61 protein-coding genes (2 of these 61 only partly in view) are annotated in these 55,219 nt (G+C 63.5%); 33 read left to right on the top strand and 28 right to left on the bottom strand.

Annotated features, from left to right (window positions below):
* Positions 1-185 carry the 3' end of a c-type cytochrome biogenesis protein CcmI gene (gene ccmI, locus R8L07_07510; protein MDW3205378.1) on the top strand. It extends 1,609 nt beyond the left edge of the window, so the window shows 185 of its 1,794 coding nt (coding positions 1,610-1,794); the start codon falls outside the window, past its left edge; its stop codon occupies positions 183-185.
* Positions 186-283: 98 nt separating this feature from the next.
* Complete coding sequence (locus tag R8L07_07505) at positions 284-1,024, top strand: protein phosphatase CheZ (GenBank protein ID MDW3205377.1); 741 nt, start codon at positions 284-286, stop codon at positions 1,022-1,024.
* 18 nt (positions 1,025-1,042) lie between these two features.
* Here the strand turns inward: R8L07_07505 and R8L07_07500 are convergent, their stop codons facing one another.
* The gene (locus R8L07_07500; protein MDW3205376.1) at positions 1,043-1,378 is read right to left on the bottom strand and encodes a hypothetical protein; all 336 of its coding nucleotides are present in this window, start codon (positions 1,376-1,378) and stop codon (positions 1,043-1,045) included.
* The gene (locus R8L07_07495) at positions 1,338-2,312 is read right to left on the bottom strand and encodes an acetyl-CoA carboxylase carboxyltransferase subunit alpha (GenBank protein MDW3205375.1); all 975 of its coding nucleotides are present in this window, start codon (positions 2,310-2,312) and stop codon (positions 1,338-1,340) included. The genes R8L07_07500 and R8L07_07495 overlap by 41 nt, the downstream gene beginning before the upstream one ends.
* 148 nt (positions 2,313-2,460) lie before the next feature.
* Between R8L07_07495 and R8L07_07490 the strand changes: the two genes are divergently transcribed.
* On the top strand, positions 2,461-3,939 hold the full coding sequence (locus R8L07_07490; protein ID MDW3205374.1) for a mechanosensitive ion channel family protein: 1,479 nt from the start codon (positions 2,461-2,463) through the stop codon (positions 3,937-3,939).
* A gap of 6 nt (positions 3,940-3,945) precedes the next feature.
* Here R8L07_07490 and R8L07_07485 read toward each other — a convergent pair whose 3' ends face one another.
* Entirely contained in the window at positions 3,946-4,584 is a 639-nt protein-coding gene (locus R8L07_07485; protein ID MDW3205373.1) for a TetR/AcrR family transcriptional regulator, read from the bottom strand.
* Between the two features lie 38 nt (positions 4,585-4,622).
* Between R8L07_07485 and R8L07_07480 the strand changes: the two genes are divergently transcribed.
* Positions 4,623-5,516 carry a sterol desaturase family protein gene (locus R8L07_07480; protein ID MDW3205372.1) on the top strand — a complete coding sequence of 298 codons (894 nt, stop codon included), beginning with the start codon at positions 4,623-4,625 and terminating at the stop codon, positions 5,514-5,516.
* A gap of 27 nt (positions 5,517-5,543) precedes the next feature.
* Here R8L07_07480 and cobT read toward each other — a convergent pair whose 3' ends face one another.
* The 3 genes from cobT to R8L07_07465 are packed head-to-tail and all read right to left on the bottom strand — an operon-like array spanning position 5,544 to position 9,094.
* Positions 5,544-7,451, bottom strand: a complete 1,908-nt coding sequence (gene cobT / locus R8L07_07475) for a cobaltochelatase subunit CobT (GenBank protein ID MDW3205371.1) — start codon at positions 7,449-7,451, stop codon at positions 5,544-5,546.
* 14 nt (positions 7,452-7,465) lie between these two features.
* Entirely contained in the window at positions 7,466-8,467 is a 1,002-nt protein-coding gene (gene cobS, locus R8L07_07470; protein ID MDW3205370.1) for a cobaltochelatase subunit CobS, read from the bottom strand.
* A gap of 51 nt (positions 8,468-8,518) precedes the next feature.
* A complete protein-coding gene (locus R8L07_07465; GenBank protein ID MDW3205369.1) occupies positions 8,519-9,094 on the bottom strand; it encodes a J domain-containing protein in 576 nt (191 codons plus the stop codon).
* Between the two features lie 108 nt (positions 9,095-9,202).
* Between R8L07_07465 and R8L07_07460 the strand changes: the two genes are divergently transcribed.
* A complete protein-coding gene (locus R8L07_07460) occupies positions 9,203-9,472 on the top strand; it encodes a BolA family protein (GenBank protein ID MDW3205368.1) in 270 nt (89 codons plus the stop codon).
* Between the two features lie 5 nt (positions 9,473-9,477).
* Here R8L07_07460 and R8L07_07455 read toward each other — a convergent pair whose 3' ends face one another.
* Genes R8L07_07455 through R8L07_07440 form a run of 4 tightly spaced genes read right to left on the bottom strand, consistent with a single transcriptional unit; the run spans position 9,478 to position 13,026 of the window.
* Complete coding sequence (locus tag R8L07_07455) at positions 9,478-10,056, bottom strand: DUF2889 domain-containing protein (GenBank protein MDW3205367.1); 579 nt, start codon at positions 10,054-10,056, stop codon at positions 9,478-9,480.
* 14 nt (positions 10,057-10,070) lie between these two features.
* Positions 10,071-11,360, bottom strand: coding sequence for an HlyC/CorC family transporter (locus R8L07_07450; protein ID MDW3205366.1), 1,290 nt, complete (start codon positions 11,358-11,360; stop codon positions 10,071-10,073).
* Positions 11,357-12,469, bottom strand: coding sequence for a 3-dehydroquinate synthase (gene aroB, locus R8L07_07445; GenBank protein MDW3205365.1), 1,113 nt, complete (start codon positions 12,467-12,469; stop codon positions 11,357-11,359). The genes R8L07_07450 and aroB overlap by 4 nt, the downstream gene beginning before the upstream one ends.
* Complete coding sequence (locus R8L07_07440) at positions 12,466-13,026, bottom strand: shikimate kinase (GenBank protein MDW3205364.1); 561 nt, start codon at positions 13,024-13,026, stop codon at positions 12,466-12,468. Before R8L07_07440 ends, aroB begins: the two co-directional genes overlap by 4 nt.
* 164 nt (positions 13,027-13,190) lie before the next feature.
* Here R8L07_07440 and R8L07_07435 point away from each other — a divergent pair, with 164 nt between their 5' ends.
* The 4 genes from R8L07_07435 (at position 13,191) to R8L07_07420 (ending at position 17,132) form a co-directional block, all read left to right on the top strand.
* On the top strand, positions 13,191-13,334 hold the full coding sequence (locus R8L07_07435) for a hypothetical protein (GenBank protein ID MDW3205363.1): 144 nt from the start codon (positions 13,191-13,193) through the stop codon (positions 13,332-13,334).
* Complete coding sequence (locus R8L07_07430) at positions 13,312-15,090, top strand: hypothetical protein (GenBank protein MDW3205362.1); 1,779 nt, start codon at positions 13,312-13,314, stop codon at positions 15,088-15,090. The genes R8L07_07435 and R8L07_07430 overlap by 23 nt, the downstream gene beginning before the upstream one ends.
* A gap of 16 nt (positions 15,091-15,106) precedes the next feature.
* Positions 15,107-16,018, top strand: coding sequence for a site-specific tyrosine recombinase XerD (gene xerD / locus R8L07_07425; GenBank protein ID MDW3205361.1), 912 nt, complete (start codon positions 15,107-15,109; stop codon positions 16,016-16,018).
* 136 nt (positions 16,019-16,154) lie between these two features.
* On the top strand, positions 16,155-17,132 hold the full coding sequence (locus tag R8L07_07420; protein ID MDW3205360.1) for a CoA ester lyase: 978 nt from the start codon (positions 16,155-16,157) through the stop codon (positions 17,130-17,132).
* 57 nt (positions 17,133-17,189) lie between these two features.
* Here R8L07_07420 and R8L07_07415 read toward each other — a convergent pair whose 3' ends face one another.
* From R8L07_07415 to R8L07_07400, 4 genes are read right to left on the bottom strand one after another with little or no spacing between them, the layout of a single operon-like run.
* Positions 17,190-17,621 (bottom strand): MarR family transcriptional regulator, encoded by a 432-nt coding sequence (locus tag R8L07_07415; GenBank protein MDW3205359.1) that lies wholly within the window; start codon positions 17,619-17,621, stop codon positions 17,190-17,192.
* The gene (locus tag R8L07_07410) at positions 17,618-18,523 is read right to left on the bottom strand and encodes a DMT family transporter (GenBank protein ID MDW3205358.1); all 906 of its coding nucleotides are present in this window, start codon (positions 18,521-18,523) and stop codon (positions 17,618-17,620) included. The genes R8L07_07415 and R8L07_07410 overlap by 4 nt, the downstream gene beginning before the upstream one ends.
* 15 nt (positions 18,524-18,538) lie before the next feature.
* On the bottom strand, positions 18,539-18,838 hold the full coding sequence (locus R8L07_07405) for a DUF3253 domain-containing protein (GenBank protein ID MDW3205357.1): 300 nt from the start codon (positions 18,836-18,838) through the stop codon (positions 18,539-18,541).
* A gap of 14 nt (positions 18,839-18,852) precedes the next feature.
* Positions 18,853-19,143, bottom strand: a complete 291-nt coding sequence (locus R8L07_07400; GenBank protein MDW3205356.1) for a hypothetical protein — start codon at positions 19,141-19,143, stop codon at positions 18,853-18,855.
* Positions 19,144-19,186: 43 nt separating this feature from the next.
* Between R8L07_07400 and R8L07_07395 the strand changes: the two genes are divergently transcribed.
* The 3 genes from R8L07_07395 to R8L07_07385 all read left to right on the top strand — a co-directional run bounded on the left by R8L07_07395 (position 19,187) and on the right by R8L07_07385 (position 21,709).
* Positions 19,187-19,921: an NnrU family protein gene (locus R8L07_07395; GenBank protein MDW3205355.1), complete on the top strand. Its 735-nt coding sequence runs from the start codon at positions 19,187-19,189 to the stop codon at positions 19,919-19,921.
* A gap of 109 nt (positions 19,922-20,030) precedes the next feature.
* Positions 20,031-20,303, top strand: coding sequence for a hypothetical protein (locus R8L07_07390; protein ID MDW3205354.1), 273 nt, complete (start codon positions 20,031-20,033; stop codon positions 20,301-20,303).
* A gap of 185 nt (positions 20,304-20,488) precedes the next feature.
* Positions 20,489-21,709: a HAMP domain-containing sensor histidine kinase gene (locus R8L07_07385; protein MDW3205353.1), complete on the top strand. Its 1,221-nt coding sequence runs from the start codon at positions 20,489-20,491 to the stop codon at positions 21,707-21,709.
* A 4-nt stretch (positions 21,710-21,713) separates the two neighbouring features.
* Here R8L07_07385 and R8L07_07380 read toward each other — a convergent pair whose 3' ends face one another.
* Positions 21,714-22,106, bottom strand: a complete 393-nt coding sequence (locus R8L07_07380; protein ID MDW3205352.1) for a GFA family protein — start codon at positions 22,104-22,106, stop codon at positions 21,714-21,716.
* A gap of 41 nt (positions 22,107-22,147) precedes the next feature.
* On the bottom strand, positions 22,148-22,789 hold the full coding sequence (locus R8L07_07375) for a GntR family transcriptional regulator (GenBank protein MDW3205351.1): 642 nt from the start codon (positions 22,787-22,789) through the stop codon (positions 22,148-22,150).
* Positions 22,790-22,957: 168 nt separating this feature from the next.
* Here R8L07_07375 and panB point away from each other — a divergent pair, with 168 nt between their 5' ends.
* The 9 genes from panB (at position 22,958) to R8L07_07330 (ending at position 30,096) form a co-directional block, all read left to right on the top strand.
* Positions 22,958-23,818 carry a 3-methyl-2-oxobutanoate hydroxymethyltransferase gene (gene panB, locus R8L07_07370; protein MDW3205350.1) on the top strand — a complete coding sequence of 287 codons (861 nt, stop codon included), beginning with the start codon at positions 22,958-22,960 and terminating at the stop codon, positions 23,816-23,818.
* Positions 23,775-24,143 (top strand): DUF6166 domain-containing protein, encoded by a 369-nt coding sequence (locus R8L07_07365; GenBank protein MDW3205349.1) that lies wholly within the window; start codon positions 23,775-23,777, stop codon positions 24,141-24,143. The genes panB and R8L07_07365 overlap by 44 nt, the downstream gene beginning before the upstream one ends.
* 53 nt (positions 24,144-24,196) lie before the next feature.
* Positions 24,197-25,264, top strand: coding sequence for a TRAP transporter substrate-binding protein DctP (gene dctP, locus R8L07_07360; protein MDW3205348.1), 1,068 nt, complete (start codon positions 24,197-24,199; stop codon positions 25,262-25,264).
* Positions 25,265-25,338: 74 nt separating this feature from the next.
* Positions 25,339-25,863, top strand: a complete 525-nt coding sequence (locus R8L07_07355; protein ID MDW3205347.1) for a TRAP transporter small permease subunit — start codon at positions 25,339-25,341, stop codon at positions 25,861-25,863.
* A complete protein-coding gene (locus tag R8L07_07350) occupies positions 25,860-27,173 on the top strand; it encodes a TRAP transporter large permease subunit (protein ID MDW3205346.1) in 1,314 nt (437 codons plus the stop codon). Before R8L07_07355 ends, R8L07_07350 begins: the two co-directional genes overlap by 4 nt.
* A 10-nt stretch (positions 27,174-27,183) precedes the next feature.
* Positions 27,184-28,071, top strand: coding sequence for a phytanoyl-CoA dioxygenase family protein (locus R8L07_07345; protein ID MDW3205345.1), 888 nt, complete (start codon positions 27,184-27,186; stop codon positions 28,069-28,071).
* A gap of 137 nt (positions 28,072-28,208) precedes the next feature.
* The gene (locus tag R8L07_07340; GenBank protein MDW3205344.1) at positions 28,209-29,018 is read left to right on the top strand and encodes a fatty acid hydroxylase family protein; all 810 of its coding nucleotides are present in this window, start codon (positions 28,209-28,211) and stop codon (positions 29,016-29,018) included.
* Between the two features lie 10 nt (positions 29,019-29,028).
* Positions 29,029-29,217 carry a hypothetical protein gene (locus R8L07_07335; GenBank protein MDW3205343.1) on the top strand — a complete coding sequence of 63 codons (189 nt, stop codon included), beginning with the start codon at positions 29,029-29,031 and terminating at the stop codon, positions 29,215-29,217.
* Positions 29,218-29,436: 219 nt separating this feature from the next.
* The gene (locus R8L07_07330; protein MDW3205342.1) at positions 29,437-30,096 is read left to right on the top strand and encodes a hypothetical protein; all 660 of its coding nucleotides are present in this window, start codon (positions 29,437-29,439) and stop codon (positions 30,094-30,096) included.
* 81 nt (positions 30,097-30,177) lie between these two features.
* On the opposite strand, the gene R8L07_07325 is transcribed toward R8L07_07330, so the two are convergent.
* From R8L07_07325 to R8L07_07315, 3 genes are all read right to left on the bottom strand, one after another.
* Positions 30,178-32,943: a bifunctional aconitate hydratase 2/2-methylisocitrate dehydratase gene (locus tag R8L07_07325; GenBank protein MDW3205341.1), complete on the bottom strand. Its 2,766-nt coding sequence runs from the start codon at positions 32,941-32,943 to the stop codon at positions 30,178-30,180.
* A gap of 215 nt (positions 32,944-33,158) precedes the next feature.
* Positions 33,159-34,040, bottom strand: a complete 882-nt coding sequence (locus R8L07_07320; protein MDW3205340.1) for a hypothetical protein — start codon at positions 34,038-34,040, stop codon at positions 33,159-33,161.
* Positions 34,033-34,404: a helix-turn-helix domain-containing protein gene (locus tag R8L07_07315; GenBank protein MDW3205339.1), complete on the bottom strand. Its 372-nt coding sequence runs from the start codon at positions 34,402-34,404 to the stop codon at positions 34,033-34,035. The genes R8L07_07320 and R8L07_07315 overlap by 8 nt, the downstream gene beginning before the upstream one ends.
* Positions 34,405-34,535: 131 nt before the next feature.
* Here R8L07_07315 and R8L07_07310 point away from each other — a divergent pair, with 131 nt between their 5' ends.
* The 7 genes from R8L07_07310 to R8L07_07280 all read left to right on the top strand — a co-directional run bounded on the left by R8L07_07310 (position 34,536) and on the right by R8L07_07280 (position 38,873).
* Positions 34,536-35,147, top strand: coding sequence for an NAD(P)H-dependent oxidoreductase (locus tag R8L07_07310; GenBank protein MDW3205338.1), 612 nt, complete (start codon positions 34,536-34,538; stop codon positions 35,145-35,147).
* A 41-nt stretch (positions 35,148-35,188) separates the two neighbouring features.
* On the top strand, positions 35,189-35,542 hold the full coding sequence (locus R8L07_07305) for a cupin domain-containing protein (GenBank protein MDW3205337.1): 354 nt from the start codon (positions 35,189-35,191) through the stop codon (positions 35,540-35,542).
* A 15-nt stretch (positions 35,543-35,557) separates the two neighbouring features.
* Positions 35,558-36,361 carry an SDR family oxidoreductase gene (locus R8L07_07300; protein MDW3205336.1) on the top strand — a complete coding sequence of 268 codons (804 nt, stop codon included), beginning with the start codon at positions 35,558-35,560 and terminating at the stop codon, positions 36,359-36,361.
* A 58-nt stretch (positions 36,362-36,419) separates the two neighbouring features.
* Positions 36,420-37,136 (top strand): glutathione S-transferase N-terminal domain-containing protein, encoded by a 717-nt coding sequence (locus R8L07_07295; GenBank protein MDW3205335.1) that lies wholly within the window; start codon positions 36,420-36,422, stop codon positions 37,134-37,136.
* 94 nt (positions 37,137-37,230) lie between these two features.
* Entirely contained in the window at positions 37,231-37,872 is a 642-nt protein-coding gene (locus R8L07_07290; protein MDW3205334.1) for a DsbA family oxidoreductase, read from the top strand.
* A 24-nt stretch (positions 37,873-37,896) separates the two neighbouring features.
* Entirely contained in the window at positions 37,897-38,154 is a 258-nt protein-coding gene (locus tag R8L07_07285) for a hypothetical protein (protein MDW3205333.1), read from the top strand.
* Positions 38,151-38,873 (top strand): hypothetical protein, encoded by a 723-nt coding sequence (locus R8L07_07280; GenBank protein ID MDW3205332.1) that lies wholly within the window; start codon positions 38,151-38,153, stop codon positions 38,871-38,873. The genes R8L07_07285 and R8L07_07280 overlap by 4 nt, the downstream gene beginning before the upstream one ends.
* A 239-nt stretch (positions 38,874-39,112) precedes the next feature.
* Here R8L07_07280 and gyrB read toward each other — a convergent pair whose 3' ends face one another.
* From gyrB to mutM, 8 genes are all read right to left on the bottom strand, one after another.
* Positions 39,113-41,569, bottom strand: a complete 2,457-nt coding sequence (gyrB, locus tag R8L07_07275) for a DNA topoisomerase (ATP-hydrolyzing) subunit B (protein ID MDW3205331.1) — start codon at positions 41,567-41,569, stop codon at positions 39,113-39,115.
* A 58-nt stretch (positions 41,570-41,627) separates the two neighbouring features.
* Positions 41,628-42,833 carry a DNA replication/repair protein RecF gene (gene recF / locus R8L07_07270; protein ID MDW3205330.1) on the bottom strand — a complete coding sequence of 402 codons (1,206 nt, stop codon included), beginning with the start codon at positions 42,831-42,833 and terminating at the stop codon, positions 41,628-41,630.
* A 7-nt stretch (positions 42,834-42,840) separates the two neighbouring features.
* Positions 42,841-43,956, bottom strand: a complete 1,116-nt coding sequence (gene dnaN / locus R8L07_07265; protein ID MDW3205329.1) for a DNA polymerase III subunit beta — start codon at positions 43,954-43,956, stop codon at positions 42,841-42,843.
* A 483-nt stretch (positions 43,957-44,439) separates the two neighbouring features.
* On the bottom strand, positions 44,440-45,804 hold the full coding sequence (dnaA, locus tag R8L07_07260) for a chromosomal replication initiator protein DnaA (protein ID MDW3205328.1): 1,365 nt from the start codon (positions 45,802-45,804) through the stop codon (positions 44,440-44,442).
* A gap of 958 nt (positions 45,805-46,762) precedes the next feature.
* Positions 46,763-47,029, bottom strand: a complete 267-nt coding sequence (gene rpsT / locus R8L07_07255; GenBank protein MDW3205327.1) for a 30S ribosomal protein S20 — start codon at positions 47,027-47,029, stop codon at positions 46,763-46,765.
* 122 nt (positions 47,030-47,151) lie between these two features.
* Positions 47,152-47,928, bottom strand: coding sequence for an enoyl-CoA hydratase (locus R8L07_07250; GenBank protein MDW3205326.1), 777 nt, complete (start codon positions 47,926-47,928; stop codon positions 47,152-47,154).
* A 38-nt stretch (positions 47,929-47,966) separates the two neighbouring features.
* Entirely contained in the window at positions 47,967-48,329 is a 363-nt protein-coding gene (locus R8L07_07245; GenBank protein ID MDW3205325.1) for a hypothetical protein, read from the bottom strand.
* 85 nt (positions 48,330-48,414) lie between these two features.
* Positions 48,415-49,281, bottom strand: coding sequence for a bifunctional DNA-formamidopyrimidine glycosylase/DNA-(apurinic or apyrimidinic site) lyase (gene mutM / locus R8L07_07240; protein MDW3205324.1), 867 nt, complete (start codon positions 49,279-49,281; stop codon positions 48,415-48,417).
* Positions 49,282-49,330: 49 nt separating this feature from the next.
* Here mutM and R8L07_07235 point away from each other — a divergent pair, with 49 nt between their 5' ends.
* The 5 genes from R8L07_07235 (at position 49,331) to R8L07_07215 (ending at position 54,079) form a co-directional block, all read left to right on the top strand.
* Entirely contained in the window at positions 49,331-50,080 is a 750-nt protein-coding gene (locus R8L07_07235; GenBank protein MDW3205323.1) for a class I SAM-dependent methyltransferase, read from the top strand.
* A 14-nt stretch (positions 50,081-50,094) separates the two neighbouring features.
* A complete protein-coding gene (gene ubiB, locus R8L07_07230; protein ID MDW3205322.1) occupies positions 50,095-51,642 on the top strand; it encodes a 2-polyprenylphenol 6-hydroxylase in 1,548 nt (515 codons plus the stop codon).
* A 223-nt stretch (positions 51,643-51,865) separates the two neighbouring features.
* Positions 51,866-53,116 (top strand): bifunctional phosphopantothenoylcysteine decarboxylase/phosphopantothenate--cysteine ligase CoaBC, encoded by a 1,251-nt coding sequence (coaBC, locus tag R8L07_07225; GenBank protein MDW3205321.1) that lies wholly within the window; start codon positions 51,866-51,868, stop codon positions 53,114-53,116.
* An 8-nt stretch (positions 53,117-53,124) separates the two neighbouring features.
* Complete coding sequence (dut, locus tag R8L07_07220; protein MDW3205320.1) at positions 53,125-53,580, top strand: dUTP diphosphatase; 456 nt, start codon at positions 53,125-53,127, stop codon at positions 53,578-53,580.
* A gap of 46 nt (positions 53,581-53,626) precedes the next feature.
* Positions 53,627-54,079 (top strand): Rrf2 family transcriptional regulator, encoded by a 453-nt coding sequence (locus R8L07_07215; protein ID MDW3205319.1) that lies wholly within the window; start codon positions 53,627-53,629, stop codon positions 54,077-54,079.
* A 129-nt stretch (positions 54,080-54,208) separates the two neighbouring features.
* On the opposite strand, the gene R8L07_07210 is transcribed toward R8L07_07215, so the two are convergent.
* Positions 54,209-55,219, bottom strand: the 3' portion of a protein-coding gene (locus R8L07_07210) for a FecR domain-containing protein (GenBank protein ID MDW3205318.1). 516 nt of this gene lie beyond the right edge of the window; 1,011 of the gene's 1,527 nt are visible here — the last part of the coding sequence; its start codon lies beyond the right edge, outside the window; its stop codon occupies positions 54,209-54,211.

The following is a 55,219-nucleotide window of genomic DNA, read 5'->3' as shown; positions in this document are numbered from 1 at the left end:
GCCTCGCCCCCGGCAATATCGAGGCCCTCTGGTTCCTCGGGCTGAATGACTATCGTAGCGGGAATATGGACGACGCACGCAGCTATTTCGCGCGTGCCCTGGCGGCGCTGCCGCCGGAATCGGCTGAACGCGCATCTTTAGAAGCAGAAATTAACCGATTGTTTGCAGAAACTGTCGGAAACTAGTTTTCCAAATCGCCTGTTCGTGTATGGAAGGGGTGTTTCGCCCTTCAGACACAAATGCATGTGCGCGGTGTTCAGTACCGGTGCGAGGTGTAGATTACATGGCCAAAGGTAAGTTGTTCCGTATCGAGCAGTCCCGTGTTCCCGTCGGCAAATCGGTAAAGTCCGGCGATGCGCCGGTCAACGGCCGGGAGCTCGAAGAGATTCGGGAATCGATCGAGGCATTGCGCAAGGATGTCCAGTCGCTGAGTGTTGGCGAGAAGGCCAAGCCGGCGACCCCGGCCGGCGTCGACGCAGAAACGTTCAAGCAGCAGATCGTCGAAGCGGAGCGCCTGAAGTTCGACCTCCAGGAACTGTCCGACGCGATTGAGCGGACCAAGCAGGAAATTGCCACGCTGCGCAGCGCCGATCCGACCAACGACAAGATCGCGACGGCATCCGAGGCGCTGCGGGCGGTCGTCGGCGATACGGAATATGCCACCAACGGCATCATCAACGCCGCGGAAGCGATCGAGGATGTCGCCGGCCGCCTGCGGGCCGAATTGAGCGCCGATTCCCAGACCCAGGTCGATGAATTGTTCGAGCACGCGACCGCGATCTTCGAAGCCTGCAACTTCCAGGACATTACCGGGCAGCGCATCACCAAGGTCGTGAACACCATGGAATTCATCGATGAGCGCGTGCGCAAGATGATGGATATCTGGGGCGGCGACAGCGCCTTCGCCAGCGTGATGCGTGGCGAGGAGAAGGCACCGCCGAAAGCCGGCGAGGAGTTGCACGGCCCGGCCATGGAAGGCGATGGGTCGATCAGCCAGGACGAAATCGACGCCCTGTTCGACTGACCGGTCTGCCCGGCGGCGCTATTGCGTGGCTGCGGGACAGGCGCGGCCCAGATGGGTCGCCTCGATCACGGTTCCCTGCTGGCAGAAGGACATCTGCGCCACCGGCCCGCAGACGCAGACCTGCTCCCCCAGTCGATATCCGGTCATGTCCGAATAGAAACTGAAAAGGCGATCTTCTCCGTCCCGCAGCGCCTGGCAGGTTGCGCCCTCATCGGTCAGCACACCGACGACACATCCTTCCGGCACCGGGGCCGGCACGGATTCGCAGGCCGCCGGGATCAGCGCGGCCGTGAGGATCGTGGCGATCCCAAGCCTACGACAGGCTGTCCCGACCGATGGCGATGAATTTCTCACGACGGGTCTTGAGCAGTTCGTCGACCGATTTCGCAGTCAGGCCGTCCAGCGCGGCTTCGAACGCCTCGCCGACGGCTTCGATGGTCGCGGCCTTGTCGCGATGGGCACCGCCCAGGGGTTCCGGCACAATCGTGTCGATGCCCCCCAGTTCCAGCAGATCCTGTGCTGTCATGCGCAGGGATTCCGCCAGTTTCGGCGTTTCCGCGACGACCTTCTCGGACCCGTCCTTCTTCCACAGGATGGTCGAGCAGCCCTCCGGAGAAATCACCGAATAGACCGAATGCTCCAGCATCATGACATTGTCCGCGGCGGCAATCGCAATGGCTCCGCCGGACCCGCCCTCGCCGATCACCAGCGAGACCAGCGGCGTCTTGAGCTTCAGGCAGGTCTCGATGGACCGGGCAATGGCCTCGGCCTGGCCGCGGGCTTCGGCGTCGACACCGGGATAGGCGCCGGGCGTGTCGACCAGCGTCAGGACCGGCAGATGAAAGCGTTCGGCCAGTTCCATCAGCCGGATCGCCTTTCGGTAGCCCTCGGGGCGCGCCATGCCGAAATTATGCTTCACCCGGCTGGAGGTGTCGGCGCCCTTCTCATGGCCCAGAACAACCACGGAGCGACCGCGGAACCGCCCGATCCCGCCCTGAATCGCCTTGTCGTCGGCAAAGGCGCGATCCCCGGCCAGCGGCACGTAACCCTCGATCAGGCCGGCGACATAGTCGGAAAAATGCGGCCGGTCCGCGTGGCGGGCCACCTGCACCTTCTGCCATGGCGACAGCTTCTGATAGGTTGCGCGCAACAGCTTGTCCGACTTGGCCTGCAGGCGCGCGACCTCGTCCGCGATGTTGACACCGCCATCATCGGTCAGATGGCGCAGTTCCTCGATCTTGCCTTCGAGATCGGCGATCGGCTGTTCGAAATCCAGATAGTTCCGCATGGCGCGGGCCACTCGCCCCCATTTGTTTTCGCTCGCCGGGTTCACTAGCACACGCATGCCGCATTGCAAATCTCCGCTGTGCCGCTTCCCAAGTCCGTCGGGTCTGTTCTAAGCTTGCCGGACGGACACGGCGCACGCCGGGGGGCGGATGCAGAACAGTCGCGACACACATCAGGAAACCGGCCCGGAAGAGCCGAAGAAAGGCACGGGATTCGGTCCTGTCGGGCTGATCTGGCCAATTGCGCTGGCGCTGATTTTCATCGTTGCGGCGCTCGACGCCGGTTCGGTCGCGCTTGCCCTCGACCTGGAACCGGACGGGCCGGAGGCGGCGTGGCTGGCAAAGGGACTGACCGCGCTTTTCTGGCTGGCCGCCGCTTTCGCGGTGCAGCGCTGGTTGCGGGTCCTGCTGTGGACCGGGATCGTGGAGGCCCGGTCCGGCGTTCCGGCCCCGGGGCTGTTGATCGACATGACGGCGGCCCTGATCTACATCGCCGCGCTGATCATCGTCCTCAGCTTCGTCTTCGATCTGCCGGTGACCGGGCTGCTGACGACGTCGTCCATTGTCATCGCGGTCATCGGCTTCGCGCTGCGCAACATGATCTCGGACCTGTTCACCGGCATCGCGCTGGGTGTGGAGCGACCGTTCAGCATCGGTGACTGGGTCGAACTGAACGACGGCACGGTCGGACGGGTGACGACGATGAACTGGCGGGCGACCCGTCTGCTGACCAAGGAGGAAACTACGGTCATCATCTCGAACTCCGAACTGGCGACCGGGCGGTTCAAGAATTACAGCACGCCGGAACGCTTCTTCCGCGACGAGATCGAGATTCAGTTGGATTATACGGTCACGGCGTGGCGCGCGGAGCGTCTTCTGAAATCGGCGATCTGGTCGGTGCCCGAAGTCGTGGAGGTTCCGCGGGAATCCGAAATCCGCATCAAGGAATTCACCGAAAGCGGCACCGTCTGGCAGGTGCGTTTCTGGATTCCGGATTACGGCAGCCTGCACCGGCTGCGCTATGAGGTTCAGCGCGCGATCCTGCGCAACATGCATTTCTCCGGCGTCCATGTCCCGGCCCAGCGCATCGAATGGCGCAGCTTGCCGCGAGAGGTGCCCCAACGCGACATCGACTTCCTGCACGCCATCGATCTGTTGGCGCCGCTGACGGATGAGGAAGTCATGGTGATCAACGACCAGATGACTCAGCATCTGTTCAAGCGCGGTGTGCCGGTGGTCTCCCAGGGCGAGGCCGGGCATTCGCTCTTCGTCGTCAAGGAAGGCATGCTGTCGGTCTTCGTCGCCGGCGCGGATGGGCGCGAAACCCGGGTCGGGTCGCTGACACCGGGCGCCTTCTTCGGTGAATTGTCGCTGCTGACCGGGGCGCCACGCGGGGCCACCGTCGTGCCGGAGGTCGATTCGATAGGCTTCGAGATCACGAAGGACACGCTGGCGCCGATTCTGCAGCGCCGCCCCGAACTGGCGGAACACCTGTCGGAAACGCTGGCGGAGCGCCAAATGCGCACCCGGGAGGCCTTTGCCGCCCTGGATGCCGAAACCGGGATCGAGCGTCGGGCCTCCCTGACCGAGGAATTCCTGAAAGGCATCAAGAAGTTCTTTGGAATCTGAGCGCCTTTACCGCGCCTGCCAGAGCCGGGCTGCCATGCGATGCAGGTCTTCCGGCGCGTCCTGGCCGGGCATGACGCTGTCTTCCAGGACATCGCGCAGGGCGCGTCCTTCGACCAAGTCCAGAAGCGCGTCGGCCGATCCGTCTTCGGACAGATCCAGGGTCTTGGCCAGCGCGTCGGTAAATCGCCGGCGGTTCCTGGAAAAGGCTGTGCCGATTTCCGGATCGCGGAGAGATTCAGCCATGATTTCCGCCGTAAGCGCCGCCGTCTCCCGGGTCGCTACACTGCGATAGAATGCGTCCACGAAACGGGGCCGCGCGGCCTCAGGGCCGGTCGCCTCGCGCAGCGCCGCGATGAGGTCGTCCTGCTCGCCGGATTCCAGGGTCGCCGCCGCCAGGATCAGGTCACGCTTTCCGGCAAAGTGGTTATAGGCATTGCCGAGGCTGACGCCCGCTTCCCGCGCGATATCCCGCATCGATGTCTGATGAAACCCCTTGCGCATGAAGAGCGATAGGGCGGAGTCGAGGATTCTTTGACGATGGATCTCGCCCTTGCTGCTGGTCCGGAGTTCCGGGGCTTGGCCTTGCCGGTCAGTATCCACTTGAAAAGCACCTTCCGTTTGTCGATATAATGAACGAACGTTCATTCACTTCAATATTGAACTCTACAGACAGGGGTCACGGTATGGAAACCGAAATTGAAACCCGTCTCCAGGCGGTTGGCGGTCTGCTGCTGTCGATTGAGGCAATCGGGCTGGTCTTCATCGCTCTGGCAGTTCTCGAAACCGTCTGGGACGTCTGGCGCAAACAGCGCCTTTCCCTCGGGCAGACCCTGGCCAACAGCCTGATTGCCGTGGGCAACGCCGTATTGGAGCGCACCCTGTTCGGGGCCGTGTTCGTGATCGCCCTTTTCGTCTGCGAACCCCTCGCCCCGGTCGACATTCCGATGACATGGTGGAGTTGGATTGCCGCGATCCTGGCCGCGGATCTGACCTATTACGCCATGCATCGCTGCGAACATAAGGCCCGGATCCTCTGGGCGTATCACAGCGTCCACCACTCCTCCCCGGAATTCAACCTGACCACCGCCTTCCGCCTGTCCTGGGTGGAGGGGCTGTTTGAATGGCTGTTCTTTCTGCCGATGATCCTGATCGGTTTCGACCCTGTCCAGACGATCGGGGCGCTGGTGGTCGTTGTCGGCTATCAGACATGGATTCACACGGAAAAGATCGGCTGGCTCGGTCCGCTGGAAGGCATTCTGAACACCCCCTCCGCCCATCGGGTGCACCACACCGCCCGGCCGTCGCGCCTGGATCGCAATTTCGGCGGCATTCTGATGATCTGGGATCGGCTGTTCGGGACCTATCTGAATGACCGGGCACCGGAACGATATGGCCTGACCGACCCGGTGGAGACCGCGAATCCGATTCGCATCAACTTCGCGGAATATGCGGCAATTCTGCGCGACATGATGCGCGAAGGCTCGATGAAAGCCGCCTTGCGCCACCTGCATGCGATGGATGGGCCGGTCCGTGACGGGAAGGCGCCGGACGTCCGACCGCCGTCCGGGACCAGATAGCAAACCGGGTCCTGGACTGTACAGCGGTCAGCGCCGGGCCCGGACAGGTTCCAGTTTCGAGCTCTTGCGTCGGCCGCGCGGCAGGTTCGTTTCGTCTTCGAAAAGATCGGCAAGCTGTTCCATCATGGTGCCGCCCAGCTGGTCCACATCGACAATGGTAACGGCCCTGCGGTAATAGCGCGTCACGTCATGGCCGATGCCGATGGCGACCACCTCGACCGGCGATTTGGTCTCGATATAGTCGATCACGTCGCGCAGATGGCGTTCCAGGTAATTCCCCGGATTAACCGACAGCGTGGAATCGTCGACCGGCGCACCGTCGGAAATCACCATCAGAATTCGGCGCTCCTCCGGCCGTCCGAGCAGCCGCTGATGCGCCCACATCAGCGCCTCACCGTCGATGTTCTCCTTGAGCAGCCCTTCGCGCAGCATCAGGCCCAGATTGCGCCGCGCCCGCCGATAGGGCAGATCCGCCGGCTTGTAGACAATGTGGCGCAGATCGTTCAGGCGGCCCGGATTGGCGGGCTTGCCGTCCGCCAGCCAGCGCTCGCGAGCCTGTCCGCCCTTCCACGCCCGGGTCGTGAAGCCCAGAATCTCCACCCGCACACCGCAGCGCTCCAACGTCCGCGCCAGGATGTCCGCGGACATGGCGGCGATGGAAATCGGCCGACCGCGCATCGATCCGGAATTGTCGATCAGCAGGGTGACGACCGTATCCCGGAACTGCGTGTCCTGTTCCAGTTTGAAGGACAGCGGGTGGGTCGGGTTGGTCACGACGCGGTCGATCCGCGCCGTATCCAGGATGCCTTCCTCCAGGTCGAACTCCCAGGAGCGCTGCTGCTGCGCCATCAGGCGACGCTGCAGCCGGTTGGCCAGCTTGCCGATTATGCCCTGGATATGGGTCAGCTGCTGATCCAGCATGGTGCGCAACCGGGTCAGTTCCTCGGCATCGCACAGATCCTCGGCACCAACCACCTCGTCGAAGCTTTCGACATAGGCCTTGTAGAATTTTTCCTTCGGGACATTCGACAGGTCGTTTTCCGGACGCCAGCGCTTGCCGGAATCGCCCGGCTGTTCGGCACCGGGCGCCTGCATCATTTCGCCAGTCATGTCCTCGTCGGCAAAATCGCCCTGATCGTCGTCCTCGCCTTCGCCCATGGCGGTGTCGGAGGCCCCTTCCGCCTGGGCGGCGTTGTCCTCGCCGCCCTGCTCCTCGTTCTGCCCTTGGGCCTGATTGTCGGACTGTTCCTGATCGTCGTCGCTCTCGCCGTCCTCCGCGCTTTCCGGCGCGTCCTCATTGCCTAGATCGATATCCATCGCCCGGATCAGACGCCGGGCGGCCTCGCCATAGGCATCCTGATCGTCCAGCAGCGGCGCAAGCTCGCGCAGGGCTTCCGAGATCTTCGGCGCAATCTGGCTGCGCCATTGTTCCACGGCGTTGCGCGCCGAGGCCGGCGGGGCCTCGCCCGTCAGATGCTCGCGCGCCAGCAGGCGCACCACTTCCGGCAGGGCACTTTCGGTCTTGTCCTCGATGCGGTGAAAACCCATGCGCCGGTATCGCTGTTCCAGCGCAGCGGCCATGTTGGCCCGAAGCCCGGCCCGGTCCTTGCCGCCGACGGCTTCGATCCGCGCGGACTCCAGGGCGTCGAACAGCATCGGCGCGACATCGCCGGCCGGACGGTGAGCTGCGTGCTTCTTGGCGTCATGGTGGCGCAGGCGGCACGCCAGCTGATCGCCTTCCCCGCGGACCTGCGCAACCTCTTCCGCCGGCAGATGGCGCGCCGGGAAGGGCAGGCGGGCGCGCTCGCCGGTCATGTGCGCCGGGTCCGCGCCATAGGCGACCTCGATCTCCGGGCGTTTGGCGACGGCCCGGAAACACGCAGCATTGGCCCGCTTGAACGCTTCCAGCGGCCCTTCCCGATCGGCTGAGGACATGGCCCTGCCTCCGGTCAGTGGACCTGGATCGCGGCGGTCGAGTCCGGCAGTTCCTCGCCGAAGCAGCGCTGGTAATACTCCGCGATGGCGGGGCGCTCGGTCTCGTCGCACTTGTTCAGGAATGTGACCCGGAAGGCGAAGCCGACATCGTTGAAGATGCGGGCGTTCTCGGCCCAGGTCAGCACGGTGCGCGGGCTCATGACGGTCGAGATGTCGCCCCCGATGAACCCGGTCCGCGTCATGTCGGCGCAATGCACCATGGCGGATACCACGTCGCGCTTGTCGTCCGTGTCGAAATCCGGGCATTTGGCCAGGACGATGCGGACTTCCTCGTCATGCGGCAGGTAGTTCAGCGTGGTGACGATCGACCAGCGGTCCATCTGACCCTGGTTGATCTGCTGCGTGCCGTGATACAGGCCCGACGTATCGCCCAGTCCGACCGTGTTGGCAGTCGCGAACAGGCGGAAGAACTTGTGCGGACGGATGACCTTGGACTGGTCCAGCAGGGTCAGCTTGCCTTCGATCTCCAGCACGCGCTGGATCACGAACATGACATCCGGCCGGCCGGCATCGTATTCATCGAAACAGATCGCAACCGGATTCTGCAGCGCCCAGGGCAGGATGCCCTCGCGGAATTCGGTGACCTGCATGCCGTCCTTCAGGACGATGGCGTCCTTCCCGACAAGGTCGATACGGCTGATATGGCTGTCCAGGTTGACGCGGACGCAGGGCCAGTTCAGGCGCGCTGCGACCTGTTCGATATGGGTCGATTTCCCGGTGCCGTGATAGCCCTGGATCATGACGCGGCGGTTATGGGCAAAACCCGCCAGAATCGCCATGGTGGTCTCGCGGTCGAAGACATAGGTGTCGTCGACATCCGGCACGTGCTCGGTGCGGTTGGAGAAACCGGGAACTTTCATATCGCTGTCCAGACCGAAAGTCTGGCGCACGGAAACTTCGATATCCGGCGCGTCGAGGGCGTCGACTCCCTGTCCGGCGGCACTGTTCTTCGTCATGTCAGGCTGGCTTTCGTACGTTCGGGTTACTCGTTCGGCATCGCTCTTTGGTCAGGATGTCCCGGCTCTGGACGTGAAGTTAGCGCGCAACGTCGCATAAGCCAGGTTGATCCGCTTCAGCCGCTCCTCCGCCTCGGAATCGCCCCCGTTAACATCCGGATGAAGAAGCTTGGCCAATTCCTTATAGCGCGCCTTTAGACCGGTCAAGGTAAGCGGCGGCGCAAGGTCCAGCGCGCGCATGGCCCAGACTTCGGTACCGATCGGACTGTCGTCGGGCGGCGGCTCAGCCGTGTGTTGTTCGTCGTCGGAAAAGAAGCCGGTGCCGTCCTTCATCTTGAACTCGCCGCCCTGGCCGGCCATGCGCTGCATGCCCAGGGGCCAGGTCGGACGGCCCCAGACCGTGTCCTGCCGGATGATCCGGTCGATATCGGCCTGCCCCAGCCCGCGGCAATAATCCCAGGCCGCGTTGTATTCGCGGGCGTGCTGCTTGCAGAACCAGAAATAGTCGCGCAGCCGGTCGCGGGATTTCGGCGCCGGATGCAGACCTTCCTCCAGACACTCGGGATGAGCGCAGATCCGCGGCGCGGCTGCGTGGTCCCTCGGGTCTCTGGTGGCGGTGCGTCCCATTGCGGTCCGGTCATTGTCAAACGGTGTGCGGCTACCCACTATGGGGATGACATCGGGCCCGGACAAGGATCACGGGCCGCCCACCTGCGAAAGGCTGTTGAAACTATGATGACGGATGTCGAACGCGAGATGGAACGCAAGCTGCGCGCGGCTTTCGACCCGACTGCGCTGGTGATCGAGAACGATTCCCACCGCCATGCGGGCCATGCCGGATCGCCCGGCACCGGCACCTCGCATTTCACCGTCGTCATGGCATCGGAGGCGTTTCGCGGCACCACCCGCGTCGACCGGCAGCGCAAGGTCTACGCCGTTCTGGCCGATGAACTGGCCGGGCCGGTCCATGCCCTGGCCCTGAAACTGTCGGTACCCGGGGAATAGACGCCTCAATTGCCCTCGTAATACTGCGGCCAGACCTCTTTCACGATCGGGCCGTCGGCGCGCATGGCGTGGCAGGCGTCGATATGGCCGGGACGCTTGTCCGGGCTGGTCGGCTCTTCCTCCACCGGCAGGCCGAAATCCCGGCGCGCCTTGTTTCGCGACGCATAGGCGGTCTGATAGCAGACCGTTGCCATTGGATAGAGCATTTCCGTCAGATGCGTGCAGCCGGACTTGCCGCCCAGCCGCTTCTTGACCTCGCGATGAAAGCCCGGGCCGATGCGCAGGCCGATCAGCTGCTCGTAGGACGGCGTGATGGCGTGGCAGACGTCGTAAGGGCTGGATTCCGTGGCGGCCTCCGCGCCGTGGATCAGCATCGTGTCGTCGATGGTAATGCGCAGCCACATGTCGTGCACCGGCTCGCCGACCGCGACCTCTCCGCGATGGCTGTTTTCGAACGGGTAGGTCTTCGTGTCGCGCATGTGACCCTCGATATCCCACAGGCCATCGGCGCGAAAATAGCCCCGTACCTGAATGTCGCGGGTATGATAGTGGCGGCGTTCGACTCCATGGTCGCTCAACGGCATGCGGCTGTCCTCACTTATTCGTCGTCGCCCGGTTCCGGATCCCGCGGCGGCGTCACACGCAGGGATGTGATCTGGTTGCGCTGCCGGCGCAAGACCTCAAAGCGGAACCCGTGGAACAGGAATGTTTGCCCCGGTTCCGGAATGAGCCGTGCCTCGTGCAGGACGAGCCCCGCAACGGTGGCGGCATTTTCGTCGGGAAGTGCCCATTCCAGATCCCGCGCCAAGGCACGCAACGTGACATCGCCGTCGACGACGAAGCTGCCGTCCTGCTGCGGCTTGACGCCGGGCACGGCGATATCGGTCTCGTCGTCGATATTGCCGACGATCTCCTCCAGAATGTCCTCCAGCGTGACGATGCCCATGAAGGCGCCGTATTCGTCGACGACGATGGCGAAATGCTCGCGCCGCTCGCGGAAGGCCTGAAGCTGGTCCAGCAGCGTGGTTGAATCCGGGATGAACCAGGGCGGCGTCGCCAGGGCGGCCAGGTCCAGATCGTCCAGCTTGCCGCCGCGCGCATGGATTTCGCGCAGCAGCGCCTTAGCGTGCAGCACGCCGGCAATGTCGTCGGGATCGCCGCGATAGACCGGAATGCGCGTATAGGGACTGCCCAGCACCTGCTCGACGCAGTCGGCCACCGGATCGTCGAGATCGATCATCGCGACCTGCCGGCGATGGGTCATGATGTCGCTGACCTCGACATCGTCGAGATCGAGGATCGAGCGCAGCATCTCCCGCTCGTGGCGGATATCGGGATCCTCGCCTTCATGCAGATCGATGGCGCCGCGCAACTCTTCCTCATGCTGCTCGACACTGATCGAGGTCGACAGGTCGACACCGAAGGGGCGCAGCGTGGCGCGCACCACGACCTGCACGGCTGAGGTGATCGGCGCGAAGATGACGACGATCCAACGCATGATCGGCGCGACGATCAGCGCGACGGTATCGGCATGGACCAGCGAATAGGTCTTCGGCAGCACCTCCGCGAAGATCAGCACCAGCAGGGTCATGACGATGGTCGCGTAGGCGACACCGGCCTCTCCGAACAGGCTGACCAGGACGGAGGTCGCCAAGGCGGAGGCCAGGATGTTGACCATGTTGTTGCCGAGCAGGATCGCCCCGATCAGCCGGTCCTTGCGTTCCAGCAGGCGCAGCACGGTCGTGGCGCGCCTCTCCCCGTTCTTGGCCTGCTGATGCATGCGCGATCGCGACGTCGCGGTCAGCGCGGTCTCCGACCCGGAAAAGAAGAAGGACAGGACAAGCAGCAGGAAAATCGCGCCGATTGCGTAATATTCGGACTCGCTCATGCCGCGATCGCCTCTTCCAGAACGGCCGTCAGGTCGGCGGGGTCGACGTCCTGGGTCTGAAAGGCCTCTCCGATGCCGCGGGCCAGGATGAAGGTGAGTTTGCCGTCCTTGACCTTCTTGTCCGTGGCCATGCGGCTGACCAGGTCCCGGGCACTCCAGGCCACGCCGGGGACGGAGCCGGGACCGGTCGGCAGGCCCAGTTCCGCCAGATGGCGGGCGAATCGGGCGGCCTCCTGGCCATCGCACAAGCCCAGACGCGCGGACAGGTCAAAGGCCAGGACCATGCCGATCGACACTCCCTCGCCATGCAGCAGGCGACTGCCGTAGCCGGTGGCCGATTCCAGCGCATGGCCGAATGTATGGCCGAAATTCAGCAACGCCCGACGGCCGGCCTCCCGTTCATCCTCGGCGACGATGCGGGCCTTGGCCTCGCAGCTTACCTTGACCGCGTGGATGCGGGCCGCAACGTCCCCATCCAGCAGGTCCGCGCCATGGGTCTCCAGCCATTCGAAAAAGGCGAAATCGTCGATCGCGCCGTACTTCACCACTTCGGCATAGCCTGCGCGCAATTCCCGGATCGTCAGCGTATCCAGGACCGTCGTATCGGCCAGGACCAGGCGCGGCTGATGAAATGCGCCGACCAGATTCTTGCCGGCCGCGACATTGATTCCCGTCTTGCCGCCAACCGAACTGTCAACCTGGGCCAGAAGCGTGGTGGGAATCTGGATGAAGTCGATCCCGCGCATGGCAACGGCGGCGGCGAAACCGACCAGATCCCCGATCACACCGCCGCCCAGGGCGGTCAGGGTCGATCCACGCTCGATCCCGATGGCGAAGATCCGGTCCAGCAGCCCGGCAAGCTGGTCCATGCTCTTGGTGCCCTCGCCCGGCGGCAGCACAATCGTCTCATGGCCGATCCCGGCATTGTCCAACGAGACGGTGAGCGTTTCCAGATGCAGGCCGGCAACGGTTTCGTCGGTCACGATGATGGTATGCCTGCGGCGCAGCAGCGGCGCCATCAGCGCCCCGGCCTCGGCCAGAACTGTTGGGCCGATATGAATATCGTAGGAGCGATCGCCCAGGGCGACAGGCACGGTGGCGCGGGTCATTGCGGTTGGCTTTCCAGGTGATCGGCGACGGCGTGAAGGACCCTGTCCGCGGTTTCCTCCTTCGGCGCGCGGTCGGACAGGACGGTCAGATCGGCCTCGGCATAGACCGGATAGCGATCTTCCATCAGGCGGCGCAGAGTGCCCTTCGGGTCTTCGGTGCGCAACAGCGGTCGGTGGCTGCGGCGGCTGACCCGTTCCCACAGCACGTCGAACTCGGCATTCAGCCAGACGGTCAGTGTGCGATCCTTCATCATCGCCCGCGTCTCGGGGTCCATGAAGGCGCCGCCGCCGGTCGCCAGAATGCAGGGGCCACCCTCCAGCAGCCGCGCGATCACACGGCGCTCACCGGCCCGGAAATACTCCTCGCCGTACTGCTTGAAGATTTCCGCGATCGTGCAGTCGGCCGCGCGTTCGATTTCGTGATCGGCATCGTAGAACGGCAATTTCAGGCGCTGGGCCAATTGCCGGCCGATCGCCGATTTCCCTGCACCCATCATGCCCACCAGTACGATCGTGCGGTCGATCGGACCCGGCGCAGCAGAAGTTCCTTTTGCCATACCGTGTTTCATGGGGCGCCGACCGCCCCGCCTCAAATACGTTCCCGGCGCAGTTTCGCGCCTTTTATCCTGGTCGCAGAATTGCCATAGTCGGCGAATAGGGTAAAGCCTGTGCTGCGTTGCCGAAGGTTCATCTCCAACAGCCTGCAAATCTAGGAGGAACGGTGGGAAAAGTCGTTTTGTTTCTGATCGGCCTGATCTTTGCCGCGCTGATCGGCGGTGCGATCTATCTGATCGCCTACGATATTCCGGCCCCGACGGCGCCGGTCGAACGAGAATTGGACGATGCCCGTTTCCCGCAATCGTGACGTGACAAGGCCGATGTTGCTGCCGTTCCTGGCCGTAACGGGGTGGATGGCGCTGGGACTGGTCGCACCGGCCGCCGCGCAAGTGCAACTGTTTCCGCCTGCCGAAACGGATGGCAGCGTCGACACGGCGCCGGTGCCGTCCGTTCCCGCGGCGCCGGAAGGCATGTCGGTGGAAAGCCTGGACAGCGTCGATGCGGAAGCCGTCGGCGCGGTCGTCGATCCGGACGCGGCCCTGCCGGCGCAGATGTGGACGGGCCTGTCGCGCGGATCCGTGGTGGCATTGATCGATGGTCTGCCGGCCGCGGTTGACTATCCGGCGGCCAGAAGTTTGGCACGACGGTTACTTCTGACCGCCGCATCCCTGCCGCCGGCCGACAATCAGTCCCCGGTTTCGGTGCTGCGGGCGCGGGTTGCGGCGCTGGCCCGCATGGGATTTTCGGCGGATGCCGCGACCCTGGCCCAGACCGGGGCTGACGCGCTGCGCGATCCGGCCGGCCAGACAGCGCTGGCCCGGGCGCAGCTCGCGGCCTACGACCTGCCCGGTGCCTGCGGGACGGCCGGCGGTGTCGACGCGGGTGCGGCGGCGTCCTTCTGGGCGAAGTTGCTGGCTTTCTGTCAGGCTGTGGCCGGTCAGAAAGATCAGGCCTCGCTGGCGGCGCAGACCTTGCTGGATACCGGTGAGGACGACCCGCTGTATTTCTCGTTGATGGACAGCATCACTCTGGGCCTGTCGCCGGAAGTGGGCGGCATGACGGCCAGAGGTCCGATGCATTACGCCATGTTGCGCTATGCCGATGCGCCGGTCCCGGCGGATGTGCGCGACCCGAATGTGGCGCTGCTGGCGGCGCAGCGCGGCGACGACCTGGCGGCGGCCGAGTCGGCGAGTCTGCGCGGAATCCTGCCGCCGGGCGATCTGGCGGACAAGTATCTGGCGGAGAAATTCAAGGAGACGGCACTGGACAAGCCGCTCGAGGTGCTCGACCGGGTCAGCCCGGCAGGCGGGCGGGCATTGCTCTATCAGGTGCTTCTGCGCTGGGAAATTCCAGCCTTGAAAGCGGAGGCTGTGGCAACCGCGCTGGCACGGGCGTCGGCGGATGGCGTCGGCTTGGCGGTCGCGCCGGTCTTTGCCGGTCCGGCCCTGGAAATCCCGCCAAGTGCCGATCTGTTGTGGTTCGCGGAGGATGCGGCGCGGCTGTTCTATCGCACGGGCCATGTCGACCGGGCCCGGGCCTGGCATGCCCTGCTGCGCAACGCGTCGCTGGCCGATGCGGCCGCCGCCGAAGCCGATGCGCGCCTCTGGCACCTCGCCATGCTCACCGGCGAGACCGGGACGGCACTGGGCCGGTCCCGTCAGGGATGGGAAGCCGCCGTGGTGAACGGCGCGCGCGATGCGGATGCGGGGCGGACCTATCTGGATTTCTTGAAGGCGCTGGTCGCCGCCGCGACCGGAGCGGAGGCGCTGGCCGGAGATGCCGGGCTGCGCGCGTCGGCCATGGCGGCGAAACCGGAACGGGCCACAGGTGCCCCGGCACTGACCCTCGCCATGCTGGACCGGGCCGCCGCGGCGGGACGCAGCGGCGAGACGGTTGCGCTGGGCGTCGCGGCGCTGGCCTCGGCGCCGGCGGCCGATCTGGCACCCGCTACCGTCACCGCGGTCGTTCGGGCCCTGGCGGCGGTCGGCCTGGAACGGGACGCGCGACGGCTGGCGGTGGAGGCGGCGGTGCTGGCAGAGCCGGAGCCGCGGCCGATCGAGTGACCAGAGGCGGACGGCAATGTCCCGGCATATCGATGCCTTCCTTGAGATGCTGGTCGTGGAACGCGGCGCGGCGCGCAACACGATCCTGGCCTATCGCCGGGATCTGGAAGACTACGAACAGAGCCTGAGCCGCAGGGGCCGGTCCCCATCCAGGGCGGGGTCTGACGATGTCTCGGCCTATCTGGCGGGCCTGGCGGCGGACGGGATGAAGGCATCGACGGCGGCGCGGAAGCTCTCGGCGCTGCGACAGTTTCATCGTTTTCTGTATGCCGAGGGATTTTCGGATCGCGATCCGACCGCGAATGTCGATGCGCCGCGCCGGGGGCGGCCCTTGCCGAAGGTGCTGACGGAGGAGGAGGTCGATATCCTGCTGGAGGCGGCCCGCGCCGAGCCGGGGGCGGAAGGCGTCCGCCTGGCCTGCCTGCTGGAGGTTCTCTATGCCACCGGTCTGCGCGTCAGCGAACTGGTGACCCTGCCGCTGGCCGCCGCCCGCCGGGAGGAGCCGTTCCTGACCGTACGCGGGAAGGGCGGGAAGGAGCGGCTGGTGCCGCTGTCCGCCCCGGCCCGCGATGCGATGCATCTCTATCGCGACTGGCGAAAGGTGTTCCTGCCGGGTGACGGCGAGGAAAGCCCGTTTCTGTTCCCCAGCCGGTCGAAGGAAGGGCATCTGACCCGCCAGCGCTTCGGCCAGATGCTGAAGGAACTGGCGCTGAAGGCCGGCCTGGATCCGGCCAAGGTCAGCCCGCACGTCCTGCGCCATGCCTTCGCCGGGCATCTGGTCGCGCACGGCGCCGATCTGCGCGCCGTTCAGCAGATGCTGGGCCATGCCGATATCTCGACCACGCAGATCTATACCCATGTCCTGAACGAGCGGCTGGCGTCGCTGGTGTCGGAAAAACATCCGCTGGCGAAACGATCCCGCAATTGAAGCGGTGCTAGGGTTCCTTCGTCCCGGCTGAACCGCCCGCATCCGTCTTTCGGCGATATCGGGCTTGAATTTTCCGTTGTATGGAATTAATTCCGCATTACGGATTTAAACCTCACCAGACCGGGAGAGCAGACCCATGAGTTTCCACATCGTCGAACAGGCCACTCCGCGCCTGAACCGCAGCGAGCTGGCCGTTCCGGGCAGCCGCACGGAACTGTTCGAAAAGGCGGCGCAGTCGGACGTCGACGTCATTTTCCTGGATTGCGAGGACGCCGTCGCGCCGGACGAGAAGGAACAGGCGCGCAAGAACATCATTGAGGCGCTGAACGATATCGACTGGGGCGACAAGACCATGTCGGTCCGGATCAACGGTCTGGATACGCACTACATGTACCGCGATGTCGTGGATATCATCGAGCAGGGCGGCGAGCGTCTGGACCTGATCATGATCCCGAAGGTCGGAACGGCCTCCGACGTCTATGCCGTGGACATGCTGGTCAGCCAGGTCGAGGCCGCGGTAAAGCGCAAAAAACGTATCGGCTTCGAGCTGATCATCGAAACGGCGCTGGGCATGGCGAATGTCGACGCCTGCGCCGCCGCGTCGCCGCGCAATGAAAGCCTGCATTTCGGTGTTGCCGACTATGCCGCGTCGACCAAGGCACGGACGACGGTCATCGGCGGCCCGCACCCGGATTACGGTGTGCTGACCGACAAGGACGGCGATGCGCCGCGGGACTACCATTGGGGCGACATGTGGCACTATGCGATCAGCCGCATGGTCGTCGCCGCCCGCGCCAACGGGCTGCGCCCGGTCGACGGGCCGTTCGGCGACTTCTCTGATCCGGACGGCTACAAGGCGCAGGCCAACCGCGCCGGTGTTCTGGGCTGTGAAGGCAAATGGGCCATCCATCCCAGCCAGGTTGCCCTGGCCAATGAACTGTTCTCGCCGTCGGAAGCAGACGTTACGAAGGCGAAACGAATTCTGGAAGCCATGGAACAGGCCCAGAAGGAAGGCAAGGGCGCGGTGTCGCTGGACGGACGCCTGATCGACATCGCATCGATCAAACAGGCGGAAAACCTGGTGGCGAAGGCCGCTGCGATCGCCGGTCGGTAAAATGGGTCGGCAGGTCGTCGCCGCAAACCGGATTGTTTGCCCGGGACCTGCCGCTTCCTAGGCCAGCCGATCGAGCAGATCGATCAAGGTCTTCTGCTCTTCCGGCGATAGCGGGCTCAGCGTCCGGGCGGTGACCGCCCTGGCGCTGGGGACCAGCCTTTCCGCAAGGCGCCGGCCCTCTTCGGTCGGGGACAGAATGGTGCGGCGCCGGTCCTTCGGGTCCGGCGCGCGCTGCACCAGGCCGCGTTCCTCCAGACGGCGCATGACGCCCTGGATCGTGGCCGGATCCATCGCGGTCAGCCGCCCCAGGTGGTTCTGGGACATGGACCCGTCATCGCACAGCCGCATCAGGGCCGCGAACTGCGTCGGTGTCAGGTTCGGATCCTCCAGGGTTTCCTGGAAGATCGCGCTGGCACGCTGATGGGCACGGCGCAGCAGATGGCCGATCTGGCGTTCGACGCGATAGGTCTGATCGGCCTTGTCCGTCATGCGGGCATTCCTGCGGCGGGTTTCCGGGTCGGCCAGTTTACCATCAGAATGCCAATCGCAACGGGTATCAGACCGATGATGTCGGTCGCCCCGATCGGTTCGCTGAGTGCCAGCCACGCGATCAGCATGGCAATGCCGGGATTCAGGAAGTGGAAGGCACTCGCCGCGCCCGCCCCGGCCTTGCGGATCAGCGCAAACCAGAGAAGGAGCGCGCCGAAGGTCATCACGATGGCGGTATAGGCCTGGGTCCAGATGAAGGTCCAGCCCCAGTCGATATCCGGGCTGCCGCCTTCCAGCAGAAAGGCCGCGGGCAACAGCACGACCGAGGCGGACAGGGCCTGGACTGCATTCATCGCAAGCGGATCGGCGTGACTGCCCCGCTTCTTATACAGCACCGTACCGCAGGCAAGACAGATCATCCCGACAGTGGCGATGCCGAGCCCGAACGGATCGTCGATTTGCAGGTCGCCATCCAGGCGGTGCCACAGGATGAACCAGGCCCCGGCCGTGCCGAAGATCAGACCCAGCACCTTGAGCGGGGTCAGCCGCTCCCCGAGCACGGGCCAGGCCAGGGCTGCCGTAACCAGCGGCATCAGACTGGCAATCAGCGCCACCATGCTGGAGGACGTGGTCTTGAAGGCGATGAAGGCGAGGCCGAGATAGGCGGCATTGTTGAGAATGCCCAGCCAGATCGCGGTCCATCGGTCCGGGCCGCGCGGCGGCAGACCGCGGCGCATGACCAGCAGTACCAGCCACATCACCAGAAAGGCGATGCCGAAACGGATCGTCAGGAACCAGAGCGGCGGCGCGGCCTGGATCGCGAACTTGCCGACGGTGAAAGCGGAACTCCAAAGCGTGCAGAACGCGAGACCCAACAGGTATACCTGCCAACCGATACGCATGAACCCAAACCCAATCTATCGTTTCAACCGCATCCGCCAGACGCCCTTGAAGTCGTCCGGATCCACCGGCTCCCCCCGGCGGGTGATTTCGATCCGGCCGGTGCGGGCCAGAAAGATGGCCTGTTCCTTCACCGCGCGGCGGTAGCGCTTGTACAGATCGCGCCCATCCGTCGGTTTGCGGCGAATCTCGGCATAGATGCGCGCGATATCGTCCGGCGCCGCGGCTTTGTCCGCCGGCAGTGCGGCCAGCTGGTCGAGAATGACCGTGGCCACCGGGTCCAGTGGCGGCGGGTCTTTCGGGGTTTCGTCGGTCACCTTCGTATTTCCTTCTATTCAAGCCGCGGCTTCAGACGGTACCGGCCGTCTGCGTTGACCGGGTCCACGGAACGCCCCTCCCGGTGGGCGATGATTTCACCGCGATTGACCAGAATCTGTGCTGCCTGATCAATCGCAAGACGCTGCCCTTTCTCGTCCGGGTCGATGCCGATTCGGGCATACAGCACCGTTGCGTCCGTTTCCCCGTTGCCATGCAGATAGTTGAGTATCTGGCGCTGGAAGGATTCGGTCGATGGCTGCAGGGAGCCCAGAAACAACCGACGTGCGATGTCGGAAAGGCCCATTTCGTTCCCATCTTTGGCTGCGTTGCGGGATGGCCGGCGGACTATGGACGGCACGCCCGGCCTTGTCCATATTGCGGGGATGACGGAAAGCCTGATGACATTGCTGCTTGCTGTCGCCGTTTTCGTCGGCAGCCACTTCGCGCTGACCGCGGACGGCATCCGCAAGGCGCTGGTTCATCGGTTGGGCGAGGCAGGATTCAGCGCCGTCTTCTCGGTGATCGCGGTGGTCGCGCTGGTCTGGGTGGTGATGGCCTATCGTGACGCCCGGCTGGACAACGTCGTGTTCTGGTCGCATTCGCCGGCATTGGCCATGGTGCCGATCCTTGTCATGCCGATCGCCCTGATCCTGATTGTCTGTGCCGTGACGACCCGAAATCCTACGGCGGCCGGTGGCGAGAAGCTGGCCGGCGACCCCAGGCCCCAGGCCGGAATCGTGACCGTGACCCGTCACCCCATGCTGATCGGGGTCACACTGGCATGCTTTGCCCATATGGCGCCCAATGGCGATGCCGCGTCGCTGATCCTGTTCGGTGGCCTTGCGGTGCTCGGCCTCGGCGGGATCGTTCACATCGACCAGCGACGGCGACGGTCCATGGGCGCGCAATGGGGGCCGATCGCCCTGACAACGGGTGTCGTTCCCTTCATGGCGGCCCTGCAGGGGCGCACAAAGATCGACTGGTCGGGGATCGGTCTGTGGCGGGTTGCGCTGGGTCTCGGGCTCTATGCCGCGCTGGCCTACACCCATGGCTGGTTCACGGGTGTATCCATCCTCTACTAAACCATTGACGGGAATTTGGAATTTTTGGCCCAACTGTTTGGACAACATTGCGAATCGGTGGTAGGAGGACCGGGGTTGGCAGGGGGAGGATAGTCACGGGGAGGACAAGATGGCCCGCTCGATTGCCGAGGCGCAACAGGAGTTGGACCGACTGAATACGATGTACCGCTCTCTGCCCGATCAACGGGACGCGGCCGCGGTAAAGCTTGCGCAGCGCATTCAGGACGTCCAGCAGGAAGTCGTCAGGCTGGCCGCGGCGCCGGCCTCTTCCGGGAAAGCGAAGTCATCCGGTTTCAGTCTGACAACCGTGTTTGCCGTGGTCCTTATCGTTGGGGCGGGTGCGTTCCTGATCGGATATTTCGGCCTTGTGGCCGGGTCCTGATCACCACGTGCCACGCTTAATACGAATTTAAGACTTATTCCGTACCAAATCGGTACGTTCTATAGCGCGGGACCCCGGTTCCGCGCCGTTGCGAATGCGAAGCGCGGAGCAGCGGTCGGGAGATGTGGGCACGCGATGCCATGCGCGTGGAACGGGTTGGGACAGTACAGGTTTCAAGTCATCGAATGAACAGTGTCAGCGTCATAGTGGTAGGCGACATCCCGGATGTCGACTGGTCCCTCTCGGCCCTGGGCCTCGACGATTCTGCAGAGGTTCAGGTAGAGACCGCGGCCACGTCGGACGCCGCGCTGGAATCCATCGCGATTACCAATCACGACCTGTGCTTTGTCGGCGGCAATGTGGAAACCGCGCGTTCGCTGCTGACCGATCTGGCGCAGGCGGGGCTGAAAACCCGCGTCGTGCCGGTCCTGACGGGACGAAATGTCGGCGACCGCCGGGCCCTTCGGGCGTCGGGGGCCATGACTGTCGTCGATGCCGACGATCACTTCCCCTTTATCGTCCCGCATCTGGTGGCCGGCGCCATCGAACGGAAGGCCGAGGCCCTGCGCTATCGGGACGAGCGCGAGGGTCTGATCCGCCAGCTTCTCGACCTGCGGGACGAGCAGGAGCGGATCGACGAGCAATCCGCCCAGCTGGTCGAGATGGCGGAAGACCTGCAGATTTCGAAGGAAACGCTCGAACGGCTGAACTCCGAGAAGAACCGGCTTTTCTCCATCGTCGCCCATGACCTGCGAAGCCCCTTCAACTCCATCCTCGGCTATGCGGAACTGCTGGCCGCGACGGCGGATCAGTTGTCGCCCGATCAGGTGAAGCAGTATGCCGAGGCCACGCATCTGGCGGCCAGCAACGTGTTCAAGCTTATGCAGACCCTGCTGGAGTGGGCCCGGCTGCAGATGGACCATGTCGATTTCGAACCGCGGGAGGCATCGCTTACCGACCTTACCGAGGACACGATGAAGGTCTATGAGAACATTGCGCAACGAAAGGGCATCATCCTCGATTTCGAGGTGGAAAACATCGTTGCCTTCTGCGATCCCGGCATGATCGAGACGGTGATCCGCAACCTGGTGAACAATGCCGTCAAGTTTACCAGGACGGGCGGCACGGTGCGCCTGCGTGCGAAACGGGAGAACGGTGCGATTTCCGTGGCGATCCAGGACGATGGAGTCGGGATGACGGAAGAACAGATCGCTAAGTGCTTCAGCATGTCCGGCAATGTCAAGACCACCGGCACCAGCGGTGAGACCGGAACCGGGCTTGGCCTGCTGATGTGCAAGGACCTGGTGGAAAAGAATGGCGGCCGCATACAGGTCGAATCCACCATTGGATCCGGTACGACCTTCACCTTCACCATCCCGGCGGCCACCATCCCGGCGGCGGGATAGGCGGCTAATCTTCGTGGCGGCCGGTCTCGTCCCGGTCGCGATCGTATCGACGCAGGGTGGGGAAGTCGGGCAACCAGGACTCTCGCCGCAACGTCCACAATTCATAGGTCGGCACGAACTGATCCGGGGCGTCCAGCGAGCCCATGTGGATTTCGATCTCATCGCCGCTGCGCGAGAAGACGGAGGAGCCGCAGCGAGGGCAGAAATGCCGGCCTTCGTAATCGCCGGTCCGGCCTTCAATCGTTACGGCGTCCTGCGGAAAGACCGCCGACGCATGGAACAGCGCCCCGTGGTGCTTCCGACAATCGAGGCAATGGCACAATCCGACGCGGTAGGGTCGGCCCGTCGCGACAAATCGGACGTCGCCGCATTGGCAACCGCCGGTGCTCCGGTCCATGGCGTTCCTCCTTCCAAACCGGATTCGTATCCGGAAGGCCGTTATGCGATGTTCAGCGGCACGTCCAGCGCGGCGCGCGTGAAGGATTCGATGTAGTCCAGCAGATCGTCTGACGCCCGCATGGCGCCTTCCGTCTCGCCCTCACCGATCGCCTGCGCCAGGGCCGCGTGCAGCGTGGCGCAGCGCGGCAGGTCCAGCACTTCCTTGTAGTGCATGTACCAGAACCGGCGTGACAGACCATGGGTCAGTCCCATCGCGCGCTGGGCATATTCATTCCGGCAGGCCCGGGAGACCATCAGGTTCATGTCGCGATCAAGGCGCATGAAACCGACATCGTCGCTTCGGTCGGCACAGTCGCGCATCTCCTCCGCGAGATTGATGAACAGGGTCCGTTCATCGGCGGTGGCCCGCTTGGAGGCGAGTTTGGCCATCAGCCGCTCCAACTCGCGACGGACGCGCAGCAGCTCCAACTGGCTGCGAACGTTGATTTCCGAGACCATAACCCCGCGCCGGGGCAGGATGACGATCAGCCCCTCGCGGGCCAACCGTTGCAGCGCCTCGCGGATCGGCGTTCGACCGATGCCAAGTGTGGTGGCCAACGTGTTCTCCGACAGAACCTGCCCCGGTTTCAACTCCAGGGTGACAATGCGTTCTTCCAGCTCTGCATAGGCTTTGTCCGTCAACGAAGGGGGCAATCCGGCAACCATTGACCATCCATTCCAATCTTTGAAATCGCGTCAAATGTGCAACACATCGACCCTCTTGACAACGTGTCGACACATGATCTTCTATTGATATGTCAGTCGTCGATTAGACGCACATAAAAAATATGTTATGGGGAGGTTGGCGTCGTGGAACGCAAGAAGCGGACAATCACCGAGATCCGCGAATCCAAAACATCCGGCGAAAAAATGGTCTATACCTCGGTGCCGGACTACACGTCCGCACAATGGGCGGAAGCCGCCGGGGTCGATGTCTGCGTGGTCGGCGACAGCCTCGCCATGATCGCGCATGGCCACAAGAGCACAATCCCCGCCACCATGGACATGATGGTGATGCATGCCCAGGCGGTTCGCCGCGGCGCGCCGAACACGTTTGTCTTAGGCTGCATGCCGTATCAGAGCTACCACACCCCGGAAATCGCGCTGGCCAACGCCACGCGCTTCATGCAGGACGCCGACTGTGACGCGGTAAAACCTCAGGGCGGGAAATCGCAGGCGCATATCCTGAAGGCGCTGGTCGATGCCGGCATTCCCACCGCATCCCATATCGGGCTGACGCCGCACACCATTGCGGTTTTCGGCGGCTTCAAGATTCAGGGCAAGACTGCGGACGCGGCGATGAAGATCCTGGAGGACGCCTTCGCGATCCAGGATGCCGGCTGCTTCATGCTGGAATTCGAGGCGGTCCCGGCGAAGATCGCCGGCGTGATCTCCCAACAGCTGGAAATTCCGACGATCGGGATCGGTGCCGGCGCCGGTACCGACGGCCAGATCCTGCTGTCCTACGACCTTCTGGGGGTCTTCACGGATTTCAAACCGAAGTTCACCAAGCGCTACGCAAATCTGACCGAAGTGGCCGTGGCGGGCCTGTCCGCCTACGTCCAGGACGTCAAATCCGGCAGCTTCCCGGACGACGATCACAGCTATGGCGTCGCGGAGGCGGAATATGACCGCTTCCTCGATCTCGTCGAACGCCGCCGTCAGGTCTGACCGGGCCAGCCAGAAGGAAGCCATCGCCATGAAAACCTATACCGGAACGCGGGCCTTCGAAGGGCTGGACGTCCGGGTCGGCGGGGATCCGCTGGATCCGCGGACAGACCTCAAGACCTATTCAAAGAACGGCTTCGAATGGAGTTTCGAAGGCGCATCCCCGCAGCAGCTCGCCCTGGCGATCCTGGCCGATGCGATAGACGACGCAACGGCGGTCCGTCTGTCGCGCGACTTCATGATCGAGATCGTCGCCAATTTCGACAACGACTGGGAAATGACCGAGGCCGATGTGAAGGCCGCGGTGAAGGCGCTGGAGCGGGCGTAAGACCCGACCGGCGGACGAAAACGGACAATCCATAAGACAATTGGGAGGAAGTCATGAGAATCACAAAACTGAAGGCAGCGGCGGTAGCCGCAATCATGTCGACATCGCTTGCGGCGGGCATGGCCCAGGCGGACGAAAAGAAAACGCATTCGTTCCAGATGGCCACCGGCTGGTCCGGCGGTCCGCTGATGGATGTCGGCGCCCAGGCTTTTGCCGACAAGGTGAAGGAACTGAGCGACGGGCGCATCTCCATCGAAGTCTTCCCTGCCGGTACACTCGGCCCGGGCCTGAAGGTCTCCGAGACGGTCAAGAATGGCGTCGCGCAATTCGGCCATACCTGGGCCGGCTATGACTGGGGCGCCGATCCGACGGCGGTCCTGTTCGGCGGCTATGCCGGATCGTTCGATACCGAACGCATGCTGCACTGGCTGTACCGTGCCGGTGGCGCCGACCTGCAGGCGGAATGGCGCATGGACAAGTTCGGACTGGTCTCGATGCCTCTGTTCATCCGGACGGCGGAGGTTTTCCTGCATTCCCGCAAATCCGTGAAAACGCTGGAGGACCTTCAGGGGCTGAAACTGCGGACCGCCGGGGCCTGGCTCGACATTTCCCGCGGCATGGGCGCGGCACCGGTCACCATGCCGGGCGGTGACGTCTACACCGCCCTGGAGCGCGGCGCCATCGACGCGACCGAATGGGGCACGCTTTGGGAAAACATCGCACCCGGTTTCCATCGTGTGACGAAATACGTGATCATCCCGGGCATTCACCAGCCGACGGCGCCGTTCGAACTGGTGATCAACCAGGATGCCTGGGCCGAACTGTCCGAAGGCGATCAGCAGATCGTCCGGGAAGCCGCCTTCCTGACCACCCTGAACTCCTGGCTCACCATCGGTCAGGAAGATGCCAAGGCCCTGGAATTCTTCCGTGAGCAGGGCAACGAGGTCGTCGAACTGGATCCGGAGGTCCAGTACGCCGCTCATGAGGCCGGCATCAAGTGGGCGGAAGGCATTGCCGCCGACAACGAGTGGTTCAAGCGCGTCCTGGACGACCAGAAGGCCTTCGCCAAGCTATGGGCCGGCGCCAACAAGTACCGCACGGTTCAAGTCCGCAGCGAATAGGCCAGCGGACGGTTTCCCAAGAACTATCCCCGGCCGCCTTCGGGCGTGCCGGGGAGCATTTCCGGACGGTATTCATGCGCAGCGTCATCGCCTCCATTGAATGGTTGAGCGAGGGGATCGGCGGCCTGGCCGCCTTGATCGTGATCCCGCTCGTCCTTGCCACCTGCTACGAAGTCTTCGCGCGATATGTGCTCGGCTCCCCGACCATCTGGGCCTTCGAACTCGGCTACATGCTGATGGGCCTGCATTTCCTGCTCGGCGGCGCCATTACCCTGAAGCGCCAGGAACATGTCCGCATCGACCTGATCTATGCCCGCCTCAGCCCGAAGCGCCGGGCCCTGATCGATCTGGCATTCTATGCGGCCATCGTGCTGCCCGCGCTGGTGCTGGTCTCGCTGCGTCTGACCGATTATGCGACCGAGGCACTGCTGTCCGGCGAGACCACCGGGCAATCCGCGTGGAACCCGCAGATCTGGCCCTTGCGCGCCATCATTGCGGCCAGCTTCCTGCTGCTCACCCTGCAGGTCGTGGCCGAAATCCTGAAATGCGTTGCGATCCTGCGTGACCGCGGCACCGAAAACAGGGAGTCCGCCCCGTGACCGCATTGCTGATGTTCCCGACCCTGTTCGGGATGATTTTCCTGGGCTTCCCCGTCGCGTTCTCGCTGCTGTCCGTAGCGTTCGTCTTCGGGATCATCGCCTTCGGGGATGCCGCCCTGTTCCAGTTCGTCCAGAAGATCGAGGATGTCGCGTCGAACTTCGTTCTGGCCGCGGTGCCGCTCTTCGTTTTCATGGGCTCGATGCTGGAGCGGTCCGGGATCGCGGAACAGCTGTTCAGCGCCGTGCATCTCTGGACCAAGCGACTGCCGGGCGGTCTGGCGGTGGGCACCGTCATCATGTGCATCATCTTCGCCGCCTCGACCGGCGTGATCGGGGCGACGGAAACCGTGGTCGGCCTGCTGGCGATCCCGGCCATGATGAAGTACCGCTACTCGAACTCCCTGATTTCCGGGACGATCTGTGCCGGCGGGTCGCTGGGGACCATCATTCCGCCCTCGGTGGTCGTGGTCGTCCTGGGCCCGATCGCCAATGTGTCGATCGGCGATCTGATGGTCGGAATGATTTTTCCCGGGCTGATCCTGTCAGGGCTCTACATCCTCTACATCATCGGCCTGTGCCTGTTCCGGCCCGAAGCCGGGCCGCGTGTGCCGGCGGAGGAGGACGATCTGCCGCTGGGCGAGAAGCTGCTGATCACGGTGAAGGCGCTGCTGCCGCCGCTGTTCATGATCTTCGCGGTTCTGGGGTCGATCATGCTGGGCTGGGCCGCGCCGACCGAAGCCGCGGCGCTGGGGGCCGCGGGTGCTTTCGTGCTGACGATCCTGTACGGCAAGTTCAACCTGAAAACCTTCTGGGAAGCGCTGGTCAAGACGATCACCGTCACCTCCATGATCATGTTCATCCTGCTGGCGGGAAGCCTGTTCACCGGGATCTTCGTTGCCAGCGGCGGCATGGGCGTGATGCGCGAGATGATCAATGCGCTGGAAATCGGACCCTGGGGATTGCTGTTCATTTTCCTGGGCCTCGTCTTCATCGCCGGGTTCTTCCTGGAATGGATCTCGATTCTGCTGATCTTCGTGCCGCTGTTCATGCCCTTCGTCCTGTCGGGCGGGTTTGAGCCGGTGTGGTTCTGCATGCTGATCCTGGTGATGATCCAGACCAGCTATCTGACCCCGCCGATGGCGCCGGCAATCTTCTATCTGCGCGGCGTGGCCCCGGACAGCATCACCCTGATTCAGATGTACAAGGGGGTCATTCCCTTCATCGTCATCCAGATCATCGCCTTGGGGATCGTCATGGCCTTCCCGCAGACGGCGCTCTGGCTGCCCGATCAGTTGCTCGGCTTCAGATAGGAGGACCGTCATGACACCGGAAGAAATCTGTTCCCATCCCCCGCGCCTGGTCTCGCAGGACGTCCGTCAGCGGTATTTCGACGATGGCGGTATCGTCGTGCCGGGGGTGGTCGGCGGGCAATGGTTGCAGCGGTGCCGCAACGCCGTCGCACGCCTGAAACGGCAGAGCGAGAGTCTGAGCCGGTCGGATAACGTGTTCGATCTGGAGCCGGGCCACCGGCCCGACAATCCCCGTCTGCGGCGGGTGTCCAGCCCCTGCGATCAGGATGCCGTCTTCTGGGAGCTGCTGACGGAAGGCCCGCTGGGCGACCTGGCGGTGGACCTGCTGGGCCCTGATGTGAAGTTCTATCAGGCGAAACTGAACTTCAAATCCCCGAAAGGCGGGACGGAGGTGCGTTGGCACCAGGATCACCCGTTCTTTCCCCATACCAACCACGCCGTCCTGACCATGGGTGTCTATCTGGAGGATTGCACGCTGGACCATGGTCCGCTGGAGATCATACCGGGCAGTCACAAGAGCGAGATCTTCGACCACTACGACGCCGACGGTGTCTGGCGCGGTGAGATCTCCACGAAAGACAGTGACCGGATCGACGCCGCCGGCGCGAAGATCTTCGACGGTGCGTCCGGGTCGGTGACGGTTCACAATTATCGCACCGTGCACGGATCGAATCCGAACCGGTCCGATGGGGCGCGGCCGTTGCTGCTCTATGTGCTCAGCGCCGCGGATGCCATGCCCTATACCTCCCAGCCGCTGCAGTCAGCCTATGAACAGGCGATCGTGCGGGGCAAGCCGGCCCGCCACGCCCATCACGAGCCGGGGCGGTTCCGCCTGCCGCCCGATTGGAGTGGCGGATACAGTTCGATCTTCGCCTCCCAGCAGAAAGAGGCCGGATAGGCTGCGCATTGCCGGACACGTGCAGGAAACGGGCATTCGCGCCTCAACGCTTGCGGTTTGCGAATAACTAATGTATAACTGATATATCAGACGAACAGAAAGGTAGCGACACCGTTCGCCCTTGCAGGAGAAAGACCATGGAACTCAGTGAAAGCCCCATGACGCCCCGCCAGCAGACCTATCGCTCGGTGTACCGGTCGCGCATCGACGGCTGGTATAACGGGTTTCTGCATGTCGCGATCATCTATTCGATCGGCGGCCTGGCGCTTTGGTACTATGCCGCGCACATGACGAACGTGTTGTGGTGGGAATGGCTGGTCATTCCGGTGACCTTCATCGCCTGCAACATCTTCGAATGGGCGCTGCACAAGTACATCATGCACCGGCCGATCAACCTGCCGGGCCTGCGTGCCGTCTATCAGCGGCACACCTTGCAGCATCACCAATTCTTCACCGAGGAGGAAATGCGCTTCGCCAATGCCCATGACTGGCGCGTCACCTTCTTTCCGCCCTATGCGCTGGTGGTCTTCATCCTGATGTCGATCCCCGGTGTCGTGGTCTTTTCCTTCCTGTTCAGCAGCAATGTCGGCTGGCTGTTCATCTCGACGACCACGGGCATGTATCTGCTCTACGAATTCATGCATTTCTGCTGCCATGTGGAAGACAACGCCTTCGTGCGTCACATGCCCTTCGTCAACACGCTGCGCCGCCATCACACCGCCCATCACAATCAGTCGATCATGATGGAGCGGAACATGAACCTGACCTTCCCGATTGCCGACTGGCTGTTCGGTACCTCGGACCTGAACCGCGGACTGCTGGGCCATATCTTCAACGGCTACAATACGAAATACGTGAAGACGGACATGCGGAAGGTCGCGCGCACGCCGCGCGTGAAGGACGGCGGTCGCACCACTGGCGGTCCGACCGAAGCCCCGGCGAATTGAGGAGGCAACGATGCCACTGCCCTACAAGATCGCCCTGTCCCTGATCGTCGCGCTCGTTGCCGCCCTGGTGGGGTGGCTCGAGACCCAGGGACCCCAGCCGCATCTCGCGACCTTCGTCTATGCCATTGCCGGCATCATGCTCTTCGGCCTCTGGGTCTTCCCGGAAGCGGGCGGCGGAAAGCCGGAACGGAAGAAGTAAGCCGCGAAACCAATGCGCGGAATGTCGGGGGAGGTGCCGTTGGGCACCTCCCTTTGCGCATCTGTCCGCCCGTTGCACATCTCCCCGGGTGCCGGAGGCCCTTACCCAATCCCCGAAGGGGCCGGAATCAGGATTGAGAAAACGGCGGAACTGGGCAAAATAGGGGACACTTTCTGACAATCGCCCGCCGCCCTGCGGCCTGAACGAGACCGACCCGCAATGCTGCCGGACCTGTCACTGCTTCCCGACCCGGTCACGTTGTGGGCCACGCTGTATGACAGCTTGGTGGCGCTGGCCGCTACTCTGTGGAAATTGCTGGATCTGTCGCGGGACGTGCTCGGCATGGTGCGGCAGGCCGGCCAGGATCCGTTGATCCTGGGCTCGGTGCTGGTGATCTATACCCTGCTGATCGCGCTGCCTTTCGCGCCGGGGGCGGAGATCGGGTTTCTGCTGCTGCTGCTCTACGGCGCCAGCATGGCGGTGCCGGTCTATCTGGCGACCGTCGTCGCGCTGACCCTCGCCTTCCTGGCCGGGCGGCTTCTGCCGGATCGCATTGTCGCCCGGGTCATGCAGCGAATTGGTCGACGAAAGGCCCGCCGACAGGCTGAAGGCGAGGGACAGGAAAGCGTCCCGGAGCCGCGGGCAGCCCGGTGGGGGCGCAAGCTGCTGAAGCACCGGGTTGCGGTCCTGGTGCTGCTCCTCAACATGCCCGGCAACTCGATCCTGGGCGGCGGCGGCGGAATTGCTCTCGCCGCCGGTGCCGGCCGCCTGATGAGGCTGCGCACCTTCGTGCTCAGCGCCGCTGTCGCCGTCGCCCCCGTCCCCCTGGCCGTTCTCATCCTCGGCCGGGCGGATTTCCTGGAATTCCTGGCCGCCTGATTGCCTGAACGATGATCCGTGATCCGGCGCCGCCTGCCCCGTGAGGAACAGGCCGCGCCGGACTCGCGGACTGTCCGGCTGTTACGCCCGTGGCGGGGCGAATTTGGTCAGGTTGATCCCGGCCACCGCCGATTTGTATTCGTCGATGCTCGGTGTCCGGCCCAGGATGGTCGACAGCACGACGACCGGGGTCGAGGCGAGCAGCGACTCGCCCTTCTTGTCCTCGGCATCGGCGACCACCCGGCCCTGGAACAGGCGGGTCGACGTGGCCATGACGGTATCGCCCTTGGCCGCCTTCTCCTGGTTCCCCATGCACAGATTGCAGCCGGGACGTTCCAGATAGAGGATGTTCTCATACTCCGTCCGGGCCTTCGTCTTGGGCGCGGCGTCGTCGAATTCGAACCCGGCATATTTCTGCAGGATGTCCCAATCGCCTTCCGCCTTCAGCTCGTCGACGATGTTGTAGGTCGGCGGGGCGACGACCAGCGGTGCCTTGAATTCGACCTTGCCCTGGGCCTTTTCGATGTTGCGGAACATCTGCGCGATGATGCTCATATCGCCCTTGTGCACCATGCAGGACCCGACGAAGCCCAGATCGACCTTCTTTTCCGCGCCGTAATAGGAGATCGGTCGGATGGTGTCGTGGGTGTAGCGCTTCGCGATATCGATGTTGTTCACATCGGGGTCGGCGATCATCGGTTCGTTGATCTGGTCGAGATCGACGACGATTTCGGCGACGTAATGCGCGTCCTCGTCCGGCCGCAGCGCGGGCTGTTCGCCGGATTTGATCTCCGCGATGCGCTTGTCCGCCTTTTCGATCAGGCCGCGCAGCATCCCGGCCTCGTTCTCCATGCCCTTGTCGATCATGACCTGAATGCGGGATTTCGCGATTTCCAGGGATTCGATCAGGGTTTCGTCATTGGAGATGCAGATGGACGCCTTGGCCTTCATCTCCGCCGTCCAGTCCGTAAAGGTAAAGGCCTGGTCGGCGAGAAGCGTGCCGATATGGACCTCGATGACGCGACCCTGGAAGACGTTTTCGCCGCCCGACTGGGCCAGCATCTGGGCCTGGGTGGCATGCACCACGTCCCGGAAGTCCATGTGATCGGCCATCTTGCCCTTGAAGGTGACCTTGACGGAATCCGGCACGGTCATGCTCGCCTGTCCGGTCGCCAGCGCCAGGGCGACGGTGCCGGAATCGGCGCCGAAGGCGACGCCCTTGGACATCCGGGTATGGGAATCCCCGCCGATGATGATCGCCCGGTCGTCGACCGTGATATCGTTCAGGACCTTGTGGATGACGTCGGTCATGGGCGGATAGACGCCCTTCGGGTCGCGGCCGGTGATAAGCCCGAACTTGTTCATGAAGGCCATCAGCTTGGGCGTGTTCGCCTGCGCCTTCTTGTCCCAGACGGAGGCGGTGTGGCAGCCGGACTGATAGGCGCCGTCCAGAATCGGCGAAATCACCGTCGCGGCCATGGCCTCCAGTTCCTGGACGGTCATCGGGCCCGTCGTGTCCTGCGATCCGACGATGTTGACCGTCACCCGGGCGTCGGAGCCGGCGTAAAGAACGGTGTCCTCCGGAACGCCGACAGCATTCCTGTTGAAAATCTTCTCGACGGCGGTCAGCCCGCGGCCCGGATGGGACACGATCTTGGACGGTGCGAAGACAGGTTTCGGCTCGACGCCCAGCGTTTCCGCCGCGAAGATCTGAACCTTCTTGCCGAAATCGACGGCGTAGGACCCACCAGCCTTCATGAACTCGACCAGTTGCGGCGAGAAGGCGGCGGCGACATCGGCCAGTTCCTCGGAACCGTCCTCGTTATAGAGCTTCTTGGTCTTCGTATTGATGGTCAGGGTCGTGCCCGTCGCGACGGAGTATTTCTCCACCAGCACCGGGCTGCCGTCATTGTTGACGATGACCTCGCCCTTGTCGTCGACCTTCTTGACCCAGTTCTTCAGGTTGATCCCGATGCCGCCGGTCACTCCGACGGTGGTCAGGAAGATCGGCGAAATCCCGTTTGTGCCCGCCACGATCGGTGCAATGTTGACGAAGGGCACATAGGGGCTGGCCTGGCGACCGGTCCACAGCGCGCAGTTGTTGACGCCGGACATGCGGGACGAGCCGACACCCATCGTTCCCTTCTCGGCAATCAGCATGATGCGCTTGCCGGGGTGCTGGATCTTGAGGGCCTCGATCTCCTTCTGCGCCTTTTCGGAAATGAAGCTCTTTCCGTGCAGTTCGCGGTCCGCGCGGGAATGCGCTTCGGCCCCCGGCGACATGAGGTCGGTGGAAATGTCGCCTTCGGCCGCGACATAGGTCACGACCTTGATCTCTTCCTCGATGTCGGGAAGCTTGGTGAAGAATTCGGCGGCAGCGTAGCTCTTCAGAATGTCTTCGGCGCGCGCGTTTCCGGCCTTGTAGGCCGCTGCCAGTCGATCCTGATCCGCGTCATACAGGAAGACCTGGGTCTTCAGGATTTCGGCGGCGGCCTCTGCGATCTCCGCATCGTCGCCCAGGGCCAGATCCAGCAGCACCTCGATCGACGGCCCGCCCTTCATGTGCGACAGAAGTTCGAAGGCGAATTCCGGTGAAATCTCTTCGACGACCGCCTGGCCCAGAATGATCTCTTTCAGGAAGGCCGCCTTGACGCCCGCCGCACTCGTCGTCCCCGGCAGCGTATTGTAAATGAAGAACTTCAGGGAATCTTCGCGGTGTTCGTGATCGACATCCTTGATCTGCGCGATCAGTTCCTCGACCAGCGCGCCGTCCTCGATGGGCTTCGGATGCAGTCCCTGCGTCTTGCGGTCTTCGATTTCTTTCAGGTAATCGGAATAAAGTGCCATTATTGATCTCGCCGGTTAGGTCCATAAATCGGTGCTGGCCACCGCTGCATGCTATTTACCCAACCCGGTTATCTCACGCAATGGCACCCCATGCCGCAGGCGCCCCGGGATCGCGACATCCAGCCGCCGAACCGCCCGCCGCGCCATGCCCGCGCGACGCCCGGCACCACCCGACATGTCGGGTGGTAGCCAGAAGCGGAAGTAGGTTGGTTTCCCTATGCATCTGTACCCAATTGATGCCGCAAGAAGGCGACATTGACGACGAGCCCCGGTAGCAGCCGCTGAAAAAGCCGCACGACTTCCGTGATTTCGTCGGCGGCGCCATCTTGCTGGGCCGCCCTGATGAGCTTCTCTGAAGTCAAATCACCGGGGTTGGGCAGTGCCCGCATTTGTTCGACGGCAAAATCGTGAACCTCGGCGAGTTGCGCCTCGTAGGCGTCGGTCGGTACCTTTTTGGCCAGTTCACGCCACGCCAACGAGAAGTAGCTGGGCCAGCGAGCGAAGGCGCGGTAGTCGGTATTGACGAAGGGGAGACCGAGCGTTGCCTTGATGTCGTCATAGAGGGCGGCGGTCGGCGCATCAACGTGATGCGCTTCCATCAGCGACAGTCGGTTCTCATTTGAAGGGCCACGCCGCCCCTCAAACGGGGAGGTCGAGCCACCATCGCCTAACGCATGACCTTCAAGGAGCAACCGGGCCGCCGTAGCGATCATCAGATAGGGCATGTTGCCGTGCGAGAACACCTCATTGAGCGCGCGGATTTCCTCGACCTCCCGCTTGGCGTAACCAAGATCAGCTAGATCACCGACAAGGGGGCTAGGTTCCAATTGCAAGGCCGCCTCCTCGGCGCGAGCCCGCAAGGCGCCACAGGCTTCGACGAACTCGCGGCTGCCGGCAAGAGGCTCAAATCCACTCCAAAGCGTGCCGAAGAATGTCGGGTAATGGGCGAAGGCCATGGCAACGACGCCCATCCATGGAACGCCGAACCCGGTCTTCGTTCGTTCATAGGTGTCTGCCAACTCACCTGTGGCGGCGTATTCAGCCACCGGATGGATCCGCGGTATCGGGTCAGGCTTCAGTCGCGGCAGATCAGGCATCGGCAAAGCCCTGCGGCAGGCTTTCGCTCCATTTTCTCAATTCATCCAGAAAGCCCAGTGCCGAGCATCCAAGATCGGTGATCTCGTAGTGCACCGAGACCGGGGCCGTATCCATCACCTTCCGCGTGACCAGACCCTGTGCTTCGAGCTGGCGCAGGCGTTCGGTGATCATTTTCTTGGAGGCGCCGCCTACCATGCGCGCCAGATCGTTGAATCGCACCGGCCCGTCCTTGAGGTGCCACAAAATCGACCCGGTCCACTTGCCACCGACGATCCGCATGCCGCGTTCGATGGCACAAGGTTCCAGGCAGGCATCGTGTACGTGTCGGCGACCCTTCGCGTCCTCTTCCACTCGTGCTTCCACAGCTCATCTCCTCTGCAATCGAATAGGTTACTAAAAGTATACTAATTGCTTTCCGAACCCTGTGAACATTATTTCAGTTGGAGGTGGCCGCAAGTCAAGCGGCGAAGACCAAGCAAACGAGGATCAAAGACATGAGCAACATACTTATTCTGAACGGACATCAGCCCTATCCCTTCGCCAAGGGAGGATTGAACGCTGCCTTCGTTGAGCGCGCCACCGCGTTTCTCGAAAGCGCCGGTCACGAAATGCGTGTGACCAAGATTGCTGACGGCTACGACGTCGAGCAGGAGGTCGCCAATCATCAATGGGCGGATACCGTTATCATGCAGTTCCCGGTGAACTGGATGGGGGTGCCGTGGTCGTTCAAGAAATACATGGACGAAGTTTATACCGCCGGCATGGACGGTCGCCTGACCAGGGGCGATGGCCGCGTGGCCGAAGCCCCGAAAGAGAACTACGGTATGGGCGGCACATTGACCGGCACCACCTACATGCTCTCGGTCACACTGAACGCCCCGGCCGAGGCATTCGACAATCCCGCCGAACCGTTCTTTGACGGCGCTTCACTGGATGACCTTCTGCGCCCGGTGCATCTGAATGCCAAATTCTTCAACATGGCGCCGCTACCAACCTTTGGCGCGTTCGACGTGATGAAGAACGCCGATGTGAACTCGGACTTTGCCCGTTTTGACGCGCATCTGGCCCGGGTCTTCGGCACGGATGCCGCGTCGGAAGCGGCCTGAGCCACACCCGCGGAACTCACTCAATCAAGGAAATCTATGAGATGAGCAACTCTCCCCTGGTTGCCGGTGGTCAGCGCGCCCCGCTGGCCGATGAAGCATCGCCCGACATGTATGAGGAGCTGCTGAATACCGGCATTTCGCGCCTCGTGCGAATGAAGATGCCCCCCGGTGCCACGGACGAACCGCACCGCCATCCCGAGGAAATCGTCTATTTCATCAAGGGTGGCACGCTGTCCATCAGGCTCGAAGACGGCTCGTCCGTCGAGAAAGAGGTGGTCGATGGTGAGGTCATGCACAATGGCCCCTGGACCCATCAGGTCAGCAATGTCGGGGCCACCACGGTCGAGGCCGTGTTGTTCGAGCGTCTGGACAATGACGTGGAACCAAAGGGCTAAGGCGAGGAATGACAGATGAGCAAGACTATACTAATCACGGGCGCCGGCAGTGGGCTTGGCAAGGGCGCGGCGTTCGAACTGGCGAAACAGGGTCACAGGGTCATTGCCACGACCCACGGTTCGGACGGGGCCAAAACACTCAGGGCAGAAGCGGCCGAACTGGGCCTGCTGCTGGAGTCGGTCAAGCTGGATATAACCAGCGTCGAGGACCGTCAGTCTGCCTTTAACCGCTTTGGCGCCGAGGTGGACGTCGTGGTGGCGAACGCCGCCATTGGCGATACTGGCCCGATTGCCGAAGTCGACGTGGACCGCATCCGGAATGTGTTCGAAACCAACGTGTTCTCGACCGTCGAGTTCGTTCAACCCTATGCCCAAACCTTTGCTCGCCGTGGGCGCGGCAAGGTGGTGTTCGTCTCCTCGATCGCGGGTTTCCTGACCTTCCCCTATCTGGCCCCTTACACCGCGTCAAAACACGCGCTGGAGGCCATTGCCGAACTGATGCGGGAAGAATTGGAACCAATGGGCGTTCAGGTCGCGACCATCAATCCGGGCGCCTACCGGACCGGGTTCAACGACCGTATGTATGACAAGATGGACGAGTGGTACGACCCGGCGCGTAGCATTACGCCGCCGGACGCGATCCGCAAGGTGCGCGACCTGTTCGCCGGCGACGGCCTGCAGATGGATCCGCAACCAATGATCGAAAAGATGGCCGAGGTCATCGCCGCCGATCACCACAAATTCCGCACAGTTTTCCCGGAAGAGGCGATCCAGGCCGTACTGGATTACCAGCAGAAACACTGGTCGCTGGAAATATGAACCCACCGGGCTCGCGCTCTATCGTGCGGGCCCGGCCTCTTGCCTAAAGGAAGCAGCCATGAGCCAACCGGATATCCACCTTTACACCGCCGCCACCATGAATGGCTACAAACCCGTCATTTTCCTGGAGGAAGCCGGGGTACCCTATGATCTGACCTTCATCGATTTTTCGAAACAGGAACAGAAAGCGCCCGATTACCTGAAGCTGAACCCGAACGGAAAGATCCCGACGATCTATGACCGGGCCGAGGGTCGAGCCATTTTCGAATCTGGAGCCATCCTTTGGCATCTGGCGAATAAATACGGCAAGTTCCTGTCCGACGACCCGGTCACCCGGTCGGAAACGCTGCAGTGGCTGTTCTTCCAGGTCGGTCATGTCGGCCCGATGATGGGACAGGCGATGTATTTCCAGCGTATCGCCGCACCGAACGGACATGAGGAGCCATTCTCTATCAAGCGCTATGTGGATGAGTCCCGCCGTCTCATGGAAGTGCTGAACACCCGGCTGGACGGGCGTGACTATGTCGTAGGCGACTATTCCATCGCCGACATGATGATCTACCCCTGGGCGCGGGCTTACCCTTGGGCGCGGGTCGACGTTGACGATCTGCCGAACCTGAAAGCCTGGTTCGACCGTATTGATGCCCACCCGGCGGTGCAGAAGGCGCTGACCATTCCCAAGGCGCAACCGCAATTCTGGGATGAAAAAGCGGACGCGGACGCGTTTCTGCGAGAAAACGCCGCGCGCTTTGCCGGGGATGTAAAAGAGGCCTAACGCAATGACGGTCAAACTCGCCGCCGACCCGGACGCAACTCTTGTCTGCAAAGTTCGGGTGGCGCTCAAGTAGCGAAGTGAAGGGAGTAGGAATATGACAATCCGTGTGGATATCGTCTCGGACGTGGTCTGTCCGTGGTGCGTGATCGGTTATCACCAATTGGCCAAGGCGGTCGAGGAGACCGGCATCGGGATCGACGTGCACTGGCACCCGTTCGAGCTGAACCCGCATATGGGCGAAGACGGTGAGAACCTGCGCGACCACCTGGCCGCCAAATACGGCACGACGCCGGAGGGCTCGCGCAAGGCTCGGGCACGGTTGACGGAATTGGGAGCAGAACTCGGCTTCACCTTCAACTATGCCGACGACATGCGGATGGTGAATACCTTCCGCGCCCATCAGTTGCTGCATTGGGCCGGCGAGCAAGGCCGAAAGCATGATCTGAAATTGGCGCTGTTTGCTTCCTTTTTTGGCCGCCGGGAGGATCTCAACGATATCCAGGTCCTGGTTGCGGTCGCTGCAAGTATCGGCCTCGACACGAGCGAGGCAGAGATGATTCTGACCGATAGGCGGTTTGCGTCGACGGTGCGCGAGCAGGAACAATTCTGGCAAGTGCGCGGCATCCAGGGTGTGCCAGCAATGATCTTCAACGAAGAGCATCTTGTGAGCGGCGCGCAAGGCGCCGACAACTATGCCGCCATCCTACGCCATCTCACCGAGAGCGAGGCCGCGTAAATGAACTAGTAGGGAGGGCGAACCATGCCGAAAGTGCAAGTCATTCACGAACGCGGATCCCCAAGCGCCATGAACTGGAACGAATGGGCCGTTCCCGCCCCGGCACCGGGCGACGTGCGCATGCGCCACACCGCCGTCGGGGTCGCCTTTGCCGACACTTGCCGCCGGGGCGGCGTCCTCAACACCGACTTCAACTATGAACATGCGCTAAAGGACGCCGTCAAAGCGCATGAGGCCATCGAGGGCGGAGGCACACTCGGTGCCACCGTGCCAATCCCATGACCCTGGCGGGCGTCAAGGCGCTTACCTTCGACACCGGCGGCACCATCCTTGATTGGCACACCGGATTCCGCACCGCCTTCGAAGCCGCCGGGGCGCGGCACGGCGTCGACCGTGACTGGGGCAAACTGACCAATCAACTGCGCCGGCGTTCCATGGCGGCGATGCTGAACCTCGGTGAACAGGGACCGCCGGCCTATAACTTTGATGGCGCGCATCGCAGTGCCCTGGATGCGCTCTTGAGCGACGAAGGCCTGGACGTGTTCGATGAAAGCGATCGCCACGCCATCGCCTGGGAGGCGCCACACAGCTTCGATTGCTGGCCGGACTTTCCGAAAGCCCTGCCGAAGCTCCGCAACCGGTTCATCGTCGCTTCGTTCTCGTTGCTGAGCTATCGGCTGATCATCGACACGGCCAAGCACAACGGTTTGTCATGGGATGCGGTGCTGTCCTGCGAAGGGATGGGTGTCTACAAGCTGTTATCGCGATCCTACGAACTCGCAGCTGTGTATCTGCAGCTTGGGCCAGAACAATGTTGCATGGTTGCCTGTCACCCGTACGATCTCGACGCGGCAAAGGCGGTCGGGTTCAAGACAGCCCATATCCGCCGCCCGGACGAATGGGGACCCGGATTTGGATCATCGTCCGACAACGGCGAAGAGCGGCGATACGATATCGAGGTGGATGATTTCCCCGGGTTGCTTCGGGCGTTGAGGCGTTAGTGCCTGACAGTACCAATGTAGGGACACCAATGAGTTCCGCACAGAGTCAATATCAGGCATGTCTCCCGATGGCGCGGGGTGTCTGTTCCAGTGCCAAGGTTGCGCAGGCAGAGAGCAGCCGTCTGGGGCCGCGCGTGGTCTGGCGGTGTCGGGATTGGCGCACCGGGGATCGTTGGCGACGGCTGAAGAGGGGCGGGGATGTGCCCCGCGCCCGAAATCACTGGGCCGCCCTTGCCGGATCAGACGTCCAGGTTTGCCACTTTCAGGGCGTTTTCCTGGATGAATTCGCGGCGGGGTTCGACAATGTCGCCCATCAGGGTGGAGAAGACGGTGTCGGCGTCGTCGCCATGGGCTACCTTGACCTGCAGCAGGGTTCGGGCTTCCGGGTCCAGCGTGGTTTCCCAGAGCTGGTCGGGGTTCATCTCCCCCAGCCCCTTGTAGCGCTGCACCGACAGGCCCTTGCGGCCGGTCTGGACGATGCGGTCGATCAGTCCCAGCGGACCGGTGATGCGGTGGTCGTCTTCCTTGATGTGCAGGGTCGCGCCGTTCTGGCTGTAGATTTCCTGCAGATGGCCGGCCATGCCGTCCAGCTTGCGGGATTCGCCGCTGCGCAGCAGCTCGGGGTCGACCTGGATGCGTTCGGTGACACCGCGGTTCACCCGGGTGAAGACATAGCCTTCCTCCGCGCTGGCCTCGCCGGTCCAGCCGCGGGCATGTTCGTCGGACAGGCGGTTCAGCACCTGGGCGACGAAATTCGCGGCATCCACCGCCAGATTGATGTCCTGCTGCAGGGTGGCGCTGAGCGCGCCGTAGATCGCCAGCTGCTCGACCACCTGGGCGCTGCCGCAGGACCGGGCCAGCGGCTCGATCAGGCGCTTGGCCTCACGCGCCCGGGCGACGATGGCGCTCAGATCCTCGCCGGCACGCTGGGCGCCGTTGGCATCGGTCAGCACGGCGTCGCTCAACCCGTTGGAGACCAGGAAGGCCTCCAGCTCCGGCTCGTTCTTGATGTAGCGCAGCTTGCGCTCGCCCTTCTTGACCAGGAACAGCGGCGGCTGGGCGATGTAGAGGTAGCCGGCATCGACCAGTTCGCGCATCTGACGGTAGAAAAACGTCAGAAGCAGGGTGCGGATGTGGCTGCCGTCGACATCGGCGTCGGTCATGATGATGATCTTGTGATAGCGCGTCTTGTCGAAGTTGAAATCGTCCTTGCCGATCCCGGTTCCGAGCGCGGTGATCAGCGTGCCGATTTCCTGACTGGACAGCATCTTGTCGAAGCGCGCGCGCTCGACATTCAGAATCTTGCCCTTCAGCGGCAGGATGGCCTGGAACTTCCGGTCGCGGCCCTGTTTGGCGGAACCGCCGGCGCTGTCACCCTCGACCAGGAACAGTTCGGACTTTGACGGATCGCGTTCCTGACAATCGGCCAGCTTGCCGGGCAGGGAGGCGATGTCCAGCACGCCCTTGCGGCGGGTCAGTTCGCGGGCCTTGCGCGCGGCTTCGCGGGCGGCGGCGGCCTCGACGGCCTTCTGGACGATCTTGCGCGCCTCGCCGGGGTTCTCCTCGAACCATTCGGCCAGCTTTTCGTTGACGATCGCCTCAACCACCGGGCGAACTTCCGACGAGACCAGCTTGTCCTTGGTCTGGCTGGAAAACTTCGGGTCCGGCACCTTGACCGACAGGACGCAGGTCAGTCCCTCGCGCGCATCGTCGCCGGACAGGTTCACCTTTTCCTTCTTGGCCAGGCCGGTATCGGCGGCATAGCCGTTGATCTGACGGGTCAGGGCGCCGCGGAAACCGGCCAGATGGGTACCGCCGTCGCGCTGCGGGATGTTGTTGGTGAAGCACAGCATGGTTTCGTGATAGCTGTCGTTCCACTGCAGGGCGCATTCGACCGTCAGGCCGTCCTTCTCGCCGGTGATCAGCACCGGGTCGCCGTGCAGGCTCTGCTTCGAGCGGTCCAGCCACGCGACGAAGGCCTGAACCCCGCCCTCGTAATGCAGGTCGACGACCTTCTTTTCCGCCGAGCGAGCGTCAGTGAGCTGGATGTGGACCCCGGAATTCAGGAAGGCGAGTTCCCGCAACCGGTGCTCCAGCGTGCCGAAGTCGAACTCCGTCATGGTGAAGGTGTCGGGTGACGGCAGGAAGGTGATCTGCGTGCCCTTCTCGCCGCCGCTGTCGCCGACATCGGCCAGCGGTGCGACGGCATCGCCGTGTTCGAAGCGCATGCGATGGGTGCGACCGCCGCGCTTGATCTCCAGTTCCAGCCAGATCGACAGGGCGTTCACCACCGAGACGCCGACGCCATGCAGACCGCCGGAGACCTTGTAGGAATTCTGATCGAATTTCCCGCCGGCATGCAGCTGGGTCATGATGACCTCCGCCGCAGAAACGCCCTCGGTCGGGTGCATTTCGGTCGGAATGCCGCGGCCGTTGTCCGAGACGGTGACGGACCCGTCGCCGTTCAGCTTGACCTTCACGATATCGCAATGGCCGGCCAACGCCTCGTCGATCGCATTGTCCACGACCTCATAGACCATATGGTGCAGGCCGGTCCCGTCATCGGTGTCGCCGATATACATGCCGGGTCTCTTGCGCACGGCTTCCAGGCCCTTCAGGACCTTGATGGAATCGGCGCCGTATTCGTTGCCGCCCTGGCCGAGGCCTTCCGTATCCGATGTCGTATCGTCACTCATACCGAACCCAATCCAGTCACATGGTTACCGTGTCATCCGACGGGGGTATCCCGTCGGCTCAAACCACTGGGCGGACCGTCGCTGCCGCCACCTCGAAATACTGCGCCCTGTCGCTCAGGGCGTCGAACACGCCGGCATCCGTGCCGGTAATCCAGGCCTGGAGCCCCAGGCCCAAGACCGTGTCGAACAATGCGTCGCGCCGGGCCGCGTCCAGATGCGCCGCCACCTCGTCCAGCAGCAGGACCGGTCCAGCCCCGCGCTCCGCGCCCTGCAGCCGCGCATGGGCCAGGACGATGGCGATCAGCAGCGCCTTCTGCTCCCCGGTCGAGCACTGGGCCGCGGGCAAGCCCTTGGCCAGATGCGTCACCGCCAGATCGGACCGATGGGGCCCCACCGCGGCGCCGCCGGCCTCGGAATCGCGCCGTCTGCTGTCGCGCAGCGCCTCCGCGAACCGCTCTTCCGCCTCCAGCGCCGGCAGATCGGCCAGCCAGTTCTCTACATCGCCGTCGACCGCGATGGCCGCCCCGGGGAAGGGGCCGTCCTGCTGCGTGCAGGCCCGCGCCAGGCGATCGGCCATGTCGAGCCGCGCCGCCGCGATGGCGATCCCGCGCTCGATCATCTGGGCTTCCAGCGCGCCGAGCCACGCCGCGTCGCCGCCACCATCCTTCAGCAGGCGCGCCCGCTGCCGCAGCGCCTTGTCATAGGCCGTGACCCGTCCGGCATGGGCCGGATCGAAGCCATAGATCAGCCGGTCGAGGAACCGTCGGCGTTCGCCCGACGATTCCTGGAACAGCCGGTCCATCTGCGGCGTCAGCCAGACCACCGACAGATGCTCGCCCAGTGCCGCCTGGCTGCGGCCGGCCTCTCCGTCGATCCGGACCACGCGGCGCTCGCCTTCCGGATCGCGCCCCGTGCCCAGATCCACCGGCCCGGTCGGCGTGTCGACCGTGCCGGCAACGGCCCAGGCACCTGCCGGCGCCGCGCTGCCGGGCACGACACGGTCCAGTTCCTGCGTCCGGGCCCGCCGCAACCCCCGGCCGGGGGTCAGCATCGATACCGCCTCCAGCAGGTTCGTTTTTCCGGCGCCGTTCTGCCCGGTCAGAACCACCGGGCGCGAATCGAGCTCCAGCGCCGCCGTCTCATAGTTCCGGAACGCGGTCAGCCGCAGACGGCGTACCGCCAATGTCCGGCCGGGTCCGGTATCTGCCCCGGTCTTTGCCATGGCCATTCGCGTCTCGGCCGACGCTGCGACGAGGGTGGACACGAAGCGGTCACACCCGCATCGGCATCAGCACGTAAAGCGCACCCGGATCTTCCGAATCCCGGACGATAGTCGGGGACGCGGCATCGGCCAGGACGAACTGTGCCTGGACGCTTTCGATCTGATCCGCGATGTCCATCAGGTAGCGGGCGTTGAAGCCGATCTCGATGGAATCCTTGTCATAGTCGACCGGCAGCTCCTCGACGGCCGTGCCGTTTTCCTGGCTCGACGCGCTGAGCGTGAGCTGCCCGGCATCGATGCTGAGCTTCACCGCGCGCAGCTTTTCGGTCGCGATGGTCGACACGCGGTCGACGGCCTGGGAGAAGCTGTTGCGATCGACGGACAGGATCTTGTCGTTGCCGGTCGGAATGACCCGCTCGTAGTCCGGGAAGGTCCCGTCGATCAGCTTGGAGATCAGCACGGCCTCGTCGAAGGCGAAGCGGACCTTGGTGTCCGACAGGGTCACGGTGACCGCGCCGTCGGTTTCCTCGATCAGCTTGCGCAGCTCGGCGACGGTCTTGCGCGGGACGATGACGCCCGGAATGCCTGCCGCGCCTTCCGGCAGGTCGATTTCGACCCGTGCCAGACGGTGCCCGTCGGTGGCGACGGCCCGCAGCTTGGCGTCGTTTTCGGTGACGCTGTGCAGGTAGATGCCGTTCAGATAGTAGCGCGTCTCCTCCGTGGAGATGGCGAAGCGGGTGCGGTCGATCAGGGTGCGCAGCGCGCCGGCATCCAGATCGAAGCTGTGCGGCATGTCGCCGCCGGTCATGACCGGGAAGTCCTCGGTCGGCAGCGTCTGCAGCGTGAAACGGGACCGCCCCGACGACAGGATCAGGCGATCCCCCTCGCCGGTCGCGTCAAGGTCGACCTGAGCGCCATCCGGCAGTTTGCGGACGATGTCGTAGAGCGTATGGGCCGGCGCGGTGATCGAGCCGGGGGTCCCGACCTCGGCCGCGGTGCGCTCGACAATCGAAATGTCCATATCGGTCGCGTTCAGGCTCAACATGCCGTCGCGCGCCTCGATCAGGACGTTGGCAAGGATCGGGATGGTATTGCGGCGCTCGACGACACTCTGCACATGGTTCAATGCGCGAAGCAGCGCGGCCCGTTCGATGGTGAGTTTCATGGCTTAGAAGATCGTTTCCGTGTTTGGTTGCACCTGAGCGTCCGCGGGGACCCTGTCATTTCAGCATTTCCGGGCGAAAACGCCGCGAGCGCACTCCCTGTTCGTCTGTCTTGACCCTGACGACCCCGGCTTCTGAGGGTCGTATCCTTTCCCGACGGATCGGGATCGGACGGGGGTGGTTTCGCGGATGGACCGGGCCGAATCGCGAGACCGGATTCCGCCCGCCGGACCGAGGATTTCGACGCTTTTGCCGAGGGGTCCGAACGGGACCGGACTATAGCATGCGCGCCCAAGAAATCCGCGTTTTTTTTGGCGATTCCCGACGACCTTGTCCAGTCTCGGCAAGGCGCATCGTGAAGTTCTGTAAGGGGTTGAAATCAGGGTAATTTTTGGTTCGAGCCTCGGCGGGTCGAAAATTCGGATCGCGGCGCGGGAATCGGCATCTCGGGTGTCGATTCGGACCGTCGTGACGATTTTCGCGAATCACCCTTCCAGCATGCGCCGCAGCAGCTCCACGTCTTCGGCAAAACTGTGATCGTTCTGGCGCAGTTCATCGACCTTCTTGACGGCATGCATGACCGTCGTGTGGTCGCGTCCGCCGAACTTGCGGCCGATCTCCGGCAGCGACCGGGCGGTCAACTGCTTGGACAGATACATCGCGACCTGGCGCGGGCGCGCGACGGCACGGCTGCGCCGCGCGGAATGCATCTCCGACACCTTGATGTTGTAATGCTCGGCCACACGCTTCTGGATCTCTTCGATCGTCGCCTTGCGGTCATTGGCGCGCAGCAGGTCGTGCAGCACGTCCTGGGCATTCTCCAGCGTGATCGGACGGCCGACCAGATTGGCATAGGCCACCAGACGGTTCAGCGCGCCCTCCAGCTCCCGCACATTGGAGGAAATGCGGTGCGCCAGGAACTCCAGGACCTTGACCGGCACGTCGACCTGCATCTGCTCCGCCTTGGACTGCAGGATGCCGAGGCGCAGCTCGTAGGTGGTGGAATGGATCTCCGCGACAAGGCCCCAGCCCAAGCGGGATTTCATACGATCCTCGATACCGTCCAGTTCGGCCGGCGACTTGTCGGCCGAAATCACGACCTGGCGGTTCTGGTCGACGAGGGCGTTGAAGGTATGGAAGAACTCTTCCTGGGTGCTTTCCTTGCCGGCGATGAACTGCACGTCGTCGATCATCAGGACATCGACGGATCGGAACATCTCCTTGAACGCCATCGTGTCCTTGTAGCGCAGCGCCCGGATGAACTGGTACATGAACTTTTCGGCCGACAGATAAAGCACCTTCTTCTGCGGCGCGGCGGTCCGGATATGACCGGCGATGGCATGCATCAGATGCGTCTTGCCCAGGCCGACCCCACCGAACAGGAATAGAGGATTGAACGGAACGTTCGGGGCTTCGGCCACACGGCGCGCGGCGGCGAAGGCCAGTTCGTTCGGCTTGCCGACGATGAAGGTCTCAAAGGTGAAGCGCGGGTCGATCGGGGCCGACAGATTGGCGGCGGCGACATCTTCGGGAGACTCGGCCAGTTCCGCCTCCGGAACGGAGACGGCTTCCTCGGGCAGACCCTGCGCCGTCGGTCGCTGCTTGGCCTGGCGGACCGCGACGGCCCGGATGCTGTGACATTCTGACGCCCAGAGCGCCGTCAGCCGCTCGCCATACTGGGATTCGATCCAGTTGCGCATGAACCGCGTCGGGACCGACAGATGCACCGTGTCTCCGTCCACCCCCTCAAAGGTCAGTGGTTTGAGCCAGCTGCGATATGCGTTTTCGCCGAATTCTTCGCGCAGCGCAGCGCGCACGCGCGCCCATTGCTCAGTCGTAGTGCCGTCCATTGACCGACGTAACCCCCGCCAAATTCGTTGCGGCCAGTTTGGCCCGCTTTCGCCTATACCAATCGTCAATCACCAACGCCAAATCAGGCCTGATGACGGCGACCCGTTCCAAATCTCCGACAGCCAGCCCGCTGCCGGTAGGAGCCGGACCTCCGCCAGGGCGGCGTCGCGATCCTGCCTAAATACCTGCCCACCCCCGCCGATGGCCTTTTCGGATATGGTGCATTGTCCCGCACCCCGCTTAAGCCAATTCGGCGCCTGCTCCGCCGGCCCGGACAATACCGGGAACGGAACCGGACTACGCCCGACCCGCAGCGCCCCCGTGCCGGTCGGACCGATGGGATCAATCACTGGAATGCAAATACAAGGAAGTCGGCAACGGCGAGACCGTTGTGCACCCCTTTATTTCAATTGCACTCCCCACTGGAGGGTCTGACTAAACAAGTCCAAACCCGCCGATGCCCGGCAAGTGGCAGTAGAAACAGTTCCGAAGAAAGCATAAATCAGGCGTGATTAAGCTGAACGACCTTTTATTGCTTCTTGTCCTCGGGATTTATCTTTCATTTTTCTGAAAGAATTACTGTTCTTCTGGTTCCGGGTAGGTGTGACCAACCTCACCGAAAGCAATCCTACTCAGCCGCTATTTGCCGATCAAGCCGTCTGCCAGGGTGATTCGGAAAATAAATCTGTTGACTCTGAACGCATTCTGACTCCGCCCGAAACCCCTAAAACAGGACAAATGTATTGCGCCGCGAAAAAGCGTTTCGAGTCTGCGGGATGCCGAAATCAACACCGGAATGCCGCCGGATTCCCGTGCTGACGGGACGTGTTTCGAGAGCGGCGGAGTGTGACGGAAAGGCGACAGAACGATGAACGGCCAAGCGAAACCGCCGCCCGGGATCCGGACGGCGGTTTCGGAATTCATCGCTGCGGAACTGAAGTTCCGGCGGGCGGTCGATCAGGCGCCGACAGCCTTAACGCGGTGCGCCAGGCGGCTGATCTTGCGCGACGCCGTGTCCTTGCGCATCACGCCTTTCGACGCGCTGCGGTGCAGTTCCGGCATGGCTGCCTTCAGGGCCGCTTCGGCGGCGTCCTTGTCGCCCGAGGCGATCGCCTCTTCAACGCGGCGCACGAAGGTGCGAACGCGATTGCGACGCGCCATGTTGCGGTCGGTGCGTTTTTTCGTCTGGCGGATGCGCTTCAGCGCGGATGCATGGTTCGCCATAGCTTTGTCTCTTGCCTTCCAGGGCGCCGGTCAGCGCCGGGCCAGTCGTGTATCAGATCGGCGGCGCTTATACGGATACCGGACCGGCCCGTCAACCCCGCACTGGTTCCTTACGTCCGCAATCAGCGGTTCTTCCATTTCGGCGTGCGCTTTTCCGCAAAGGCGGCCATGCCTTCCTTCTGATCTTCGGTGGCGAAGGTCGAATGGAAGAGACGACGTTCGAAGCGGATGCCCTCGGTCAGCGTCGTCTCATAGGCGCGGTTCACGGATTCCTTCGCCATCATGACGACCGGGCGCGACAGGCCGGCGATCTGCGTCGCCGTCTTGAGGGCGTCGCTCATCAGCTCGTCATTCGGGACGACGCGGCTGACCAATCCGGACCGTTCCGCTTCGGCCGCGTCCATCAGCCGGCCGGTCAGGCACATTTCCATGGCCTTGGACTTGCCCACGAAACGGGTCAGGCGCTGGGTGCCGCCGGCGCCGGGAATGGTGCCGATGGTGATTTCCGGCTGGCCGAACTTGGCGTTCTCGGCGGCGATGATGAAGTCGCACATCATCGCAACTTCGCACCCGCCACCCAGGGCATAGCCGGCCACCGCCGCGATGATCGGCTTGCGGCAGGTCGTGATCCGCTCCCAGCCGTTGGTGATGAAGTCCTGCAGGTAGACGTCCATGAAGGACTTGTCGGACATCTCCTTGATGTCCGCACCGGCGGCGAAGGCCTTCTCAGAGCCGGTCAGAATGACGGCGCCGATGGCATCGTCGGCTTCCATGTCGTCGAGGGCGCGGCCCAGTTCCTCGATCAGGCCGGCGCAGAGCGCGTTCAGCGCCTTCGGACGGTTCAGGGTGACGATGCCGACGGCATCCTTCTTCTCCGTCTGAATGAATTCGTAGCCCATGGAGTGTTCCTCGTAGATGTCGTTGAGTTGCGGCCCGGTCATTCGGGCGCCAGCGTGAACCTTACGCTCAGCGCGCCGTCGGTGCCGAAAAAGTCGATGGCCAGGCGTTCTCCCTCGCGCCGGTACCGGCCGGCGGCCAGCTTCTCCCAGCCCAGCGAGGGCAATGTTTCGGCATAAAAGGCCAGTACCTCCTGCCGGTCGGTGTCGCCGGTGGCAAAGGCCTCGACGATCCGTCCGGACGGGGAATCGAACACCATGCCCGCCTCATCCACCGCCTCCAGTACCGGAGCAAGCGGCAGATCCTCGGAGCCTTCTATGAAGCTCTGCGCGCCAGCATTGGCCAGCGTGGCTGAGATCACGGTCGCGACGGCCAGGGCCGTCAGAGCAAGGCGTCTTCCCATGGCCGTTTTGCTATCCCGTTTTGGTGCCCCGCACAATCCCGATCTGGATCGGATTGATTTCACTGGATTTACCGCCGCCAGGGTCTCAGCGCTGATGGCGCGGACAGTAAAAACTGGACCGGCCGGATTGGACGATGCGGGCAATGACGCCCGCGCATTCCGGTCGCCGGCAGACCTGTCCCTCGCGGTCATAAGCGTCCCAGGAATGCTGGAAATAGCCCAGTTCTCCGGTTGCCTGCACATAGTCCCGCAGCGACGACCCGCCGGCCTCTATGGCGGCGGCCAGCACGTCCTTCACGGCGGGGACCAGGCGCGCAGCCCTGGCGCCGGCGACGGTATGGGCGGACCGGCGCGGGCTGATTCCGGCGCGCCACAGGGCCTCGCACACATATATATTGCCCAGACCGGCCACCAGGCGCTGGTCCAGCAGAGCCGCCTTGATCGGCGTTCGCTTGCCGGCGATGGCTGCGGAGAAATGCGCGACGCTGAACCGGTCGGACAGGGGTTCCGGCCCCAGATGCGCCAGATGGGGGCTTTCTTCCTCGCCGCCGGGCGGGATCAGGTCCATGAAACCGAAGCGGCGCGTGTCGTTGAATACCAGCCTGCCGCCATCCTCGACGTCGACCAGGACGTGATCGTGCTTCTCAACCATCGCCCAGCCGGAATTGTGCCCGGCCTGACCACTGGAGGCGATGGCGCCCAGGGTCACCGTGAAGCGTCCCGACATCCCGAGATGAACGAGCCAGGTCCAGCCGTCCTCCAGCCGGATCAGGATGTATTTCGCACGCCGTTCGACCGCAGCGACCCGCGCGCCCTCCAGCCGGGAAACGAAACCTTCGGGGAAGGGAAATCGCAGATCGGGCCGCCGCTGTTCCACCCGGAACAGGCGCTTGCCGACCAGGGCGGGACGCAGCCCGCGACAAACGGTCTCGACTTCAGGCAATTCAGGCATGCGGATAGTCTTTGATTAGTGGAGGGCCAGCGCTATTGTCTCGCCCATCATGAACGAAAATTCCAGCGATAACGCGAGCTTCGGCTATCGCGACGTGGAAGCGGAGGAAAAGCCCGGCCTGGTGCGCGGGGTCTTCTCCTCGGTCGCGTCGCGCTATGACCTGATGAACGACCTGATGTCCGGCGGAATCCACCGACTGTGGAAGGCGACGCTGATCGATCAGATTCGTCCTCGTCCCGGACAGCACCTGCTGGATGTCGCCGGCGGGACCGGCGACATCGCCTTCCGCTTTCTGGAAGCCGGCGGCGGTCGGGTGACGGTGTGCGACCTGACCGAAGGCATGGTCCGGGTCGGGCGGGACCGCGCGATCGACGCGGCGCGGCTGAGTGGTCTGGATTGGACCGTGGGCGACGCGCAGCGCCTGCCGATCGCCGACGGCAGCGTCGATGCCTATACGATCGCCTTCGGCCTGCGCAACGTCACCGACATAGAGACCGTTCTCCGGGAGGCCCGCCGTGTGCTGCGCCCGGGCGGCAAGTTCCTGTGCCTCGAATTCAGCACCGTGGCCCTGCCGGTCCTCGACCGGCTCTATGACACCTATTCCTTCCGGGTGCTGCCCGCGCTGGGCCGCTGGGTCGCGAAGGATGAGGAGAGCTACCGCTATCTGGCGGAATCGATCCGCCGTTTTCCGCCGCAGGACGTGCTGTGCGACAAGATGCGGGCGGCGGGGCTGGAACGCGTCGGGTACCGCAACCTGTCGGGCGGCATCGCCGCGATCCATCAGGGCTGGCGGATCTAGGGTCGGCGCGGATCATGTTTACCCCCATCATTCACCTCGCCCGGCTCGTCGGGATCGCGCGGACTCTCGCCCGGCATGACGCGCTGTGGCCGCTGGAACAGGTCAGTCGCCGCGCGGCGCCGCTGCGCGTATGCGTCTGGGGCCTGAAGGTCCTGTTCCGCCGCCATCGTCCGGGGCGCCCGGGGGAGCGGCTCGCCGTCGCGCTGGCGGATCTGGGGCCGAGTTTCGTGAAACTGGGCCAGGCCCTGTCGGTCCGTGCCGATCTGGTCGGTGACGAGGTCGCGCGCGACCTGGAACAGTTGCAGGACGGGCTGGACCCGTTTCCGACGGACAAGGCGATTGAAACGATCGAGGCGACCCTGGGGCGGCCGCTGGACGTGGTGTTTTCGGCGTTCGATCGCACACCGGTCGCCGCGGCCTCCATCGCGCAGGTCCACTTCGCGACGACGACGGATGGGCGTGAGGTCGCGGTCAAGGTGCTGCGCCCCGGGATCGAGGAGCGTCTGGAGCGCGATATCGGTCTGTTCCGTTTCCTGGCGCGCCTGGCGGAAAAGGCACACCCGCCGATCCGGCGTCTGCGGCCGGTTGCGGTGGTCGATACCTTCGAGGACTGGATTCGGGTCGAGCTGGATCTGCGGCTGGAAGGCGCCGCCGCCGCCGAACTGAAGGAATACTGTGAGGGCGACGAGGGTTTCCATGTCGTCGATGTCGACTGGGAACGCGTCGGCCAGCGTGTTCTGACGACCGAGCGCATTCGGGGCATCAATATCGACGATGTCGATGCGCTGCGCGCCGCGGGGCACGATATCGAAGACATCCTGGCGCGGTCTGCGCGGATCTTCTTCCTGCAGGTCTTCCGCGACGGTTTCTTCCATGCAGACATGCATCCCGGCAACATGTTCATCGACGCGGAAGGCCGGCTCTGCCCGGTGGATTTCGGAATCATGGGACGGGTGACCCGGCGCCAGCGGCTGTTCATGGCCGATACTTTGGTCGGGTTTCTGGGCCGGGATTACCGGCGGGTCGCCGATGCGCATTTCGAAATCGGCTATGTCCCACCGACCCAGTCGCGGGAACTGTTTACCCAGGCCCTGCGTGCGATCGGGGAGCCGGTTCTGGACAAATCCCTGAACGAGATTTCCGTCGGTCGCCTGCTGGAGCAGATGTTCCGGACCACGGAACGCTTCGACATGCCGACACAGCCGGACCTTCTGCTGCTGCAGAAGACCATGCTGGTAGCGGAAGGGGTCGGTCGGAAACTCAATCCCGACGTCAATATGTGGCTTCTGGCCCGTCCGCTGATCGAGGAATGGATGATCGCCAACCGCGGGCCCGAGGCACGTATCGTGGAAACGGTGCGCGATACCATGGAAAGCCTGGAGCGCCTGCCCCGTACCCTGCAGAAGGCCGAGGAGACGCTGGACCGCCTCGCCAAGACCGGCATGAACCCGGACGGCAGCCTGCGGGAACCTGGCGGACTCCGGGAAAACGTGGGTTTTTGGGGTCCCGTGGCCGTTCTGGCGGTGCTGGCGGCCATGACCTTTGCGGTCTTCAATGGCTGACTCCTACATTTGCAGTCCGAAACGCGCCCGACCGCAATATTTTGACGTGAGGGTGGTCGAAAAAACTGCAAATGAAGTTATTCCGGCGTTAACCATCGTTTAACTATTTCGATCTCAAACGGATTGCCTTGTGTGGAATGGCGAATTTTCCCCACGCTTGTCCGGCGGCCCGGTTTAATCTACATAGATGTCCTGTTTTATAGCCGCTGGGCGGAGAGGCCATATGACGGCGTCGCATCGCATCGTATTGATCGTTTCAGGCGGGATCGCCGCCTACAAGTCGCTGGAGCTGATCCGGCGGCTGCGCGAACGCGGGGTCGCGGTGCGCTGTGTCCTGACCAGGGGTGGCGCCGAATTTGTAACCCCCCTGTCGCTTTCGGCGCTCAGCGAGGACAAGGTCTATACGGACCTGTTCTCCCTGACCGACGAAGCCGAAATGGGACACATCCAGCTGTCGCGTCAGGCGGACCTGATTGTGGTCGCACCGGCCAGCGCGGACATCCTGGCGAAGATGGCCGCCGGCCTCGCGGACGACATCGCAACGACCGTTCTGCTGGCGACGGATAAACCCGTCATGGTAGCGCCCGCCATGAATGTCCGAATGTGGGATCATCCGGCGACACAGGACAACCTCGCGACCCTGAAACGACGCGGCGTCGCGTTCATCGGGCCGGAGGAAGGTCCGATGGCCTGTGGCGAGTTCGGATACGGCCGGCTGAGCGAGCCGGACACCATCGCCACGGCCATTCTGGATGCGTTGAAAAAAGAAACGATATCGAAACCGCCCTTGCTGGCCGGGCGGTCCGCGCTGGTCACGTCGGGCCCGACCCATGAGCCGATCGATCCGGTCCGATACATTGCAAACCGGTCCTCCGGCAAGCAGGGCCATGCCATCGCGGCGGCCCTCTCGGCCCTGGGCGCCCGGGTCACGCTGGTCTCCGGTCCGACCCGACTGGACGATCCCCACGGGGTCGAAACGATCCATGTGGAAAGCGCCGAAGACATGCTGAATGCCTGCCGCAGATCGCTACCGGTGGATGTGGCGGTTTTCGCCGCCGCGGTCGCCGACTGGCGGGTCGAACAGGCCGCCGACAGCAAGTTGAAGAAGCAGGAAGGCAGCGCCCCGCCACCGCTCGCGCTGACCGAAAATCCGGATATCCTGAAGACCGTCGCAGGACTGCCGGAGGGCCGTCCAGACCTGGTTGTCGGTTTCGCCGCCGAAACGGGATCGGTGGTCGAAAAGGCCGTCGCCAAACGGGCCCGGAAGGGCTGCGATTGGATCGTTGCCAATGATGTTTCGACCGGCAGCGGTACCTTCGGAGGTGACGAGAATCAGGTCCATCTGATCACCGGTGAGGGCGACGAAGCCTGGCCGCGCCTGTCCAAGACCGCGGTCGCGGAGCGCCTGGCCGACCGTATCGCCGCGCATTTCGCCTCCGAAACCGACACAATGCGACTCGTCAGCAAAGGGTAATTCACACAATGTCCGATACCGTTTCCGTCCGCGTCCAACGTCTGCCCCATGCCGAGGGTCTGCCGCTGCCCGCCTATGGCAGCGCCGAAGCCGCCGGCTGCGACCTTGTGGCGGCCGTGACGGAGACAGTGACCCTGCCCCCCGGGGGCAGCGCCATCGTGCCGACGGGCCTCAGGATCGCCCTGCCGCCCGGCTATGAAGCCCAGGTTCGCCCGCGTTCCGGCCTGGCGGCGAAGAACGGCGTTACCGTCCTGAACACCCCCGGCACGGTCGACAGCGACTATCGCGGCGAAGTCGGGGTCATTCTGATCAACCACGGCCAGGCCGATTTCGCGGTGGAGCGCGGCATGCGCATCGCCCAGATGGTGATCGCCCCGGTGCTTCAGGTGGCCTGGCAGGAAACCGCGGATCTGGACGACACGGCACGCGGCGCCGGCGGCTTCGGCTCCACGGGTGTGAACTGAACCGGCATGAACTAGACGACGAAAAGGCGAAAGGGACGAGGGACCAATGCGGCTGACCAAGAAACTGATGTTCGCCATCGAGGCGGTGCTCGATATCGCCTATCACGCCTCCGACCTGCCGGTGCAGTCGAAGGAGATCGCCGACCGTCAGGGCATCCCGCGCCGCTATCTGGAGCAGGTGCTGCAGCAGCTGGTCCATGCCGAAATCCTGCGTGGCGTGCGTGGTCCGCGCGGCGGCTATCGCCTGGCCAAGGAGCGTCGCCGCATTACCGTTGCCGACATCGCCACGGTCGTTCACGACATGGAGGGCGGCCGGGACCCGTTGACCGATCCAGCCGGCAGCGAGCTGGGCCACACCGTCCTGCGCCCGATCTGGCAGGAGATCGAGGACTACGCCATGGAGCGCCTGTCCAAGACGACCATCGAGGACCTCTGCATCTCCGCCCAGCGAGCGGGCATCGAAAGCCACTCCCAGAACCAGTTCGATTTCATGATCTAGGGCAGGGACGCCGCGCGAGACCCGCGAAGGTTCCCGCTTCCGCAGGAACAGGCGTGGGGACTGGCTCGACCCTCCGGCTAAGGCTGGAATCCGGGGCCGCATGCGCCATCGATACTCGAAGAGCCCCCATCAACGCGTCGCCGTGGCGCTGCCGGTGATGGTGTCTCCGCCGTCAACGACCGAAATGTCGGTATCCAGGGCGCCTGCAACGAAACCGTTCACGTTGCGAACGCGCAGATTAACAGTTGCGCTGGTGGCGTTCTCCAAAGTGACATCATCGTCGGCTTCAGTGAAGGGTTTCAGGTCTCCGTCGCTGAAACTGCTGAAGCGTTCGCCGCCATTTTCGAAGATCTTGGTATAGACTTCCGGTCCTGCATTGATACTCAAACGTCCGCTGTTCGCGCCGGCTCCGCCCTCGCTTGCACCCCAAAATGCGCTCATTGAAAATTTGGCGGTCTGATTGCCGAAGTTGAAAGTTCCGGTGAAATTGAAATCGCCAACATCCGTTGCACCGTTGAGCATGTTGCCGCTCCCCGAAATGGAGGCCGAGCCGGTCGTCACGCTGACGAGGTCGGAAATCGTGGTGACGCCATCGACAACATTGGTCGAAGTCGCGACCTCCTCGGTTTCGTCGTTGTTCGAGCTGCTGGTGGCGGTGTTGCCGGTGGCGATGTCGTTGCCGCCGACCGCAACGTCGATCTGACTCCCGGCAAGGGCGGCGACGTTCACGCCGCCGATGTTACCGGACAGGCTGGTGGAAGCGACAGGCGTGGCCGCCGGGGAGGCTGAGGCGGGCCGGGTCGCGGTTTGGCCGGAGGTCGAAGACGGTGACGACGAAGCGGTGGAGGGCGCAGAACTGCCGGAACCGGACTGTGCCGATTGCGTATCGCCGGATTCCTCGCCGCCATCCTCCTCGGATACGGACTCGTCGCCGCCTTCTTCCTGCGTTTCGGCAGCGGCACTCTGCGAGGCCTGGCGCGGGCGGCCCTGGCGGTCGGTGCCGACGGCGCCCAGAATGGCATTCACGGTTTCCACGGGGATCGCGACCGGCGGGCTGGGCGGGCCATCGGCGCCCAGGACCGTTCCGTAGCCGCTGCGCGAGATAGAGACGGTGCCCTGATCATTGGCGACTTCGATGCG

The organism is Alphaproteobacteria bacterium (genome assembly GCA_033344895.1).
Lineage (GTDB): Bacteria > Pseudomonadota > Alphaproteobacteria > UBA8366 > Aestuariispiraceae > Pacificispira.
The sequence above is the reverse complement of the archived record's forward strand: the minus strand, read 5'-3'. Positions and strand labels throughout refer to the sequence as shown.

Bases quoted from the DNA above. Each gene is read 5' to 3' on its own strand.
- R8L07_07505 (MDW3205377.1), top strand. From the start codon at position 284: ATGGCCAAAGGTAAGTTGTTCCGTATCGAGCAGTCCCGTGTTCCCGTC.
- R8L07_07495 (MDW3205375.1), bottom strand. From the start codon at position 2,312: ATGCGGAACTATCTGGATTTCGAACAGCCGATCGCCGATCTCGAAGGC.
- R8L07_07490 (MDW3205374.1), top strand. From the start codon at position 2,461: ATGCAGAACAGTCGCGACACACATCAGGAAACCGGCCCGGAAGAGCCG.
- R8L07_07485 (MDW3205373.1), bottom strand. From the start codon at position 4,584: ATGAACGTTCGTTCATTATATCGACAAACGGAAGGTGCTTTTCAAGTG.
- R8L07_07480 (MDW3205372.1), top strand. From the start codon at position 4,623: ATGGAAACCGAAATTGAAACCCGTCTCCAGGCGGTTGGCGGTCTGCTG.
- cobT (MDW3205371.1), bottom strand. From the start codon at position 7,451: ATGTCCTCAGCCGATCGGGAAGGGCCGCTGGAAGCGTTCAAGCGGGCC.
- cobS (MDW3205370.1), bottom strand. From the start codon at position 8,467: ATGACGAAGAACAGTGCCGCCGGACAGGGAGTCGACGCCCTCGACGCG.
- R8L07_07465 (MDW3205369.1), bottom strand. From the start codon at position 9,094: ATGGGACGCACCGCCACCAGAGACCCGAGGGACCACGCAGCCGCGCCG.
- R8L07_07460 (MDW3205368.1), top strand. From the start codon at position 9,203: ATGACGGATGTCGAACGCGAGATGGAACGCAAGCTGCGCGCGGCTTTC.
- R8L07_07455 (MDW3205367.1), bottom strand. From the start codon at position 10,056: ATGCCGTTGAGCGACCATGGAGTCGAACGCCGCCACTATCATACCCGC.
- R8L07_07450 (MDW3205366.1), bottom strand. From the start codon at position 11,360: ATGAGCGAGTCCGAATATTACGCAATCGGCGCGATTTTCCTGCTGCTT.
- aroB (MDW3205365.1), bottom strand. From the start codon at position 12,469: ATGACCCGCGCCACCGTGCCTGTCGCCCTGGGCGATCGCTCCTACGAT.
- R8L07_07440 (MDW3205364.1), bottom strand. From the start codon at position 13,026: ATGGCAAAAGGAACTTCTGCTGCGCCGGGTCCGATCGACCGCACGATC.
- R8L07_07430 (MDW3205362.1), top strand. From the start codon at position 13,312: ATGCCCGTTTCCCGCAATCGTGACGTGACAAGGCCGATGTTGCTGCCG.
- xerD (MDW3205361.1), top strand. From the start codon at position 15,107: ATGTCCCGGCATATCGATGCCTTCCTTGAGATGCTGGTCGTGGAACGC.
- R8L07_07420 (MDW3205360.1), top strand. From the start codon at position 16,155: ATGAGTTTCCACATCGTCGAACAGGCCACTCCGCGCCTGAACCGCAGC.
- R8L07_07415 (MDW3205359.1), bottom strand. From the start codon at position 17,621: ATGACGGACAAGGCCGATCAGACCTATCGCGTCGAACGCCAGATCGGC.
- R8L07_07410 (MDW3205358.1), bottom strand. From the start codon at position 18,523: ATGCGTATCGGTTGGCAGGTATACCTGTTGGGTCTCGCGTTCTGCACG.
- R8L07_07400 (MDW3205356.1), bottom strand. From the start codon at position 19,143: ATGGGCCTTTCCGACATCGCACGTCGGTTGTTTCTGGGCTCCCTGCAG.
- R8L07_07395 (MDW3205355.1), top strand. From the start codon at position 19,187: ATGGACGGCACGCCCGGCCTTGTCCATATTGCGGGGATGACGGAAAGC.
- R8L07_07390 (MDW3205354.1), top strand. From the start codon at position 20,031: ATGGCCCGCTCGATTGCCGAGGCGCAACAGGAGTTGGACCGACTGAAT.
- R8L07_07385 (MDW3205353.1), top strand. From the start codon at position 20,489: ATGAACAGTGTCAGCGTCATAGTGGTAGGCGACATCCCGGATGTCGAC.
- R8L07_07380 (MDW3205352.1), bottom strand. From the start codon at position 22,106: ATGGACCGGAGCACCGGCGGTTGCCAATGCGGCGACGTCCGATTTGTC.
- R8L07_07365 (MDW3205349.1), top strand. From the start codon at position 23,775: ATGACCGCTTCCTCGATCTCGTCGAACGCCGCCGTCAGGTCTGACCGG.
- dctP (MDW3205348.1), top strand. From the start codon at position 24,197: ATGAGAATCACAAAACTGAAGGCAGCGGCGGTAGCCGCAATCATGTCG.
- R8L07_07355 (MDW3205347.1), top strand. From the start codon at position 25,339: ATGCGCAGCGTCATCGCCTCCATTGAATGGTTGAGCGAGGGGATCGGC.
- R8L07_07345 (MDW3205345.1), top strand. From the start codon at position 27,184: ATGACACCGGAAGAAATCTGTTCCCATCCCCCGCGCCTGGTCTCGCAG.
- R8L07_07340 (MDW3205344.1), top strand. From the start codon at position 28,209: ATGGAACTCAGTGAAAGCCCCATGACGCCCCGCCAGCAGACCTATCGC.
- R8L07_07335 (MDW3205343.1), top strand. From the start codon at position 29,029: ATGCCACTGCCCTACAAGATCGCCCTGTCCCTGATCGTCGCGCTCGTT.
- R8L07_07330 (MDW3205342.1), top strand. From the start codon at position 29,437: ATGCTGCCGGACCTGTCACTGCTTCCCGACCCGGTCACGTTGTGGGCC.
- R8L07_07325 (MDW3205341.1), bottom strand. From the start codon at position 32,943: ATGGCACTTTATTCCGATTACCTGAAAGAAATCGAAGACCGCAAGACG.
- R8L07_07320 (MDW3205340.1), bottom strand. From the start codon at position 34,040: ATGCCTGATCTGCCGCGACTGAAGCCTGACCCGATACCGCGGATCCAT.
- R8L07_07310 (MDW3205338.1), top strand. From the start codon at position 34,536: ATGAGCAACATACTTATTCTGAACGGACATCAGCCCTATCCCTTCGCC.
- R8L07_07305 (MDW3205337.1), top strand. From the start codon at position 35,189: ATGAGCAACTCTCCCCTGGTTGCCGGTGGTCAGCGCGCCCCGCTGGCC.
- R8L07_07300 (MDW3205336.1), top strand. From the start codon at position 35,558: ATGAGCAAGACTATACTAATCACGGGCGCCGGCAGTGGGCTTGGCAAG.
- R8L07_07295 (MDW3205335.1), top strand. From the start codon at position 36,420: ATGAGCCAACCGGATATCCACCTTTACACCGCCGCCACCATGAATGGC.
- R8L07_07290 (MDW3205334.1), top strand. From the start codon at position 37,231: ATGACAATCCGTGTGGATATCGTCTCGGACGTGGTCTGTCCGTGGTGC.
- R8L07_07285 (MDW3205333.1), top strand. From the start codon at position 37,897: ATGCCGAAAGTGCAAGTCATTCACGAACGCGGATCCCCAAGCGCCATG.
- R8L07_07280 (MDW3205332.1), top strand. From the start codon at position 38,151: ATGACCCTGGCGGGCGTCAAGGCGCTTACCTTCGACACCGGCGGCACC.
- gyrB (MDW3205331.1), bottom strand. From the start codon at position 41,569: ATGAGTGACGATACGACATCGGATACGGAAGGCCTCGGCCAGGGCGGC.
- dnaN (MDW3205329.1), bottom strand. From the start codon at position 43,956: ATGAAACTCACCATCGAACGGGCCGCGCTGCTTCGCGCATTGAACCAT.
- dnaA (MDW3205328.1), bottom strand. From the start codon at position 45,804: ATGGACGGCACTACGACTGAGCAATGGGCGCGCGTGCGCGCTGCGCTG.
- rpsT (MDW3205327.1), bottom strand. From the start codon at position 47,029: ATGGCGAACCATGCATCCGCGCTGAAGCGCATCCGCCAGACGAAAAAA.
- R8L07_07250 (MDW3205326.1), bottom strand. From the start codon at position 47,928: ATGGGCTACGAATTCATTCAGACGGAGAAGAAGGATGCCGTCGGCATC.
- R8L07_07245 (MDW3205325.1), bottom strand. From the start codon at position 48,329: ATGGGAAGACGCCTTGCTCTGACGGCCCTGGCCGTCGCGACCGTGATC.
- mutM (MDW3205324.1), bottom strand. From the start codon at position 49,281: ATGCCTGAATTGCCTGAAGTCGAGACCGTTTGTCGCGGGCTGCGTCCC.
- R8L07_07235 (MDW3205323.1), top strand. From the start codon at position 49,331: ATGAACGAAAATTCCAGCGATAACGCGAGCTTCGGCTATCGCGACGTG.
- ubiB (MDW3205322.1), top strand. From the start codon at position 50,095: ATGTTTACCCCCATCATTCACCTCGCCCGGCTCGTCGGGATCGCGCGG.
- coaBC (MDW3205321.1), top strand. From the start codon at position 51,866: ATGACGGCGTCGCATCGCATCGTATTGATCGTTTCAGGCGGGATCGCC.
- dut (MDW3205320.1), top strand. From the start codon at position 53,125: ATGTCCGATACCGTTTCCGTCCGCGTCCAACGTCTGCCCCATGCCGAG.
- R8L07_07215 (MDW3205319.1), top strand. From the start codon at position 53,627: ATGCGGCTGACCAAGAAACTGATGTTCGCCATCGAGGCGGTGCTCGAT.